The 57,671-nt window shown below is 42.9% G+C and carries 57 protein-coding genes (1 of these 57 cut by a window edge); 43 read left to right on the forward strand and 14 right to left on the reverse strand.

Features of this window, described 5'->3' with window-relative positions:
* Positions 1-1,527, forward strand: the 3' portion of a protein-coding gene (locus CYQ88_RS03480; RefSeq protein ID WP_199170154.1) for a bifunctional diguanylate cyclase/phosphodiesterase. The gene continues 1,188 nt to the left of window position 1, outside the view; the window shows 1,527 of its 2,715 coding nt (coding positions 1,189-2,715); its start codon lies off the left edge, out of view; the stop codon is at positions 1,525-1,527.
* A gap of 235 nt (positions 1,528-1,762) precedes the next feature.
* Here the strand turns inward: CYQ88_RS03480 and CYQ88_RS03485 are convergent, their stop codons facing one another.
* Positions 1,763-2,437 carry a DUF5610 domain-containing protein gene (locus tag CYQ88_RS03485; RefSeq protein WP_233188799.1) on the reverse strand — a complete coding sequence of 225 codons (675 nt, stop codon included), beginning with the start codon at positions 2,435-2,437 and terminating at the stop codon, positions 1,763-1,765.
* 254 nt (positions 2,438-2,691) lie between these two features.
* Here CYQ88_RS03485 and prfB point away from each other — a divergent pair.
* The 4 genes from prfB (at position 2,692) to CYQ88_RS03510 (ending at position 7,171) form a co-directional block, all read left to right on the forward strand.
* Positions 2,692-3,787 (forward strand): peptide chain release factor 2 gene (prfB, locus tag CYQ88_RS03490; protein ID WP_101839956.1). Its coding sequence is split into 2 segments (ribosomal slippage): positions 2,692-2,763 and positions 2,765-3,787, totalling 1,095 coding nucleotides; the frame shifts between segments, so codons are not numbered across the junction.
* A 95-nt stretch (positions 3,788-3,882) separates the two neighbouring features.
* Positions 3,883-5,388: a lysine--tRNA ligase gene (lysS, locus tag CYQ88_RS03495; RefSeq protein ID WP_101839957.1), complete on the forward strand. Its 1,506-nt coding sequence runs from the start codon at positions 3,883-3,885 to the stop codon at positions 5,386-5,388.
* Positions 5,389-6,087: 699 nt separating this feature from the next.
* The gene (locus CYQ88_RS03505) at positions 6,088-6,666 is read left to right on the forward strand and encodes a HupE/UreJ family protein (RefSeq protein WP_101839959.1); all 579 of its coding nucleotides are present in this window, start codon (positions 6,088-6,090) and stop codon (positions 6,664-6,666) included.
* A gap of 124 nt (positions 6,667-6,790) precedes the next feature.
* Positions 6,791-7,171 (forward strand): VOC family protein, encoded by a 381-nt coding sequence (locus CYQ88_RS03510; RefSeq protein WP_101839960.1) that lies wholly within the window; start codon positions 6,791-6,793, stop codon positions 7,169-7,171.
* An 88-nt stretch (positions 7,172-7,259) separates the two neighbouring features.
* Here the strand turns inward: CYQ88_RS03510 and CYQ88_RS03515 are convergent, their stop codons facing one another.
* Positions 7,260-8,327: a folate-binding protein YgfZ gene (locus CYQ88_RS03515; RefSeq protein ID WP_101839961.1), complete on the reverse strand. Its 1,068-nt coding sequence runs from the start codon at positions 8,325-8,327 to the stop codon at positions 7,260-7,262.
* Between the two features lie 151 nt (positions 8,328-8,478).
* Between CYQ88_RS03515 and CYQ88_RS03520 the strand changes: the two genes are divergently transcribed.
* On the forward strand, positions 8,479-9,042 hold the full coding sequence (locus CYQ88_RS03520) for a chemotaxis protein CheW (protein ID WP_101839962.1): 564 nt from the start codon (positions 8,479-8,481) through the stop codon (positions 9,040-9,042).
* Positions 9,043-9,093: 51 nt separating this feature from the next.
* Here CYQ88_RS03520 and nadB read toward each other — a convergent pair whose 3' ends face one another.
* Positions 9,094-10,692 carry an L-aspartate oxidase gene (nadB, locus tag CYQ88_RS03525; RefSeq protein WP_101839963.1) on the reverse strand — a complete coding sequence of 533 codons (1,599 nt, stop codon included), beginning with the start codon at positions 10,690-10,692 and terminating at the stop codon, positions 9,094-9,096.
* Positions 10,693-10,790: 98 nt separating this feature from the next.
* Between nadB and CYQ88_RS03530 the strand changes: the two genes are divergently transcribed.
* The 22 genes from CYQ88_RS03530 (at position 10,791) to CYQ88_RS03635 (ending at position 31,429) form a co-directional block, all read left to right on the forward strand.
* Positions 10,791-11,309 carry a SoxR reducing system RseC family protein gene (locus tag CYQ88_RS03530; RefSeq protein ID WP_101839964.1) on the forward strand — a complete coding sequence of 173 codons (519 nt, stop codon included), beginning with the start codon at positions 10,791-10,793 and terminating at the stop codon, positions 11,307-11,309.
* Positions 11,306-12,736 (forward strand): DegQ family serine endoprotease, encoded by a 1,431-nt coding sequence (locus CYQ88_RS03535; protein ID WP_101839965.1) that lies wholly within the window; start codon positions 11,306-11,308, stop codon positions 12,734-12,736. Before CYQ88_RS03530 ends, CYQ88_RS03535 begins: the two co-directional genes overlap by 4 nt.
* A 133-nt stretch (positions 12,737-12,869) precedes the next feature.
* Complete coding sequence (gene lepA, locus CYQ88_RS03540) at positions 12,870-14,675, forward strand: translation elongation factor 4 (protein ID WP_101839966.1); 1,806 nt, start codon at positions 12,870-12,872, stop codon at positions 14,673-14,675.
* 12 nt (positions 14,676-14,687) lie between these two features.
* Positions 14,688-15,461 (forward strand): signal peptidase I, encoded by a 774-nt coding sequence (lepB, locus tag CYQ88_RS03545; RefSeq protein WP_101839967.1) that lies wholly within the window; start codon positions 14,688-14,690, stop codon positions 15,459-15,461.
* A gap of 1 nt (position 15,462) precedes the next feature.
* On the forward strand, positions 15,463-16,158 hold the full coding sequence (gene rnc / locus CYQ88_RS03550) for a ribonuclease III (RefSeq protein WP_101839968.1): 696 nt from the start codon (positions 15,463-15,465) through the stop codon (positions 16,156-16,158).
* Positions 16,155-17,087 carry a GTPase Era gene (gene era / locus CYQ88_RS03555; RefSeq protein WP_101839969.1) on the forward strand — a complete coding sequence of 311 codons (933 nt, stop codon included), beginning with the start codon at positions 16,155-16,157 and terminating at the stop codon, positions 17,085-17,087. The genes rnc and era overlap by 4 nt, the downstream gene beginning before the upstream one ends.
* 8 nt (positions 17,088-17,095) lie before the next feature.
* The gene (gene recO / locus CYQ88_RS03560; protein ID WP_101839970.1) at positions 17,096-17,830 is read left to right on the forward strand and encodes a DNA repair protein RecO; all 735 of its coding nucleotides are present in this window, start codon (positions 17,096-17,098) and stop codon (positions 17,828-17,830) included.
* Positions 17,831-17,932: 102 nt separating this feature from the next.
* Positions 17,933-18,679 (forward strand): pyridoxine 5'-phosphate synthase, encoded by a 747-nt coding sequence (gene pdxJ / locus CYQ88_RS03565; RefSeq protein WP_101839971.1) that lies wholly within the window; start codon positions 17,933-17,935, stop codon positions 18,677-18,679.
* Positions 18,680-18,687: 8 nt separating this feature from the next.
* Positions 18,688-19,071 (forward strand): holo-ACP synthase, encoded by a 384-nt coding sequence (gene acpS / locus CYQ88_RS03570; RefSeq protein ID WP_101839972.1) that lies wholly within the window; start codon positions 18,688-18,690, stop codon positions 19,069-19,071.
* 59 nt (positions 19,072-19,130) lie between these two features.
* A complete protein-coding gene (gene fliO, locus CYQ88_RS03575) occupies positions 19,131-19,604 on the forward strand; it encodes a flagellar biosynthetic protein FliO (protein ID WP_101839973.1) in 474 nt (157 codons plus the stop codon).
* A complete protein-coding gene (gene fliP, locus CYQ88_RS03580) occupies positions 19,601-20,356 on the forward strand; it encodes a flagellar type III secretion system pore protein FliP (protein ID WP_101839974.1) in 756 nt (251 codons plus the stop codon). Before fliO ends, fliP begins: the two co-directional genes overlap by 4 nt.
* Positions 20,356-20,625 carry a flagellar biosynthesis protein FliQ gene (gene fliQ, locus CYQ88_RS03585; RefSeq protein ID WP_101839975.1) on the forward strand — a complete coding sequence of 90 codons (270 nt, stop codon included), beginning with the start codon at positions 20,356-20,358 and terminating at the stop codon, positions 20,623-20,625. The genes fliP and fliQ overlap by 1 nt, the downstream gene beginning before the upstream one ends.
* 80 nt (positions 20,626-20,705) lie before the next feature.
* Entirely contained in the window at positions 20,706-21,482 is a 777-nt protein-coding gene (fliR, locus tag CYQ88_RS03590; protein ID WP_101839976.1) for a flagellar biosynthetic protein FliR, read from the forward strand.
* Between the two features lie 4 nt (positions 21,483-21,486).
* Entirely contained in the window at positions 21,487-22,635 is a 1,149-nt protein-coding gene (flhB, locus tag CYQ88_RS03595; RefSeq protein WP_101839977.1) for a flagellar biosynthesis protein FlhB, read from the forward strand.
* A 10-nt stretch (positions 22,636-22,645) separates the two neighbouring features.
* The gene (gene flhA / locus CYQ88_RS03600; protein ID WP_101839978.1) at positions 22,646-24,739 is read left to right on the forward strand and encodes a flagellar biosynthesis protein FlhA; all 2,094 of its coding nucleotides are present in this window, start codon (positions 22,646-22,648) and stop codon (positions 24,737-24,739) included.
* Entirely contained in the window at positions 24,740-25,903 is a 1,164-nt protein-coding gene (flhF, locus tag CYQ88_RS03605) for a flagellar biosynthesis protein FlhF (RefSeq protein ID WP_101839979.1), read from the forward strand. It begins immediately after the preceding gene.
* Positions 25,893-26,786: a MinD/ParA family protein gene (locus CYQ88_RS03610; protein WP_101839980.1), complete on the forward strand. Its 894-nt coding sequence runs from the start codon at positions 25,893-25,895 to the stop codon at positions 26,784-26,786. The genes flhF and CYQ88_RS03610 overlap by 11 nt, the downstream gene beginning before the upstream one ends.
* An 18-nt stretch (positions 26,787-26,804) precedes the next feature.
* Positions 26,805-27,530, forward strand: a complete 726-nt coding sequence (locus tag CYQ88_RS03615) for an RNA polymerase sigma factor FliA (protein ID WP_101839981.1) — start codon at positions 26,805-26,807, stop codon at positions 27,528-27,530.
* Between the two features lie 25 nt (positions 27,531-27,555).
* Positions 27,556-27,963 (forward strand): chemotaxis response regulator CheY, encoded by a 408-nt coding sequence (locus CYQ88_RS03620; protein ID WP_199170156.1) that lies wholly within the window; start codon positions 27,556-27,558, stop codon positions 27,961-27,963.
* 82 nt (positions 27,964-28,045) lie between these two features.
* A complete protein-coding gene (locus CYQ88_RS03625; RefSeq protein WP_101840022.1) occupies positions 28,046-28,699 on the forward strand; it encodes a protein phosphatase CheZ in 654 nt (217 codons plus the stop codon).
* A gap of 157 nt (positions 28,700-28,856) precedes the next feature.
* On the forward strand, positions 28,857-30,899 hold the full coding sequence (locus CYQ88_RS03630; RefSeq protein WP_101839983.1) for a chemotaxis protein CheA: 2,043 nt from the start codon (positions 28,857-28,859) through the stop codon (positions 30,897-30,899).
* A gap of 17 nt (positions 30,900-30,916) precedes the next feature.
* Entirely contained in the window at positions 30,917-31,429 is a 513-nt protein-coding gene (locus CYQ88_RS03635; RefSeq protein WP_101839984.1) for a chemotaxis protein CheW, read from the forward strand.
* 95 nt (positions 31,430-31,524) lie between these two features.
* On the opposite strand, the gene CYQ88_RS03640 is transcribed toward CYQ88_RS03635, so the two are convergent.
* From CYQ88_RS03640 to CYQ88_RS03660, 5 genes are all read right to left on the reverse strand, one after another.
* On the reverse strand, positions 31,525-31,818 hold the full coding sequence (locus CYQ88_RS03640; RefSeq protein ID WP_101839985.1) for an EscU/YscU/HrcU family type III secretion system export apparatus switch protein: 294 nt from the start codon (positions 31,816-31,818) through the stop codon (positions 31,525-31,527).
* A gap of 26 nt (positions 31,819-31,844) precedes the next feature.
* The gene (locus CYQ88_RS03645; protein WP_101839986.1) at positions 31,845-32,126 is read right to left on the reverse strand and encodes an STAS domain-containing protein; all 282 of its coding nucleotides are present in this window, start codon (positions 32,124-32,126) and stop codon (positions 31,845-31,847) included.
* A gap of 32 nt (positions 32,127-32,158) precedes the next feature.
* Positions 32,159-32,521, reverse strand: a complete 363-nt coding sequence (locus CYQ88_RS03650; RefSeq protein ID WP_101839987.1) for a response regulator — start codon at positions 32,519-32,521, stop codon at positions 32,159-32,161.
* 56 nt (positions 32,522-32,577) lie between these two features.
* On the reverse strand, positions 32,578-33,108 hold the full coding sequence (locus CYQ88_RS03655; protein ID WP_101839988.1) for a chemotaxis protein CheW: 531 nt from the start codon (positions 33,106-33,108) through the stop codon (positions 32,578-32,580).
* A gap of 153 nt (positions 33,109-33,261) precedes the next feature.
* Positions 33,262-34,308 (reverse strand): flagellar hook-length control protein FliK, encoded by a 1,047-nt coding sequence (locus tag CYQ88_RS03660; RefSeq protein WP_101839989.1) that lies wholly within the window; start codon positions 34,306-34,308, stop codon positions 33,262-33,264.
* A 177-nt stretch (positions 34,309-34,485) separates the two neighbouring features.
* On the opposite strand from CYQ88_RS03660, the gene CYQ88_RS03665 reads away from it, so the two are divergent.
* From CYQ88_RS03665 to CYQ88_RS11705, 3 genes are all read left to right on the forward strand, one after another.
* On the forward strand, positions 34,486-35,313 hold the full coding sequence (locus CYQ88_RS03665; RefSeq protein WP_101839990.1) for a protein-glutamate O-methyltransferase CheR: 828 nt from the start codon (positions 34,486-34,488) through the stop codon (positions 35,311-35,313).
* 115 nt (positions 35,314-35,428) lie between these two features.
* Complete coding sequence (locus CYQ88_RS03670) at positions 35,429-36,559, forward strand: chemotaxis response regulator protein-glutamate methylesterase (protein WP_101839991.1); 1,131 nt, start codon at positions 35,429-35,431, stop codon at positions 36,557-36,559.
* 562 nt (positions 36,560-37,121) lie between these two features.
* Positions 37,122-37,904 carry a methyl-accepting chemotaxis protein gene (locus tag CYQ88_RS11705; RefSeq protein WP_255408744.1) on the forward strand — a complete coding sequence of 261 codons (783 nt, stop codon included), beginning with the start codon at positions 37,122-37,124 and terminating at the stop codon, positions 37,902-37,904.
* Between the two features lie 65 nt (positions 37,905-37,969).
* Here CYQ88_RS11705 and CYQ88_RS03680 read toward each other — a convergent pair whose 3' ends face one another.
* Entirely contained in the window at positions 37,970-38,254 is a 285-nt protein-coding gene (locus CYQ88_RS03680; RefSeq protein ID WP_101839993.1) for a hypothetical protein, read from the reverse strand.
* A gap of 73 nt (positions 38,255-38,327) precedes the next feature.
* On the opposite strand from CYQ88_RS03680, the gene CYQ88_RS03685 reads away from it, so the two are divergent.
* Complete coding sequence (locus tag CYQ88_RS03685) at positions 38,328-38,645, forward strand: NGG1p interacting factor NIF3 (protein ID WP_101839994.1); 318 nt, start codon at positions 38,328-38,330, stop codon at positions 38,643-38,645.
* A 212-nt stretch (positions 38,646-38,857) separates the two neighbouring features.
* Here CYQ88_RS03685 and CYQ88_RS03690 read toward each other — a convergent pair whose 3' ends face one another.
* Together CYQ88_RS03690 and trxB are read right to left on the reverse strand one after the other, a co-directional pair.
* Positions 38,858-39,565 (reverse strand): FKBP-type peptidyl-prolyl cis-trans isomerase, encoded by a 708-nt coding sequence (locus CYQ88_RS03690; protein ID WP_101839995.1) that lies wholly within the window; start codon positions 39,563-39,565, stop codon positions 38,858-38,860.
* Between the two features lie 79 nt (positions 39,566-39,644).
* Positions 39,645-40,604 carry a thioredoxin-disulfide reductase gene (gene trxB, locus CYQ88_RS03695; protein ID WP_101839996.1) on the reverse strand — a complete coding sequence of 320 codons (960 nt, stop codon included), beginning with the start codon at positions 40,602-40,604 and terminating at the stop codon, positions 39,645-39,647.
* Positions 40,605-40,858: 254 nt separating this feature from the next.
* Between trxB and CYQ88_RS03700 the strand changes: the two genes are divergently transcribed.
* The 11 genes from CYQ88_RS03700 to CYQ88_RS03750 all read left to right on the forward strand — a co-directional run bounded on the left by CYQ88_RS03700 (position 40,859) and on the right by CYQ88_RS03750 (position 54,763).
* Positions 40,859-43,357 carry a DNA translocase FtsK gene (locus CYQ88_RS03700; protein ID WP_101839997.1) on the forward strand — a complete coding sequence of 833 codons (2,499 nt, stop codon included), beginning with the start codon at positions 40,859-40,861 and terminating at the stop codon, positions 43,355-43,357.
* A 55-nt stretch (positions 43,358-43,412) separates the two neighbouring features.
* Positions 43,413-44,021: an outer membrane lipoprotein chaperone LolA gene (gene lolA, locus CYQ88_RS03705; protein ID WP_255408745.1), complete on the forward strand. Its 609-nt coding sequence runs from the start codon at positions 43,413-43,415 to the stop codon at positions 44,019-44,021.
* A gap of 14 nt (positions 44,022-44,035) precedes the next feature.
* Entirely contained in the window at positions 44,036-45,373 is a 1,338-nt protein-coding gene (locus tag CYQ88_RS03710; RefSeq protein ID WP_101839998.1) for a replication-associated recombination protein A, read from the forward strand.
* 24 nt (positions 45,374-45,397) lie between these two features.
* Positions 45,398-45,802 (forward strand): fluoride efflux transporter CrcB, encoded by a 405-nt coding sequence (gene crcB, locus CYQ88_RS03715; protein ID WP_101839999.1) that lies wholly within the window; start codon positions 45,398-45,400, stop codon positions 45,800-45,802.
* Between the two features lie 81 nt (positions 45,803-45,883).
* Positions 45,884-47,005, forward strand: coding sequence for a glycine cleavage system aminomethyltransferase GcvT (gene gcvT / locus CYQ88_RS03720; RefSeq protein WP_101840000.1), 1,122 nt, complete (start codon positions 45,884-45,886; stop codon positions 47,003-47,005).
* Between the two features lie 70 nt (positions 47,006-47,075).
* Positions 47,076-47,447, forward strand: coding sequence for a glycine cleavage system protein GcvH (gene gcvH / locus CYQ88_RS03725; RefSeq protein WP_101840001.1), 372 nt, complete (start codon positions 47,076-47,078; stop codon positions 47,445-47,447).
* A 57-nt stretch (positions 47,448-47,504) separates the two neighbouring features.
* Complete coding sequence (gene gcvP, locus CYQ88_RS03730) at positions 47,505-50,357, forward strand: aminomethyl-transferring glycine dehydrogenase (protein WP_101840002.1); 2,853 nt, start codon at positions 47,505-47,507, stop codon at positions 50,355-50,357.
* Between the two features lie 20 nt (positions 50,358-50,377).
* A complete protein-coding gene (locus CYQ88_RS03735) occupies positions 50,378-50,896 on the forward strand; it encodes a glycine cleavage system protein R (protein ID WP_101840003.1) in 519 nt (172 codons plus the stop codon).
* Positions 50,897-51,008: 112 nt separating this feature from the next.
* Positions 51,009-52,295 (forward strand): serine--tRNA ligase, encoded by a 1,287-nt coding sequence (gene serS, locus CYQ88_RS03740; RefSeq protein ID WP_101840004.1) that lies wholly within the window; start codon positions 51,009-51,011, stop codon positions 52,293-52,295.
* A gap of 319 nt (positions 52,296-52,614) precedes the next feature.
* Complete coding sequence (locus CYQ88_RS03745) at positions 52,615-52,980, forward strand: PEGA domain-containing protein (protein ID WP_101840005.1); 366 nt, start codon at positions 52,615-52,617, stop codon at positions 52,978-52,980.
* The gene (locus CYQ88_RS03750; RefSeq protein ID WP_101840006.1) at positions 52,940-54,763 is read left to right on the forward strand and encodes a DUF4105 domain-containing protein; all 1,824 of its coding nucleotides are present in this window, start codon (positions 52,940-52,942) and stop codon (positions 54,761-54,763) included. The genes CYQ88_RS03745 and CYQ88_RS03750 overlap by 41 nt, the downstream gene beginning before the upstream one ends.
* A 94-nt stretch (positions 54,764-54,857) precedes the next feature.
* Here the strand turns inward: CYQ88_RS03750 and CYQ88_RS03755 are convergent, their stop codons facing one another.
* The 3 genes from CYQ88_RS03755 to istA form a co-directional block, all read right to left on the reverse strand.
* Positions 54,858-55,112 (reverse strand): hypothetical protein, encoded by a 255-nt coding sequence (locus CYQ88_RS03755; protein WP_101840007.1) that lies wholly within the window; start codon positions 55,110-55,112, stop codon positions 54,858-54,860.
* A 151-nt stretch (positions 55,113-55,263) separates the two neighbouring features.
* The gene (istB, locus tag CYQ88_RS03760; RefSeq protein ID WP_101840008.1) at positions 55,264-56,004 is read right to left on the reverse strand and encodes an IS21-like element helper ATPase IstB; all 741 of its coding nucleotides are present in this window, start codon (positions 56,002-56,004) and stop codon (positions 55,264-55,266) included.
* 14 nt (positions 56,005-56,018) lie between these two features.
* Positions 56,019-57,536 (reverse strand): IS21 family transposase, encoded by a 1,518-nt coding sequence (gene istA, locus CYQ88_RS03765; RefSeq protein ID WP_101840009.1) that lies wholly within the window; start codon positions 57,534-57,536, stop codon positions 56,019-56,021.
* Positions 57,537-57,671 lie beyond the last annotated feature (135 nt).

Below are 57,671 nucleotides of genomic sequence, written 5' to 3' on the forward strand. Positions count from 1 at the left end.
CCTTATTGGGCACCTTATAAAGAACTTGCAGCATCCGCTGGATTAGGCTCTTGTTGGTCACAGCCGATTTTCTCATCAACCGGCAAGATCTTAGGAACTTTTGCTATTTATCATCATCATGCGCACACACCCAATAATACTGACATCAAAACCATCGAACAAACGGCTCGTCTAGTCAGTGTCGCAATTGAGCGCAAAAGGTCTGAAAAAGAAATCATCAGCCTTGCCTTTTATGATGCTCTGACTGGGCTTCCAAATCGACAGCTTTTGCAGGATCGACTCAAGCAGGCATTGGTCTCTAGTTCACGTAGTCTAAGAAAAGGTGCACTACTGTTCATCGACTTGGATAATTTTAAGACTATCAACGATAGTCTTGGTCACGATATAGGGGATCTGCTTCTACAAAAGGTAGCAAAACGCCTACAAGCCTGTATTAGAGAGGGTGATACGGTTTCTCGGTTAGGAGGGGACGAATTTGTCGTGATTCTTGAAGATCTTAATGAAAAACCGATTGAAGCCGCAGCACAAACAGAATCCGTTAGTGAGAAAATTATTACAGCATTAAATTTACCTTATTCGCTCGGCACTCACGAATATCGAAACACGCCAAGTATCGGTGCGACTCTGTTCAGCCATGAAGACCATTCAATAGATGAGTTGTTAAAGCAAGCCGACATTGCAATGTATCAAGCAAAGAAAGCCGGGCGCAATACTTTACGTTTCTTTGACCCTAGGATGCAAGAATCCATTGATAATAGAGTCTCTGTTGAAAGGCTTTTACGAACGGCTATTGACAGGAATGAATTCCAGCTGTACTACCAAATCCAAGTTGGAACCTCGAAGCAACCAATAGGCGCAGAAGCGCTTATTCGATGGGTTCACCCGGAAAAAGGCGTTATTTCGCCACTTGAATTTATTCCTTTGGCGGAGGAAACTGAGTTGATACTGCCAATCGGAGCTTGGGTTCTGGAAACGGCGTGCTCGCAACTCAAATTATGGCAACAAAATGAGTGTAGTCGCGATCTTGTGTTGGCTGTGAACGTGAGCGCCAAGCAATTTCGTCAAGCTGATTTCGTATCTCAAGTACAAGAAGCGATATTACGCCATGAAATAAATCCAAAACGTCTTAAGCTTGAGCTAACGGAAAGCATTCTGCTAGAGGATATTGATGAAACGATCGAGTCCATGAATAGTTTGAAAAGCATTGGCGTGCAATTCTCTTTGGATGATTTTGGTACAGGGTATTCCTCTTTGCAATATCTTAAAAAACTGCCACTTGATCAACTGAAAATTGATCAATCGTTTGTGCGTGATCTTCTTATTGATAGCAATGATAGAACGATTATCCGCACGATTATTGCCATGGCAGACAGTTTAGGTTTGGATGTGATTGCCGAAGGCGTAGAGACCGAAGAGCAGCTCCAAAACCTTTTTGAAAAAGGATGTCATCATTACCAAGGTTATCTATTTAGCAAGCCTGTGCCGATTGAGCAATTTGAAGTTTTGATAGAGGAATCAAAGCTGTGATTTTAATAAATTACAGACAAGTTTAAAGCCTTGCAGAAAACTAGTGGAAAAACCCTGAATGCTGAGTTTGTAATGTTTGTACCGAGATGTTTGAAAACAGTGAACTCAACTTTTGGTCTTAAGGAAGTTGTGTATATTCAAGTTTAATTTTTTTCAGTGGTTATCCCGTCCTATTTCGAATAGTACTCAGTAAAAAGCCCCGTTATGGGGCTTTGGGGGCGGGAGTTTTACGGGATTAAGCAGTTGGTTCTACTTCAACTTTTTCTTCTGTTTGATTGTCTGTTGCTTCAGCTTCATCTAAAGGTGGCAATCCTAAGAATTCTCGTCTGAAGTTTTCCATGCCTTTGTTGACTAGGTCTGTGGTTGCGGTAAAGGTGTCTTTGACTTTGCCGTCAAAGACTTTCAGGTCACTTAAAATGCCCTGGGCTTCATCAAATCCTTGTTGTAAGCCACCACCGACCACATCCATAAATTTGGTCATTAAGGCTTCACCTTCTAAATCTGGATTCGCTTTTTGAAAAGCCGGTAGGAAAGCGGTTGCGCCATTGACAATTCTGCCAGCCGTGTTTTCAGGTGTCCAATAATCCATGCCGCCTTGTTTTTTCAAGGCTTCTTCACTGATTGCATTTTCACCTAACTGTGGGGTTAAGGCTTCGTTTAATTTATCGATGGCCGCTTGATAGGTCATCTTTAAGGTGCTTTCAATAGATTGGTTTGGATCGCCAAAAAGGTGAGCGACTAGGCTCGCTTGTTTGTCATTACGAATGGTTACCTGGTCAGCAGTCAGTGGGCTATTTGCTTGATTTTTTTGTGCGTTGCTGACGCCAAAATCCATTTTCGAGTCTTGTGCCGAATGTTTCTGGTATACATTATATCCGGCTGGAATGGCTGGAATGGTTGGTGTAGACATGGCATTTTCCTTTTCTAGTCAAAGGGAGCTTTTTGATTAATCTAATTTGAATTATCATTATTTTTATGTACAAATTCAATGGCCAGATTGAAAAGTGTTAGGCTCCATAGTTGTTAACGGCCACTTTAATATTAACTTGAGCACTTTTTTTAAAAAATTGACAAAGTAGTTGTTAAAACCTGATGTCACTGGCTGATAAATGCTGTGATTAATGTTATTATTCCGCTTTTTATTTTGAAAGCTGAAAAGGCACTATGGAATTAAATCCCGTTTACACTCAGATTAAAGATTTTATTGAGCGCACTCAAGTGCTTAGGGGGTATCTTTGACTATGATACCAAGCAAGAACGATTAGTCGAAGTTATTCGAGAGTTGGAGTCGCCAACGGTTTGGAATGAACCTGAAAGAGCGCAAGCCCTCGGCAAAGAAAAGTCCCAGCTTGAAAAAGTGGTAGAGACCATTGATGAGTTAGGAAGCAGTTTAGCTTCGGCGCAAGAAATTTTGGAAATGGCCGAAATGGACTCCGATCAAGAAATGGTGGATGAGGTCATTTCGGAATTGTCTCGTTTAGAGGGTAAACTGGATGAGCTTGAGTTCCAAAGAATGTTTTCGGGTGAACTTGATGCCAATAATGCCTATTTGGAAATCCAATCGGGTTCCGGTGGTACGGAAGCTCAAGACTGGGCGAATATGATTTTGCGTATGTATTTGCGCTGGGCTGAAAGCCACGGCTTTAAAGCAGAAATTTTAGAAGTTTCTGCAGGGGATGTGGCCGGTATCAAAGGCGCGACCGTGCATATCCAAGGTGACTATGCTTTTGGTTGGTTACGAACCGAAACTGGCGTGCATCGTTTAGTGCGTAAATCGCCCTTTGATTCGGGAAATCGACGCCATACCTCCTTTGCCTCAGTCTTTATTTCCCCTGAAATTGATGATAGTTTTGAGGTGGATATTAATCCAGCAGACCTTCGAATTGATGTCTATCGCGCCAGTGGTGCAGGCGGGCAGCACGTAAACAAAACAGAATCGGCGGTGCGCATTACCCATTTGCCGACCAATACCGTGACGCAGTGCCAGAATGGTCGTTCACAGCATCAAAATAAAGCAGAGGCGATGAAGCAGCTTCGAGCCAAACTCTATGAATTAGAAATGTTGAGCCGCAATGCTGAAAAGCAGCAGCTAGAAGAGAGTAAGTCGGACATAGGATGGGGCAGTCAAATTCGTTCCTACGTATTGGATTCTGGCAGAATTAAAGACTTGCGAACCAATGTGGAAACCGGCAATACCAATGCGGTTTTGGATGGCGATTTAGACCAATTCATTATCCCCAGTTTAAAAGCGGGAATTTAGTCCCCAATTGATAGAAAAACACCCAGGCCTGGGCAAATTAAGCCGTGAAGGTCTGGTAAAACACTAATTATTACTATTTTGAAATAGGACATAACATGGCAAATGTTGAAACCCCAGAAGTTGATGAGAACAAAATTATTGCAGAAAGACGCTCTAAGCTAACCGCTTTGCGTGAAATGGGGCAAGCATACCCCAATACTTTTCGACGTAATGATGTCTCAAGTGATTTGCATGAACAATATGATGCACTGACCAAAGAGCAGCTAGCCGAAATGGAACCCATTCGTGTGAAGGTCGCAGGGCGTATGATGATGCGTCGGATTATGGGTAAAGCCAGTTTTGCAACCTTGCAAGATACGCATGGCCGCATCCAACTTTATGTCACCCGAGATGAGTTGCCGGAAGGGTTTTACAATAGCCAATTTAAAAAATGGGATTTAGGCGATATCGTTGGTGCAGAAGGGTATTTGTTTAAAACCAATACCGGTGAACTATCGGTTCATGTTCAACATATTGAATTAATTACTAAATCCTTACGTCCATTACCCGATAAATTTCACGGTCTGCAAGATCAAGAAGTCAGATACCGCCAGCGTTATGTCGATTTGATCGTCAATGAAGAAAGCCGTGACACCTTTGTAATGCGCTCAAAAATTGTTCAGCATGTTCGTACCTTTTTGATCGAAAAAGGCTTTATGGAAGTTGAAACGCCGATGATGCACGTCATTCCGGGCGGCGCAACCGCCAAGCCATTCAATACCCACCATAATGCATTGGATATGCCGCTTTACTTGCGTATTGCGCCTGAGCTTTATCTAAAGCGTCTTGTGGTTGGCGGCTTTGAAAAAGTCTTTGAAATTAATCGAAGCTTCCGTAATGAAGGGCTTTCCACGCGCCATAACCCAGAATTTACCATGGTGGAATTTTATTCTGCTTACAGTGATTATCATCAGTTAATGGACTACACTGAAGAGCTGCTAAAACAATTGGCAGAAATGACAGTCGGCTCAACACAAGTGCCTTATCAAGGGCAAGTATTTGATTTCGGTAAGCCGTTTGCCCGTTTAACCATGAAAGATGCGATTCTAAAATACAATCCCAGCGCGACAGCTGAAGACTTGGATGATATAGAATCAGCACGCGCACTGGCAAAATCCTTGAAGGTGCATGTGGAAGACAGTTACGGTTTAGGTAAAATCTGGACGGAAATCTTTGAAGAAACGGCAGAAGAAAAGTTAATGGACCCAACGTTCATTATCGAATATCCAGCCGAAGTGTCACCATTGGCGCGTCGTAATGACGATAACCCATTTATTACCGATCGTTTCGAATTATTTATCGGTGGGCGCGAATTAGCAAATGGCTTTAACGAGTTGAATGATGCTGAAGACCAAGCCGAGCGCTTTAAAGCGCAGGTGGAAGCAAAAGATGCCGGCGATGATGAAGCCATGCATTATGATGAAGATTACATCACCGCATTGGAACATGGCATGCCACCGACAGCGGGAGAGGGGATTGGTATTGACCGCCTCGTGATGCTCTTTACCGATAAACCCACCATTCGAGATGTCTTGTTATTTCCGCACATGCGTCAAGCATAAGCTGAGTTTAACACCGCTCGAAAACCAAGAAGCCCGTATTAACGGGCTTTTTGCATTATGGGACTTTGGTCATCAAAATCCAACCAGGCCTGGGTATTTTTAAACACCCTAACTGAAAAACCATTAACTACAATCCACAATCCATACCGTATTACGCAATTCACCTAGCAATACTAATTTCTTTAATGTACTATTTTAAAAGCGAATTTATATTGCGCCCGTAAACTTGGGTAATACCGTATAACCTGCCAAATTAACAGGTCATTGCAATATAAACGTAAAACAACCCGAAAAAACGTTCAATACAATATATCAAAGCAAAAGTGCCTTATACTAAATGTTAGGTTTATAAATTTTAAATAAGGTTTTAAATGACATTGTGTGGGCTAGGTGAACAATTGCACGATAGGTATTTCAACTAGAACGATGGTGAGACCGTTGTCATGATTCATTTATTCGGAATCAAATATGCAACTGAAATTAAAAATTCGAATGAATCAATGAAATCTATCGAAAAGGCAGCAAATATCAATGAATCTTACGCTACCGAAATCAGCAAAGGCGTAAAGCTTTCAAAATTTGTAATTCCAAGAACCTCACAATGCACTCAAGCGGACTGCGCTAACGCGCGGCGGCTTAGTTGAATTGTTAGGTTTTAAATTAATCTACAAACATTCTTTTAACTAGAGGGAAAAGCGAATGAATCAATCAGTATTGAAATTTTTTGTGTTGTTGCTCATTTTTCCGAGCTTGGCCTTTGCTCATATCGGTGTAGGTGAAACCACTGGTTTAATGCACGGATTTGGGCATCCTATTGGAGGAGTAGACCACATGTTGGCAATGATTGCTGTGGGACTCTGGGCAATACAGATCGGCGGTCGGGCATTATGGGTTGTTCCTTGCACATTTGTTGGTGTTATGGTCTTAGGGGGCGTTCTTGGGTTTACGGGGCTTCCCGTTCCGTTTGTGGAAGCAGGGATTTTGGTTTCAATTCTGATCTTGGGCATGTTGATTGCGGGTGCCTTTAAGGTTCCACTCGTATATAGCAGCTTAATTGTCGGGTTGTTTGCCATCTTTCATGGTCATGCCCACGGTGCTGAAATGCCGGAGTCAATAAGTGCTGTGTCGTATGCAGTTGGCTTTGCTTTGGCGACAGCAATGCTCCATATGGCAGGTTTAGGTTTGGGAGCCCTTATGCAAAAAACACATTTGCATACAGTAAGTCGCTTTGCTGGTGGTGCCATTGCGCTGAGCGGTGTGTATTTAGCAATTGCCTAAATAGGATAACAAGGAAACTCAGATGAATATGATTTCCTACTTGTAATGGAAAAAAATCACCTAATAAAATATCGACCTTACTGTGCCAAAGCTTAGCGGCTTGGTTATATGGCAAAGGAATCGGATGGAAATAAGGAATCTTGACCATTTGGTATTAACGGTAAAGGATATTGAGAAGACAATATCCTTTTATGAGTCTGTGCTGGGCATGAAAAAAGAGATGTTTGGGCAAGGCCGTATGGCTTTGAAGTATGGAAATCAAAAAATAAATCTTCATGAGGCTGGAAGTGAGTTTGAGCCAAAAGCAAATCACCCTGTACCAGGCTCTGCTGATTTGTGCTTTATTACAATTACACCACTCACTGAAGCGATTGATCACGTCAAGAAATGTGGTGTAGACAAAATTGAAGGTCCAGTCGAAAGAACAGGTGCAAATGGCTCAATACGATCTTTCTATTTTAGAGACCCAGATAAAAATTTAATTGAAGTAGCCAATGAAACATAGCAAGACGCTGGTTTCGACGCAATCTACGCTTCGTTACCACAAAAGGATGCCAAAACGACCTAGCCTGGTCGTTTTGGTTGGATTGGCGTTATTCTTCGTCAGTAATTGGATAGGGGAGCGGTTCTAGGTTAGCCTCAATACCGGATTCGGTTTTGAGTTGGCCTTGGGCGGTTTCTAACGGTTTTAAGGTGGTGACCGCCAAACAAATTGACCCTTTCATAATATCTTCAGCTGACAGAATGGTGGTGAATTTATAATTTCGGTCAGCTTCATCAATCAACTTAAACGATTCGCCAGATTCAAGAGCGACGCTTTCCTCAAAGCGAAGTCGTAGCATTCGCTTGGTGACTTTGCCGCGGTAGTGCATTTTGGCAATGGTTTCTTGCCCAGGGAAGCAGCCTTTTTTAAAGCTAATGGCGTTGAGTTTGTCTAAATTAAGAAACTGGGCAATGAATTCGTTTGAAGTCGCGTGATTAACTTGCGGTTGTCCGCTGACAATTTGAGTGAGTTTCCAGTCTTGGTTGTTGGTGTATTCACCATTGTTTTTCAGTTGTTGCCACAACAGTTTACATTGCTCGACAGGCCCAAAAAATTGGTAGCAGTGATAAGGGCCAGGAATCTTAACGGCCGTAATGTTTGAGAGGTCGGCTGATTCGAGTGGTTGAACTTCATAGGTGTTTTTGATTTTTGTTGAGAGTAGGCGCTGTACGTCTAAGTCTGCAAATTCACCCGCATAAGCCATTTGAACCCATTCATCGGATAGGTTTTCTAAGCTGACGTCTGAACGCATTTTAAACATGTTAAGGCGCTTAAAAATGGTTTCGGCTAGGGAACCATCAAACGTTAGATAGAAATTGTCGTTTTGTTTGAAAATGGTAAGGGTGGCGAGCACTTTTCCTTGCGGTTCACAATAGCTGGTAAGTTGTGCTTGATGATCGGTTACTTGGCTTAAGTCGTTGCTGAGTTGGCCTTGCAAAAAGGTAAAGGCATCTTGTCCACTGACCTTAATGAGTGCTTGGTGTGCAAGGCTGGCAATCACTGGGCCATTTTTAATCATAAAGCGTTCTATATCGGGTTGACCGAAGGTGGTGATTTCGTTTTGATCGTTAAATTGGGCACCGAGTTCGGTCAAAAAACTTTTCCAATCTGCGTTCATGAGGATTCCTTTTCGTTTAATGTTGGTGACTATTATACATTGAAGTTTTAATTCGTTTGGCCTGCGACAGTCACTGTTGTAATTAAGGATTGATAAACTGGGGTTGAGGCTGTAATATCTCTTTCAATAAGCGTTACTCATGAGGATGACCATGTCGGAATTAATGAAAGAATTTTTAACATTTCGGTTAAAAAAAGAAGAATTTGCCATTGCGATTGATCGTGTTCAGGAAATTCGAGGTTGGCAAGACCCGAATCCTTTGCCCAATGTTCCGGTCTTCGTTAAGGGGGTAATCGATATTCGCGGTACGGTGGTACCCATTATTGATTTAAGAGAACGTTTTAAACTACCGGCGGACTTTAGTGCGACCACGGTTGTCATCGTTGTGAATGTCATGACACAAAGTTCTGAGCGTACCGTTGGTTTGGTGGTGGACGCGGTGTCCGATGTTCAGCAGTTTGATTTGAATAATTTACAAGCACCACCTGATATTTCAAATACAATTGATAGTCAATATATCCAAGGGTTAACCACCATTTTTGATCAGAATCAGAATCAGAAACAGGCGGATGCAAAAGATTCGGTGGATATTAGTGAAGCGAAAAGTAATAAAGGCCAAATGGTGATCGTGATTGATCTGGATAAGCTGGCTTCGGAAGGATTGATAGAGCAGATATCTCAGGCAGAAGAAGGGGTGCCATTACGCAATGGTTGATGTGTGTTTTAGCAGGCAGCGGTTAGTGACACAGCTTGATGTTGGTTGGCTTCAGGCTTTTTGGGCGCTGGGTATTAACTGCGTTGGCGCGCTGGGTTCTTTGAGGTTTGGGTGGTCGAGGTTGAAGTTTAAACCGCGACTTTCTTTGCGCTGTAAGGCACTCTTAATAATCAGCTCTGCGACTTGAGCCAAGTTTCGGAGTTCTAGTAAGTCTGCATTCAGGGTGTGCGCCCGATAATATTCTTCAATTTCAATTTTTAACACTTCCACTCTTTTTAGCGCTCGATTCAAACGCCTGTCGGTGCGGACGATGCCGACATAATCCCACATAATGCGACGCACTTCATCCCAGTCATGACTGATTAACACTTTCTCTTTCGGGGTCGTAACGTAGCGGTCATCCCAGTCTCGAACGGATTCTATGTCGACCATCGGTTCTGATGGGTTCAATTGACGTTTAATTTCATGATAAGCCAATTCGGCAAAAACCAATCCTTCAACCAGCGAATTGCTGGCGAGTCGGTTGGCACCATGTAGACCTGTATAGGCGGTTTCACCAATGGCAAATAGGCCTGGAATGTCTGTTTGGCCAGTTTTGTCAGTTGTGATGCCACCACAGGTGTAATGGGCGGCTGGGACAACCGGAATCGCTTGTTGAGTGATATCGATGCCGACTTTTAAGCAGCGAGCATAAATCGTTGGAAAATGATGAATGATAAAGTCGGCAGGTTTGTGGGAAATATCCAGATAGACACAATCAATGCCGTGTTTTTTCATTTCTTGGTCAATCGCTCTGGCAACGATGTCTCTAGGCGCAAGGTCGGCTCTAGCATCATATTGAGCCATAAAGGCTTTGCCAGAGGGCAGTTTTAAGATGCCACCTTCCCCTCGAACCGCTTCTGAGATTAAAAAAGAGCGGTCTTGAGGATGATATAAGCAGGTTGGATGAAATTGGTTAAATTCCATATTGGTAACCGAGCAGCCAGCTCGCCAAGCCATTGCAATGCCATCGCCAGTAGAGGTGTCAGGGTTGCTGGTATAGAGATAAGCTTTACTTGCGCCGCCTGTTGCAAGTACCGTGTAACGCGATGTTAATGTTTTCACTTGCTGGTTGTCTTGATCTAAAACATAGCTCCCTAAACAGCGGTCTTTGGATTTTGACAGGATTAAATCAACGGTCATGTGATTGGGTAAAAGGGTAATGTTAGGCGACGCCTGTACCAGTTCCAGGAGTGTTTTAGTAACCGTTTTGCCTGTGTGATCAGCCGCATGAATAACCCGGCGATGACTGTGACCTCCCTCTTTGGTGAGGTGGTAGGCATCTGATTGGGTCTGTTTGCTAAATGCCACGCCCATTTCAATGAGTTCGTAGATGGCATCCGCTGCTTTTTCGGCGACTAATTTAACGATGTTGGGGTCGCAAATTCCCGCACCTGCATCCATGGTGTCTTTAATATGCGATGTTGTCGAATCAAACGGGTCTAATACCGCAGCAATGCCGCCCTGAGCATAGACAGAGCTGCCCTCATTTAACGAGGCTTTAGCGGTAACAGTGACGGTGAAATGCTGTGCTAATTTGAGGGCAATGGAAAGCCCGGCGATGCCGCTGCCAATGACCAAAATATCTGAGTGATGGTGGTTGTGTGCCAAGAGTGTTCCCGTTGTTGCTAAAGATCAGAGTGCGAGCGGCTTGAATATTTAAATAATGTTACCATAATCTTTATCGAAATGAATGGATAGGATTGAGTATGGATCCAAAAAATAAACTAGATAGCCAGCCATTTGACGCGCAAGAGGTTTCGACACTTTTGTTAGCGAAAGGCTGGGTAGCGTCGGTAGAGGCGGATAAGGCCTATGTGATTACTCAAAGGACGAGTGGTTGTCACAGTTGTCAATCCCAACAAAGTTGTGGCACTTCCGTGTTGTCTAAACTGTTCTCACCTGTGAATACGACACCGGTTGCGGTCGACAATTCTTTGGGGGTTCAGGCCGGTGATGAAGTGGAACTCTCAATGGATGAGTCACGGTTAATTCATCATTCTGTCATGGCGTATGGATTACCATTATTAGGTCTTTTTACGGGCGCGTTGCTGTTCCAATGGGGTAGTGATGCACACAGTAATGCAGCGACTGACCTCTATTCTGCTTTTGGTGCAGTATTTGGGTTGGCGCTAGGCTGGTCGATCACGCGACGATTTTATCGTCCCCAGCTACCGAGATTACATAGAATCATTCGTAGATCAAATATCGAAAAGGAGCAAGAATGAAGGCGAGACAGCATTTTAATGTTGGTTTTTTGGGTGGGTGTTTATTATTGTTATTAGCATTGAACCCGGCTTTAGCACAATCGGCAGTGGTAAAGCATACGGTGACGTTGCCTGATTTTTCACAGCTAGCCGAAGAGAATAGTCCGGTTGTGGTGAATATCAGTACGCTGAAAAAAATCGAACAACCACAGGTTCCGCCTCAGTTTAGAGGCATGCCCGAAGAAATGTTGCGCTACTTTTTTGGCATTCCAAATGGAAAAGGTCATCCGCCTCAAGGGCAGGCGCCAAGAGAGCAGGTCAGCTCACTCGGATCCGGTTTTATTATCTCTGAAGATGGCTATATTATTACCAATCATCATGTTGTCGCCGATGCAGATGACGTGATTGTGAAATTGAATAATCGTCGTGAGCTTAAAGCCAAAGTGGTTGGTTCAGATGAGCGTTCTGATATTGCATTGCTGAAGATTGAAGCAGAGGATTTACCGGTTGCAAAGATAGGGTCATCGGAAGCTTTGCGTGTTGGGCAATGGGTGATGGCCATAGGCGAACCATTTGGGCTTGATTATACCGTCACACACGGAATTGTCAGTGCCTTAGGTCGTTCATTGCCAGATGATACTTATGTGCCGTTTATTCAGACCGATGTACCGATTAATCCCGGTAACTCCGGCGGCCCTTTATTGAATATGCAGGGTGAAGTGGTTGGTGTGAATGCACAAATCTACAGCCGCAGCGGTGGTTCAGTTGGACTGTCATTTTCGATTCCGATTGATATTGCAATGGACGTTGCCGAGCAGCTTAAAGAAAAAGGCCGAGTTGTCCGTGGTTTCTTGGGCGTTGGCGTTCAAGAAGTATCCGGCGATTTAGCCAAGTCGTTTAATATGGAACGTCCTATGGGTGCTTTAGTGACCTCAACGGGCAAAAATTCAGCTGCGGCTGAAGCGGGTATTGAACCGGGCGATATTATCGTTGAGTTTGATGGTCGTGCGATTGAGAAATCGGCAGATCTTCCGCCAGTTGTGGGGGCTTCTCATGTCAATACACCGATAGAAGTGAAGGTGCTTCGTAATGGTTCTTATAAATCCATTACTGTCAGATTAAAATCTTTGGATGAAACGCAGATCGCTTTAAATGGCGCTGAATCGAAAAGTAATCGATTGGGTGTGGTTCTAGAAAGTGTGCCATCAAAAGATTTGACTAAGTTGAATTTGCCGTTTGGGGTGGGTGTTGCTGAGGTTGAAAAGGATAGTGCTGCCCATAAGGCGGGTATTTTGCCAGGTGATATCTTGGTGACGATGAACTTTAAACCAGCAAAATCCATATCGGCTTTAATGGAAATTATTGATGCTGCTCCTAAAGGGCGTTCAATTCCTGTTCGGATTGTTCGAGGCAATCGTTCCGTCTTTTTGCCATTGGTTCTCAACTAAAGCCGTGAGATTTTTATCCAGATAGCGTAAAATACTGCGATTGCTATTTCCCGGTTTTATTTTAAAGGGGGGTGTCTTTAGACACCCTTTTTTGTAACTTTTGATAAATGCTATTTTTAACATTGAGGCTTGAATGTCAAACCAGCTTGAACAGATTCGTAATTTTTCAATTATTGCTCACATTGACCATGGTAAATCGACGATAGCAGATCGTTTTATCCATTTATGCGGCGGTTTGACCGACCGGGAAATGGCTGCCCAAGTTTTGGACTCAATGGATATTGAAAAAGAACGTGGGATAACCATTAAAGCGCAAAGTGTGACTTTGAATTATTTATCCGATGACGGTAAAACCTACCAACTCAATTTTATCGATACCCCGGGTCATGTGGATTTTTCTTATGAAGTATCCCGTTCCTTAGCTGCCTGTGAGGGCGCTTTATTGGTGGTGGATGCGTCACAAGGGGTTGAAGCGCAAACGGTTGCAAACTGCTATACGGCGATAGAGCAGGGGTTAGAAGTGCTACCGGTCTTGAATAAGATCGATTTGCCTGCCGCAGAGCCTGAAAGGGTGGTGGATGAAATCGAAGAAATTATTGGTATTGAGGCGCATGATGCAGTTCATGCTAGTGCAAAATCGGGTATTGGCATTAAAGAAACGCTTGAAGAAATTGTACAAAAGATTCCACCACCACAAGGGGATTTGGATTCGCCACTCAAGGCTTTGATTATCGATTCTTGGTTTGATAATTATCTGGGCGTGGTTTCCTTGGTCAGGGTGATTAACGGTAAAATCGGCAAAAAAATGAAAATGAAAATCCTATCGACCAAAGAGGAGTTTATGGTTGATGATGTGGGGATTTTTACGCCTAAAAGAACCCCGCAAGCTTTTTTGTCAGCGGGAGAGGTCGGTTATGTTGTGGCAGGTATCAAAGACATTGATGGTGCTCCAGTCGGGGATACCATTACCGCTTCGGGTTACGAGACAGAACCTTTACCTGGGTTTAAGCCGGTTCAACCTCGCGTTTTTGCTGGGTTGTTTCCGATTAGTTCCGAAGACTTTGAAGATTTACGGGAAGCCTTGCGTAAATTGCGTTTAAATGATGCGGCCTTGTATTTTGAACCTGAAAGTTCTGATGCATTAGGGTTTGGTTTTCGTTGTGGTTTCTTGGGCATGTTGCACATGGAAATCATTCAAGAACGGTTAGAGCGCGAATATAATCTGGACTTGATTACCACGGCACCAACGGTTATTTATCAGGTGCTGACCAAAAAAGGGGAAGTGATTGAGATCGACAATCCATCTAGCCTGCCGGATCAAACCTATATCGAAGAAATCCGTGAACCGATTATTCAAGCCAATATTTTAGTACCCAATGAATATGTGGGCGCGGTAATGAAACTTTGCCTTGAAAAACGTGGGTTTCAGAAGGATATGCAATATCTTGGTAATCAGGTTTCAATGGTTTATGAATTACCCCTCAATGAAGTGGTGTTGGATTTCTTCGATCGTTTGAAATCGACGAGCCGAGGGTATGCGTCAATGGATTATGAATTCCGTCGTTTCCAGGCTGATGATTTGGTTAAGTTGGAATTTTTGGTGAATAGTGAGCCAGTTGATGCGCTAGCGATTATTGTGCATCGTGCAACAGCGGTTCAACGTGGAAAGAGTTTAATTGAAAAATTGCGTAAGATTATTCCACGACAAATGTTTGATGTCGCCATTCAGGCTGCAATTGGTGCTAAAATTGTCGGTCGTAGTAATGTGAAAGCCTTACGTAAAAATGTGACAGCAAAGTGTTATGGTGGCGATGTTTCGCGTAAGAAAAAATTGCTCCAGAAGCAGAAAGAAGGTAAAAAGCGCATGAAATCGATTGGTAGTGTCGAGTTACCACAAGAAGCCTTTTTAGCTGTATTAAGTACCTCCGAAGAAGATTAAGAGACATTTCCAATGACCTTTGAACTCATTTTAGTCATTATCACCGTTATCGCCGGGGTGATTGTTTATATTGACCGTAGTGTCTGGCGTCCGAAACGTGAACGTTCGGTAACGACAGAAAAAGAACCTGTTTTTGTTGAGTACGCACGTTCGTTATTTCCAGTCTTTGTGATTGTTCTGGTATTGCGTTCTTTTATCTTAGAGCCATTTCGAATTCCGTCAGGTTCCATGTATCCAACATTAGAAATCGGCGATTTTATCGTTGTGAATAAGTTTGCCTATGGCATTAAACTACCGATTACTCAAACCAAAGTAATCTCCATTGATTTGCCTGAACGTGGCGACGTGGTGGTGTTTAAGTATCCTAATGATCCCGATGTCGATTACATCAAGCGTGTGGTTGGGCTGCCGGGGGACGAAATCGCCTATTTAGGAAAAACCTTATTTATTAATGGCAAGCCAGTAAAGCAACTTTATAAAGGGGTTTATCATGGTGAGGCTTCTGGAAAAATGATGACCGGCGCGTCTTTAATTAAAGAGCAGTTTGTTGGTTCAGGTGAATCGCATCAAATATTAATCGATCAAGAAAAATCGGGTCAAGATTTACAAACCGTGGTCGTGCCAGAAGGGCATTATTTTATGATGGGTGATAACCGAGATCACAGTAATGACAGTCGTTTTTGGGGATTTGTTCCTGAGAAAAACTTAAAGGGTAAGGCTTTTGGTATCTGGATGAACTGGGATCAAGGATTGAACTTCAATCGGATTGGACAAGGGATTCAATAGAATGTCTGACGTTGAGAAAAAGGTAAAACTTCAGCGTTTATCGAAAGGGTTAGGCTACGAGTACCAGGATATCGAGCACCTTAAAAAAGCGCTTACTCACCGTAGTATGGGCGCTAAGAATAATGAACGCCTTGAGTTCTTAGGGGATAGCTTAGTCAATTTCATTATTGCGGATGTGCTTTATCATCAATTTAATAATATTTCCGAAGGTGATTTAAGTCGTATCAGAGCTTTTTTAGTAAAAGGCGAAACGCTTGCTAAAATTGGCAAGGAATATTCGCTGTCAGATTTCTTGATGTTAGGGCCGGGTGAACTGAAAAGCGGTGGCTATCGAAGAGCCTCCATTATTGCGGATACGGTCGAGGCGATTATTGCATCAGTCTATGAAGATGGGGGGTTGGATGCCTGTCGTCAATTGGTGTTAAGGTTGTATGCGGAACGGTTACAAAAACTGGATCCAGCGATGGTTGGAAAAGATCCAAAAACGCGATTACAGGAAGTTTTGCAGTCTAACCGAGAAGCCTTGCCAGAATATACGGTCATCAGTGTCAATGGTCCCGCGCATGCTCAGGAATTCACGGTGAGCTGTTATGTTGAGACTTTGAATCGTAAATTTGAAGCGATTGCGACCAATCGTCGCAAAGCGGAGCAATTGGCTGCAGAAGAAGCGCTGTCAGTTTTAGAGGAAAAGTCATGACCCAAGATAACGAACAGCAAATAGCAACTGACTATCAAGCCGGTTTTATTGCGGTGATTGGTCGGCCTAATGTGGGTAAATCAACCACGATGAACGGCCTGTTAGGGCAAAAACTGAGCATTACCTCGGCCAAGCCTCAAACGACACGTCATCGAATTCATGGCATTCATACCACTGACCAGGCACAAATGGTGTTTGTTGATACGCCGGGAATGCATTTGAGTGGTGAAAAATCCATTAACCGTTATATGAATCGTGCTGCAAACAGTGCTTTCGCAGATGTGGATGTGATTTTATTTGTGGTTGAAGCTGGGCGTTGGTCTAAAGAAGATCAGGCTGTGGCTGAAAAATGTGCCAGATCGGATGTTCCAGTTATCGTATTAGTGAATAAAATTGATAAATTTAAAAAGAAGGAAGAGCTGTTTCCTTTTTTACAAAAGGTAGGTGAAAAGCTTGATTTTGTAGCGCTGATCCCTATTTCTGCTTACACCAAGTCAGGGTTTCCTGCGGTAGTAAGTGAAATATTAAAATATTTACCCAAACAAGCGGCGATTTTTCCAGAGGATTATATTACCGATCGATCAACGCGTTTTTTAGCGGCGGAAATTGTTCGCGAAAAACTCATGCGCACCTTAGGAGAGGAAGTGCCTTATGGTGCGACGGTTGAAATTGAACAATTTAAGTTTGATGAAGCCGAAGGCCGTTGGCATATCAATGCGTTGATTTTAGTCGAACGACCTGGTCAAAAGCAGATCGTGATTGGTAAAAAGGGCGAACAAATTAAGCAAATGGGCATTCAAGCGCGCAAGGATTTGATTCAACTTTTAGAAGGTCGAGTGCATTTAGAACTGTGGGTAAAAGTCAAAGAAAATTGGTCGGATGATGAGCGAGCCTTGGCCAGTTTGGGTTATACAGAAGATCATCGGTAATTAACGATTTGGCAGCACAGGTTGAACAGCTTGCATTTGTTTTGCATCGGCGCCCTTATCGAGAAACCAGTCTGCTGGTGACATTTTTTACCGAGCAACATGGCAAACAAAATGCCATTATAAAAGGGGTTCGTAGTGCCTCAAAATCCGCCCAGGCAAAACAGGCTTGGTTGCAACCTTTTCAAGGGGTGCAAATTCGTTGGCGAGAAAAAGCGCTAGTTGCTCAGGATTTAATTGCGCTTTATCATTTTGAACCCGCTTCAATGCGATTTCCGTTGATGGGCGAGAGTAATTTATGTGGTTTGTATTTAAACGAATTATTGTATCGCGTTTTATACCCTTCAATTGAATCTAATGAATTATTTCAGGCTTATCAGCAATCACTATATGATTTAGCTATCGCATCGTCACGTAATGCCCAGGCCTGGGCATTACGGCAGTTTGAATATGCGTTATTGACTGAGCTGGGGGTGGCTTTGGATTTGTCTCAGGATTATTACGATTCGCCCATTTCTGCTGAAAAACGTTATCTATTTCATTTGGAATTGGGGCTTTTCCCTGAACCGTTTACCCAGACGACGGAAGGCGTGATTGTCTCCGGGCACTGTCTGCAACAGTTTGCGGATCAGCAGTATTGTGAAGCGTGTTTAAAAGAGTGGAAAACTTTGTTCCGTTACTGTTTAGCCCCTTTTTTAGGAAAGCAACCCATTCAGGCAAGAGCGCTATTTCAAGCAGGCATCTAACGTCTTTATGCGTCTTTTTTCATTGTAAGAATGGCGGCTAAATTTTTAATCTATTGCCTTTGTCCGAGGTTTTGGCGAAGGTGTTTCAATAAAGGAAACTAAATGAATCCAATATTTTTGGGACTGAACATTGATCATGTTGCCACTTTGCGTCAAGCGCGTGGTACCCGTTATCCAGATCCAGTTAAAGCGGCATTGGACGCTGAAATGGCTGGTGCTGACAGTATTACGTTACATCTACGTGAAGATCGTCGCCATATTCAGGATGCGGATGTCTACCAACTCACGGCATTGCGTCAAACCAAAATTAATTTGGAAATGGCTGCCACTTCTGAAATGTTAGATATCGCATTAAAATGTCAGCCTGAAGATGTGTGTTTGGTGCCTGAAAAACGAGAAGAACTGACGACTGAAGGTGGTTTGGATGTGGCGTCACAACAGCCTTGGTTAACGGATTATTGTGCTAAACTTGCCGACAATGGTACGCGGGTTTCGTTGTTTATTGACGCGGATGAAACGCAAATCAGAGCCGCCCATGCGGTGGGTGCGCCCGTCATTGAAATTCATACCGGCCATTATGCTGAATTGACAAAAGCAGACGAGATTGCAGCGGAGCTAGAGCGCATTCGTCAGGCAACCGACTTGGCTGTGTCATTAGGTTTAACCGTCAATGCGGGTCATGGGTTGCATTATCATAATGTACAGGCGATTGCTGAGATTCAAGCCATTGAAGAGTTGAATATTGGTCATGCCATTATTGCTCAGGCAGTCTTTTCAGGTTTGCCACAGGCGGTTTCTGAAATGAAGCGGTTAATGATTGCGGCACGCCAGCAGAGCTATTTAGGGTAAGCATTCAAATGGTGGTGGGCATTGGAACCGACTTGGTCGAGATTGCGCGGATTGCAAGTCTTTATCAAAAGCATCCTGATAGCTTCTCAGGTCGAGTGCTATCACTCCAAGAACAGCTTCAGTTTTCCAAACATGCCCAGCCGATTCATTTTCTCGCCAAGCGTTGGGCAGCGAAAGAGGCGATTGCCAAAGCACTGGGAACGGGGTTTCGCCAAGGCGTGAGTTTTGCTGACATGACAATTACCCATTCCGAATTGGGTCAGCCTTTGATTCAATTAACGGGTAAAACAGCAGAAATCGCAGAAAACTTGGGCATCACTCAGTGGTCGATTAGCTTGAGTGATGAAAAACATTATGCGATTGCCTTTGTGATTGCCGAAAAATCATTCTGAGTGATTATCCGTTTTTAATTGCTGTCACTTTTCAGTGTTATCCTTTACAATAAATCCCCATGAACTTTGTCAATATCAAAAACCACCAGGCCTGGTTATTTTGGGGGCTTATTAGCTATTCTATGCAGAGTGTGGCCGCTGCCAGTGACGCCAATCCTGTGAGTGCCTCAGCATCATTAGAACCCAGCCAGTATCTGGGACAAATTGCCATGTCGCTGATTTTTATTTTATTGATTATTTTTGCCGCCGCTTGGCTGTTAAAACGGTTTGGTAGAATCAATGGCGTTGCAGGGGAACAAATGAAGGTCTTGGGTGTGATGACCCTGGGTCAACGTGAAAGAGTCGTGTTGATGTCGGTGGGTAAACAGCAGTTGTTGATTGGTGTGACGGCCAGTCGCGTTTCACTGCTCTATGAACTCGATGAACCTGTTTCAGTGGAATCAGAGAGGCCGGTTTCTGGGGCTTTTGCTGCGCGCCTTCAAGAAGCCATGAATCGAAAAAAATCCTCCCCAATGGATGAGCCAGCATCATGAGAGCATTGCAAGCAATTGTGAGTTTGGCTTTGTTGTTTCTACCCTTATGGGCAGTGGCAGAACCTGGTGTGCCGGCCTTTACCGTTGAGACGGATGCGGCAGGAAATCAAGATTACACCCTAACCATTCAAATATTACTGTTAATGACCGGGTTGACCCTATTACCAGCCGCGCTCATTGCCATGACCTCTTTCTTGCGAATTATTGTGGTGCTAGCGTTATTACGTCAAGCATTGGGTACCATGCAAACGCCTTCGAGCCAAGTATTAATCGGCTTAGCGCTGTTTTTAACACTTTTCATTATGTCTCCCGTGCTTGATAAAATTTATGACACAGCGGTCAGCCCCTATCTTGAAGAACAATTGCCTTTTAAAGAGGCGGTGGAGCTGGGGTCTGTGCCGATTCACCAATTTATGATTCAACAAACGCGTGCCGATGATTTAGGCATGTTTGCAGAAATGGCGGACATTCAATTGACTGATCCGGAATCAGTTCCCTTTAAGGTGCTGATTCCAGCCTATATGACCAGTGAATTAAAAACGGCTTTTCAAATTGGGTTTTTAATTTTCATTCCTTTTTTAATTATTGATTTAGTGGTGGCAACTTTACTGATGTCGATGGGGATGATGATGTTGTCGCCGATGATTATTTCGTTACCTTTTAAAATCATGTTGTTCGTGTTAATCGATGGTTGGGCACTCATTATGGGAACCTTGGCAAATAGCTTTGTGGTTTCGGGAGGCAGTATCTAATGACACCTGAGTTGGTATTGAGTATTGGCCAAAAAATGCTTGAAGTGGTAATGATGTTGGCCGCGCCTTTATTATTACCTGCGCTTGCAGTCGGTTTATTGGTTGGGATGTTTCAAGCGGCGACGCAAATTAATGAAATGACATTGAGCTTTATTCCAAAAGTTGCCATTGTTGGAGTGGTGTTAGTGGTTGCTGGTAATTGGATGTTGGAAACTTTGATTTCCTTTTCAAGAGAGTTAATTGAGAACATTCCAAATTTTATTGGCTAGTCTATCAAACCGAATATTTCACACATTAGCACTAATTTTATGAAACATCCGGGCTAACTTTGAAAACATAGGCAAGCAATATGACCTTTAGTTATACAGAATTTATGCAGTTATTGGGCCTATATTTTTGGCCTTTTGTGCGTCTGTCGGGTATGTTGCTAATGGTTCCTCTGTTTTCTGGTTCTTATGTTTCGATTCGAATACGCTTATTTTTGGCGGTGTTTATTACGTTAGCCGTTGGGCCGAGTTTAGCACTTCCGCCACCCGTTGACCCCTTTACTTGGCATGGTATCTTATTGATTGTCCAGCAATTGGGCGTGGGGGTAGCCATTGGTTTGATTTTTGCCGTAGTGTTTCAGGCGTTTGTTATTGCCGGCCATTTGGCTTCAATGGCAATGGGATTAGCGATGGCAAGTATGGTTGACCCCGCCACCGGGGTGAATACCCCGATTATCGGGCGCTATTTCACTATCATTGCGACGTTACTGTTTTTGCTGATGAATGGCCATGTTTTGGTCTTTAAAGCCGTGATTCAAAGCTTTGAAACGCTACCAATTGGCTTGCATTTTTTTACGCAAGACAGTCTAGAACACATTTTTAATTTTGGTGCTCAGATGTTTGAATCTGGGGTGGCCATTGCCTTGCCTTTGGTGACTGCACTCTTGTTGGTGAATGTTTCATTTGGCGTTATTGCACGAGCCGCTCCTGCACTGAATATTTTTGCAGTTGGTTTTCCAGTCACCTTATTAGTGGGGTTAATCATGTTATTGTTTATTACGCCTTTAGTGTTGCCTAACCTCCAGCTGCTGCTGAATGCTGCAATAGATCTTCTTTCAAAACTTGAATTAACGACTTAAGACAATGGCAGAAAACGAAGACGGTACTGAAAAATCCGAAGAACCCTCCGATAAGAAGCTCCGAGAAGCCAGAGAGAAGGGTCAGGTTCCGCGCTCTAAAGAATTAACAACTTTGTTGATGACATTGGGCGCGGCGGTATTTCTGTATTTATTTGGCGATGTGATGATACGTGACTTCGAATCTATCTTTACCCGAGGGTTAAGTTTTGATCGGTCACATGCGTATGATTTTGCCATGGCCACCAATTTGATTTTAGGAATGGTGACGCACTCCATTTTGATGGTGCTGCCATTTTTGTCGTTGATGGTGCTTATTGCTGTCATCTCACCGATGTTATTGGGGGGGTGGAATTTTAGTACTCAAGCCTTGGCACCTAAACTCAGTAAGTTAAATCCCGTTGCGGGCATTAAAAAAATGTTTTCGATGAATGCGTTAATGGAGTTATCGAAGGCGTTTGCTAAATTTGTATTGGTGTCCGCGGTTGCTGCGTATTTTTTATGGCACTCCTACGAAGAAGTGTTAAGCATTGGTTTAGAACCCACGAAGCAAGCATTAGCCCATTCTGCGCAATTGATTGTTGAAGCTTTTATCTTTGTCACTTTGTCATTATTAGTCGTAGCAGCGATTGATGTACCCTTCCAAATGCATCAACATATCACGCAATTGAAAATGACCAAGCAGGAAGTCAAGGAAGAGCATAAGCAGCAAGAGGGGAGCCCAGAGGTTAAAGGTCGTATTCGTCAATTGCAACGAGAAATGTCTCAAAAGCGCATGATGCAGAAGGTACCAGAGGCGGATGTGGTTATTACTAACCCAACGCATTTTGCTGTGGCATTGAAATACTCGCCAGATGAGATGCCTGAACCAATGGTGATCGCAGTGGGTTCAGATTTTATGGCTGCGCAAATTCGAACTTTAGCGAATGAGCATAAAATTCCAATTATCGAAGCGCCCCCATTGGCTCGTGCTTTATACTATAATGCGGAGGTTGATCGGCCAATTCCCTATAATTTATTCCGGGCGGTGGCAGCCATTTTGGCCTATGTATATCAGTTAAAAGAAGGTAAGTCAGCGAATGCCGTCGATTTCCATAATCTACCCATACCTAAAGGAATGCAGGTCGATGAAAAAACTGCACAAAATGAGTTATAACTAAACGCTAATGGATTTTAATCAGCTACTCAGTCAAATAAAGTTGTCCTTTAAAAATGGTTTAGGGATTCCTATCGCTATTTTGGCGCTTTTGGCAATGGTGGTTGTACCGTTACCGCCGTTTTTACTTGATGTCTTTTTTACTTTTAATATTGCCCTTTCTTTAGTGGTCTTGATGGTGTCGCTCTATGCAAAGCGCCCCCTTGACTTTGCCGTCTTTCCAACCATTATTTTATTAACGACTCTATTCCGCTTAGCACTGAATATCGCTTCTACCCGAGTGATTTTATTAGAAGGGCATACGGGCCCCGGCGCAGCTGGAGATGTGATTGAGGCTTTTGGTGCCTTCGTTATTGGTGGAAATTTCGCGGTGGGCCTCGTCGTCTTTGCGATTTTGGTGGTCATTAACTTCGTGGTCATTACCAAAGGTGCTGGACGGGTTGCCGAAGTCAGCGCGCGTTTTACGTTGGACTCGATGCCAGGGAAGCAAATGGCGATTGATGCTGACTTGAATGCGGGTTTGATCACTCAAGAACAGGCACAGGCTCGGCGATTGGATGTCACTTCCGAAGCGGATTTTTATGGGTCAATGGATGGTGCCAGTAAATTTGTTCGAGGGGATGCTGTTGCTGGGATTGTGATTCTGTTTATTAACCTGGTGGGTGGTTTTGCGATTGGGATGGGGCAGCATGATCTAAGTTTTTCGGATGCGATAGAGGTTTATACCTTGCTGACGCTAGGGGATGGTCTGGTTGCGCAGATTCCTTCTCTATTACTTTCAACAGCCACGGCCATTATTGTTACCCGTGTTTCGGGTGATAAAGAGGATATGGCGCAGCAAGTTCAATCGCAGATGTTTACTAACCCTAAGGCTCTGGGGATGACAGCGGTGATTGTTGGTGTGTTTGGTGTGATTCCAGGAATGCCGAATGTGGCTTTTTTAACCTTTGCAGGTATTGCAGGGGCTGGCGCTTATTTTATCCACCGTAAATCACTAGAACAACCAACGCCTGAAGAAAGTCTTTCTGAGGCGACTGAAGCCGCCGAAGAAAAGACCCCTGAATTAAGTTGGGATGATGTGCAAAGTGTTGATACGCTTGGTTTGGAAGTCGGGTATCGGTTAATTCCCATGGTCGATCAAGCACAAAGTGGACAGCTACTGGAAAGGGTCAAAGGGGTGAGGCGAAAAGTCTCCCAAGAACTTGGCTTTTTGGTACCACCGGTTCATATTCGGGATAATTTGGATTTAAAGCCCAATCAATATAGAATTATGCTAATGGGCGTCACTTCGGGCGAGGGAGAAGTCTTTCCAGATAAGGAATTGGCGATTAACCCAGGTCAGGTTTTTGGTGAGATTGCTGGGGTGCCAACACAGGATCCTACTTTTGGTTTGGAGGCCGTTTGGATTGTGCCATCTGACCGAGAGCAGGCGCAAGCATTAGGCTATACAGTGGTTGATTCGAGTACCGTGGTGGCAACCCATATCAGTCAGGTTATTCAAGACTATGCGGATGAACTTCTGGGGCATGATGAAGTGCAAACGCTGTTGGATAAAGTGAAGCAAACATCACCAAAACTGGTCGAGGAATTGGTTCCGGATAAGATGACACTGGCAGTGGTGGTCAAGGTGCTACAAAACTTGTTGACTGAGAAGGTGTCTATTCGTGATTTGCGGACGATTTTAGAAGCCTTAACTGAAAAGGTTGCAGTAACGCAAAATCCGACCGAATTGACAATGCATGTCCGTGCCGCCTTAGGTCGTTCCATTATTCAGGGCATTATTTCAGCAGAAGAGGAATTGAAAGTCATTACGTTAGAGCCAGGGTTGGAACAGTTGTTGCTACAAGCCAGTCAAGGATCGCCTGAAGGACAGTTGGCGATTGAACCCAGCTTAGCAGAGCGCTTGCATACGACGTTAAAAGAAGAGGCTCAGAAGTTGGAAATGGCGGGTCAAGCCCCTGTTTTATTGGTTGCGCCGCAGATTCGAGCACAATTAGCGAGGCTGTTTAGGTTTAGCCTGTCAAATTTACATATTCTGGCCTACTCTGAAGTGCCAGAAAACCGTCAGATAAGTGTTGTTGCAAATGTTGGGCAGGGGGGATAAGTGAAGCTGAAGCGATATTTAGCGCCTAACATGCGAAAAGCAATGACGTTGGTGCGAGATGAGTTAGGGGACGATGCGGTGATTATGTCTACGCGTAATACGCAAGATGGCGTTGAGGTCGTAGCCGCAATAGACCCTGAAGCACAGCAGTTTAAAGAGGCTCCTCAAAAAGCTGTGTCTCACTCGAGTTATGTGTCATCTGAGTTACATTCTGGGGCACAAGAGATGCCTAGCAATGGTGAAATGGCAAAGATGGCTGATGAGCTTAAGGCCGTTAAGCAGCTATTGGAAAACCAATTATCGGGGTTAGCTTGGAATCAGACCGAAAATCAAGACCCTAATAAAATCGCGCTCATTAAGCGATTGGTTAAAATGGGCGTGGGCTGGGATCTCGCACAACGATTGGTGAGTAAAGTCGATGCAAAAAATGACCAGGCCTGGCGAGAAATTTTGGCGCAAATTGAATTAATGGTGCCGATTGATGATAAGGATATTATTGAGTCGGGTGGAACCATTGCCTTGGTTGGACCAACGGGTGTTGGTAAGACAACCACGATAGCTAAAATTGCTAGTCGGTTTGTGATGCGAAATAGTCCCAACCAAATTGCATTGGTAACAACCGACTGTTACAAGATTGGCGCTCAAGCACAATTAAAGACTTTTGCAGAGCTGATGGGCGTTCCAGTACATGTGGTGAGTTCAGATGGGGAAATGTTGAGTCTATTAAGTGCCTTGGCATCGAAGAAATTAATTTTGATTGATACGGCAGGGATTAGTCAAAAAGATATTCGGTTAACCCAGCAATTGACCAAGCAGCGAGTAGGCACAACGCATATTCGAAACTATTTAGTGATTTCTGCTGCCACTCAGTTAGGTGTGATGAATGATATTGTGAAGTCGTTTAGTGAAGTTGGGTTAAAGGGCTGTATTTTAACCAAGGTTGATGAAGCCTTACAATTAGGGAATGTCTTAACGGTTTTAATCGAACATCAACTGTCATTGTCGTATTTGTCAGGCGGGCAAAGAGTTCCTGAAGATTTGGAGCCCGTTAAGGTTCGCGATTTATTGGATAAGGCGTTGCTATTGGGTCAGCAAACTATGTCAGAGCATCATGATGATGCGTTTCGATTAGGAATGGGAAAGGAAATGTCTGATGCACAATGATCAAGCAGCTGGATTAAGAGCAATGCAAATGAGTAATCATAGTGAGTCAAAAGTGAGTTCAGAACGAAAAAGCAAGCCTGTTAGAGTGATTGCCGTTGCCAGTGGTAAAGGCGGTGTTGGTAAAACCAATGTGTCGGTTAATTTGGGCGTGAGTTTAAGTAAATTAGGCAATCGTGTGTTACTCATGGATGCCGATATGGGGTTAGCTAACGTTGACATTATGCTAGGGCTACAAACCAAGTATAATTTATCACACGTGCTTGACGGTGAAAAAACGCTTAAAGAGATTATGGTCAGTGCGCCAGGCGGTCTTCGAGTGATCCCAGCGGCTTCAGGTGTCAAAAGAATGGCACAATTAACGCCCATGGAGAATGCGGGGATTATTAATGCATTTTCAGAATTAGATGGTATTCTGGATGTTTTGATCGTTGATACGGCTGCTGGTATCGCTGACAGTGTCGTCAGTTTTTGTCGCGCATCACAAGAAGTGGTGGTGGTTGTAACTGATGAACCTGCTTCTATGACCGATGCTTATGCTTTAATTAAGGTTCTTAGCCGAGAATATAAGCTGAATAATTTTAAATTATTGGCCAATATGGCAAGATCAGAAAAACATGGTAAGATGCTGTTCGATAAGTTTGCGCAGGTCTGTGAGCAGTTTTTGGATGTGTCGATTGAGTATTTGGGAACCGTTCCATTTGATCATGATTTGAGAGAGGCCATTCAAAAACAGTCACCAGTGACGATTGCAAACCCGATGAGTGAATCAGCAAAAGCCTTTAGACAGATCGCTCAAAAAATTGACCATTGGCCAATTCCAACAGATGTGACAGGTTATTTACAGTTTTTTGTAGAAAGTTTGTTTCAAGCACCCTCTGAATAGTTAAGGAATCAGTTCTTTATGACAGGTACACAGGCTTACGCAAATGTTCATAAGCACACCGCGGGTGAGGTGATTGATATCGAAGCATTTTTACCCTTGGTTAAGCGTATTGCTTATCATTTAAAGGGACGTTTGCCTGACAGTGTGATGGTAGATGATTTGATTCAGTCGGGTGTCATTGGCTTGATTGAGTCTTCGCAAAAGTTTGATGCAACGCAAGGTGCCAGTTTTGAAACTTATGCTGGGATTCGCATTCGTGGGGCAATGTTGGATGAAATTCGCAAAGGGGATTGGACGCCCAGGTCTGTGTATCGTAAATCAAGAGAAGTGTCGGACGCTATCGCTCAGGTAGAAGCGGAAAAGGGGCGAGAGGCAAGGGATGAAGAAGTAGCGGAAGCTTTAGGTATCACCTTGAAAGATTATTACCATATTTTACAAGATACCAACGCGACGCAATTGCTTTCAATTGACCAGCCCGATCATGATGAATTATCAGAAGATCGCATGGTCGGTCAACTTAAAACGCCAATTGCCGAGTTGGCGGAGTCTGATTTTCAAGGTGCCTTAGCAACTCAGATTGAACAGTTACCTGAGAAAGAAAAATTGGTGATGGCTCTGTATTATGATGAAGAGCTTAACTTAAAAGAAATTGGGGAAGTTTTAGAGGTCAGTGAATCTCGCGTTAGCCAGATTCATAGCCAAGCAATAAAACGCTTGAAAGCACGGCTTAAAGATTGGATGTAAAAGGATTTGAGGAAAAGAAATGCAAATCGATAGAAATATGAATATTTTAGTGGTGGATGATTTTTCAACAATGCGAAGAATCGTCAAAAATTTGCTCAAAGAACTCGGGTTTAGTAAGTTTGATGAAGCGGATGATGGTGCCACGGCTTGGCCGATGATTCAAAGTGGTAAGTATGACTTTATCGTCAGTGACTGGAATATGCCACAAATGACAGGTATAGATTTGCTTAGAAATGTCCGAAAGCACGAAAAACTAAAGGATACCCCTTTTTTGTTGATTACCGCTGAGGCGAAACGATCACAAATCTTAGAGGCTGCTGAAGCTGGTGTTGATGGTTATATCGTTAAGCCTTTCACTGCAGCAACCTTGAACGGGAAAATTCAAAAAATCTTTGAGCGGGTTGCTGAACGACAAAAACAAGCAGGTAGTTAACATTTCGGGTTGTCAATGACGAATCAAAAAGCTTTATTCTTTTTAGAATAAGGCTTTTTTTGTAAGAAGGGGTAGGTTGCAAGTGAAAAATATTAAATTAGAGCAGGTTAAAGAGTTGCTGGTTACGTTAGAACAGCAAAACTACGATGCGGCGTCTAGAGTGCTGGATGGAATTGTTGCTCACCGAGATAATGATTTACTGCATCAGGTCGAAGAAATCGCACACAATTTGCACGAAACTCTAGATGGCTTTGGTGATGATGCAAAGCTGCTGCAACATACAAAACAAGATTTGCCCGATACCACTGAACGTTTACAGTATGTGATTGAAACCACTGAAGAGGCAAGTAATAAAACCCTGTCGTCCGCCGAAAACGGTTTAGCCTTATTGGAAACCTTAGCTGACTCTATTGATGGTGCTTCTCAGCGAAAATTGATTGAAGATGCCAAACATGAATTGAATGAAATCATTATGGCGCAGTCATTTCAAGATTTAACGGGTCAGGTATTAAATCGTGTGATTATGCTGGTAGGCAGTGTAGAACAAAGCCTAGTTGATTTGATTGAGAAATCTGGCATTCAGTTGGATGATATTGTGATTTCACAACCATCAGCCCAGGATCATAAATCTCAAGAAATGAAAGGATTAGGACCGAATGTTACGCAATCCAGTCAAAAAAATGTTGTGAAATCTCAACAAGATGTCGACGATTTACTAGATGACTTGGGCATCTAGTGTCGAGCACTAAACGGGTTCAATTTTATTTAGAAAGCATTCTTTCTTCGCTATGGCATAGACATTGCTAATCTCTTAACTATTGAAATAGTAACATTTTTTAGTGATAGCTTTTTGACAGAGCGGTTAGCGCTAAAAAGATTAAGAGGGTTTTATTGTGGATGAAGAAATCTTACAGGACTTTTTAGTCGAAGCCGGAGAGTTGGTAGAGCAACTTGATGAACAATTGGTTGAACTAGAACATTCGCCAACGGATTCGGATTTGCTCAATGCCATTTTTCGTGGTTTTCATACCATTAAGGGTGGTGCTGGTTTTCTTGGGGTAACACCTTTGATTGAAGTCTGTCATCGAGCTGAAAATGTGTTTGATAAGATTCGCAATGGGGATGTCTCTTATGATGCTACCGCTGCGGATGTCATCATGCGTGCTTTTGATGTTATTTCAGACTATATTGGTCAATTGAATGACGGGGAAAGAGAGCTCGAAGAGGCTGATCAGGACTTGCTGGCTGAGTTGGATCAACTCTGGAAAGGCGAAGCGGTGAAACCTGAAGCCGCCGCTGAAGCACCGACATCGGTGGATGAACCAAAACTCTCTTTACCTGAAAGGGTTGATCCTGATGGCGAAATTTCTGATGATGAATTTGAAGCGCTTTTGAATCAGCGTGATGCGCTGACGGGTGATTCTGAAGAACATACGCCAAAGCTGCAATTACCAGAAGGGGTCGACCCTGACGGTGAAATTTCTGATGATGAATTTGAAGCGCTTTTAAATCAGAGAGATGCGCTGACATCAGCGGATGAACCCCCAGCTGATAAGCTTCAATTGCCTGAAGGAGTGGATCCGGATGGTGAAATTACCGATGATGAATTTGAAGCTTTATTGCAGCAGCGAGATAGTTTGCAGTTGGATGCGGAACCGAAGGTTGAAACTCAGCCAGCGCCACAACCAAAGCCTCAGCCAAAACCTGAAACACCGACCCCATCTAAGAGTACAAAGCCACCTGCTAAGGAAGAAAAAGCCCCTGCTAAAGCTAATACTGAATCGACTGTTCGTGTTGATACGCGGCGCTTAGATGAAATTATGAATTTGGTGGGTGAGTTAGTTTTGGTTCGGAATCGTTTATTAACCTTAAAGGGGAATAAGCAGACGGAAGAAGACCTATCGAATGCAGTGGCAAATTTAGATCACGTCACCACTGATTTGCAATCTTCAGTGATGAAAACACGGATGCAGCCAGTTAAAAAAGTCTTTGGGCGTTTTCCACGCGTGGTTCGAGATCTAGCAAGGAAGCTGGGTAAAGAAATTGAATTGGAATTACAAGGTGAAGAAACAGATTTGGATAAAAATCTGGTTGAAGCCCTTGCCGATCCGCTTGTCCACTTGGTTCGTAATTCGGTTGATCATGGCATAGAAATGCCAGATGATCGTGAGCAGGCCAATAAGCCTCGAAAAGGGACTGTGATTTTGGCAGCCGAGCAAGAAGGTGATCACATATTACTGTCGATTACCGATGATGGTAAAGGAATGGACCCCGATGTATTACGCCGTAAAGCGGTAGAAAAGGGCATGATGGATGAGGTCAGTGCAGGTCAATTAGATGATAAATCGGCATTTGAATTAATTCTGTCAGCCGGCTTTTCGACAGCAGATCAGATTAGCGATATTTCTGGTCGTGGGGTTGGAATGGATGTGGTTAAGAATATGATTACCAAGCTGAATGGGAGTATCGATATTCATTCCGTTTTGGGCGAAGGGACACAAATTAAAATCCGTGTGCCTTTAACCTTGGCCATATTACCGACCTTGATGGTGTCATTTGATGACGATAGCTATGCCATTCCATTAACGAGTGTGCAAGAAATATTTGATTATGATGCAGATCAAACTAATCGAATAGACGGACAAATGATGGTTCGGCTGCGTGAAAAAAGCATTCCATTATTATTTTTGCAAGAATGGTTAAACCCGAACTCGAATAAGGAAGGGTTCACTGGAGATAAGGTCATTATTGTGTCGGTTGGTAATCAACGTGCAGGACTGGTTGTGGATCAGGTCGATGGTCAAGAAGAGGTGGTGATCAAACCTTTAGGTGTGATGATGAAGCATTTACAAGGTTACGCTGGCGCCACGATTACGGGTAATGGGAATATTGCATTAATTTTAGACTTGCCAGGTGTGGTCGAGCGTTTTCAATAATTAAGGGAGTCGGTTAAATGGCAACTCAATCCAATTTACAACCGTATGGTCATCAAATAGAAGAATTCTCTTTGAATGATGATGTAGATGAAAAGTATTCAGGCCCTAGCCTTAGATGTGTTTTATTCTACCTAGATTCAGAGCTTTATGGCATCAATGTTAGAAAGATTCGAGAGGTACTCAGAGTTGGCAATATTCGGCGAGTTGAAGGGTCAGCATACAATGTTTTGGGCGTGATTAACGTACGTGGGGTCATTGTGACGGTCGTTGATACGCGCCTAACTTATGGACTCTCGCCAAAGTCAGTTGATGATGTCTCCAGAATCATTATTGTCGAGCTAGATAGTGATAACATTGTCGGTATGATGGTCGACTCCGTAATGGAAGTTAAAGACATCCCAGAAAAACAATTTGAGTCTATGTCGGCTACTAAGGAAGGGGCGTCCCGTTATTTACAAGGTATCGCACATTATAATGGCGATGTGATTGTATTAATTGATGTGGACAATATGTTTGCAGGTGCCAGTTAGACCTCTAGCTGTTGCGAGTCAAACGCATTTAAAACGACCAGGCCTGGTCGTTTTTTTTTTGCTAAAGCCACTAAACGAGTCCGATTTTAAGTTGTCTATTTTCTGCTGGGAATAGGTTTGTCAGAAAGTTGGTAAGCAAAGATTAATACTTGGACAACAGCTTCATACAGAAGTTCAGGGATCTCATGGTCAAGCTCAACCTGAGACAGAAGTTGGACCAATTGGTGGTCTTCTTTAATGGGGATGTTGTTTTCTTCGGCAATCTTAATGATTTGCTCTGCCAAAGCACCGGACCCTTTTGCCGTTACTATTGGAGCAGACTCGCCATCATATTGAAGACTGATGGCGACTTTTTGATCAAGGGTGATTGTTTGTGGAGGGGTAGCCATAAGCTTATGACAGACTGACTTGAGACTTAGCTCGCCAGTAAGAGTTTATCCACTAGACCGATTTTTTTTGCGCCATTGAGTACTTCGTCAGTTACGCCATCCCAAACAATATTTTTTTGCTTGTCTTGTGCATATTTAATGAGAGATAACAGTGCCTGAAGCCCAGAGGTGTCAATCGATTCAACTTTAGTTGCATTAATTTTATAAGTCTCAGAATCAGATTCAAAGGCGATCTTGAGTTCCCTAAACTGTTCTTCAATATGATGAATGGTCAAGTTTTCAGGTAGTTCAATGATGTTTTCGCTCATTATAAACCTCTAGCAAATTTGGTTGTAATACGTTATAAAACTCGACTAATGACAGAGAGCAATTTTTCAGGGCTAAAGGGCTTTACAATCCAACCTGTTGCGCCAGCTTCCTTTCCTTTGGTCTTCATGTCGCCAGACGATTCTGTGGTTAGACATAGAATAGGAGTGAATTTGTAATTGGGGAGCGAAGTTCTCAGTGCTTGAATCAGTTCAATGCCATTCATGTTTGGCATATTGATATCTGTAACCACCAAATCAAACTGTTCTCTTTTGGCAATGTCTAAAGCAATCGCCCCATCTTCAGCTTCGGTGACATCGTGACCAGCCGATTTGAGTGACATACTAACCATTTGACGCATAGATTTAGAGTCGTCAACTGCAAGAATTTTAGACATTGTTATCCTCTCAATAATTCATTAAACGATATTTTAAAATTTCAATAATTATACAATTATTCATCCGTTGCAAGGCATTTTTTGATTTCTTTCAAAATGCCATTACTGACAAGTTGGTCTATGTGGAGCACGATGACCATTTTATCGGAAAAAGTTGCAAGTCCGCGCACATACTCTGTGTGGATACTTCCCGCAATTTCGGGTGAAACCTGTAGTGCGTTTAAGTCAATAGTATGTACATCTGAAACGCCATCGACAACGATGCCAATAATTTTTTGAATCCCTGTTTGCTCGTCAGCGGCACGAAGAATAATCACAACGGTGCTTTCGTCGTAAGTAATCTTATCAAGACCAAACCGAACACGCAAATCAATCACAGGGACTACGGCTCCACGAAGATTAATGACGCCCATTACATAATCAGGCGAGTTGGGTATTTCGGTCGTTCTTTCCCAACCTTTAATTTCTTGCACTCTAAGAATGTCCACACCATATTGTTCGTCGCCCAACAGAAAGCTTAGGATTTGATTGTCCGCATCACTGTGTTGGTTGATTTGCTCTTGAACGTTTTCGATATTTTCGCTCATGTTTCGGCCTCATAATAAATGATTCGCTTACCCTTAAATATGCCAAATAACTTACCTTATTTAGCTAAAAAGGTCTAGTGATAATCAAGTCGATTTTATATTAAATATTAAATTGACCTCTTTTCCGTGGGAATTGATCGTGTATTGATGAATCTAAATATGAATATCAATCAGTGCCACTTTTTTGGCATGAGCGGTCATGGTGGGTTTTTGCTTGGTAATCAGTAGCTGTGATAGATGAATATCAGCCTCCTTGAATGCTTCTTCCAGTTCGGGGAATGCGGATTCGATTTGCTGTTCAAGTGACTGGTTGTCTGCCCAGAAGCTCATTGATACATTTTCGTCTTGTAATGTCAATTTAGTGGTGATTTCTCCCTGTTCTAACTCTAGATTGAGCAGCGTTTCCCAGACCGGTTCCGTTTGCGTCTTAATTTTACGGATGTCAATCGAGATTTCTTGGAATTGACGATTAGGTTGAAGTGGTAATTGAATGCTCACCATGCTTGGGTTTTCGAAAGCTTGTAATTGTTGTAGCGTTAATTTATTTAGGGTTTGGTGAATGGCTTTAGAAAGCTTAAGTAAGTCGGTTTCTTTGTTAGCATTCTGTTGTTGGGTGAGCGCTAATAATTGCAATAGTTTCGCTTTAATATCGCCTTTGGCGGGTTTTCCTTGCTTGGCCAAGGTGTTTTCTAAAAATAGTCCACTAGTGAGTAGTTGGTTTTTAAGGTCCTTAGCGGTAAGTTGGCCACTGGGGCGGAAAAGCTGTTCAAACAGCTGCGTGAGGTGAGTTTGAATCACCGCCGGAAAACTGGCATTTTGGCTCAGTTGGAAAAGTTGCTGCAAACCTTGATTTACGGGCATCTGGTTCGGCAGGAGTTGCCGATAAGCAGCCTGAACCAATGCCTGGTTGTTTTGTGCTTGATTAGCAGTCGGTGGTGCTTTAGGCTGAGCTTGAAGCGTTAGAGTGGGGGTGAGTTGAGTCACCTTTACATCAAGTTGTTTCACGCCCTCAAGGTTTTGAGGGCTGGTAGCGGTTAAAGCGTTGCCAGCCAATGAAAAATGAACTTGGTTGCCAACCACTTTATTAACATTGATAGTATAGGTGCCGCCCAGTAGCAATTTCAACGCCTGTGGAGATGCACTGTTTAAGGTTGCGCCTTGTGAAGTGATGGTTGGGCCGTTGGTTGGGGAAACTGCCATAATTTGAGGAGCCTGATTTTATATCAATCTTCAACATCATAAACGGATGCCTTAGACGACGCAATACTTACTCACTGACTTTGCCGACGGCTTTTGTTCCTTTTTTGCCGAATCCGCTTTATAATTCAGTTCCTGTTTGTTTGCCAAAAAGACTCAACTGATTAAGGAAGTGAATTCGTGAACGATAAAGAATTTGATTTTACTGATGATGATTTTGCGCAAGTAAAATCATTGGTTTATGGGTTTGCTGGGATTGACTTAAACGAATCGAAAAAGAATTTGGTTTATAATCGCCTGGCAAAGCGTATTCGTTTTTTAGAAATGAATTCATTTTCTGAGTATTTAAAATATGTCAAGGCTCAGGGAGAGTCAGAGTTTGTTCACTTAATTAATGCCATTACCACTAATCTAACCTTCTTTTTTCGTGAAAATCATCACTTCGAATATTTAGCTAATACCATTATCCCGAGTCTATTGCAAAAGAATCAAGCCAGTAAGAAGATTCGAATATGGTCAGCAGGCTGCTCTACCGGGGAAGAACCTTATTCAATTGCCATTGTGCTTAAGGAAGCGACCCCCAGTGACTGGGATGCGCGCGTGCTTGCTACTGATTTAGATACCAATGTGGTTCAGACAGGTCAAGATGGGGTTTATAAAATTGATCGACTAAAAGGGGTCTCTGAAGCACGGGTAAAACGCTGGTTTATGAAAGGGAGTGGTTCTCGAGAAGGGTTTGTTAAAGTGAAACCCGAATTACAGCAAATTATTGATTTTGGACAAATCAATCTAATGAATGAGTGGCCAATTAAAGAGGCGATCGATGTCATTTTTTGTCGAAACGTGGTGATTTATTTTGATAAAACAACCCAAGCCAAACTATTTGATCGTTATGCCAATTTGTTGCCAGATGACGGGCATTTATTGGTGGGGCATTCTGAATCTTTATATAAAGTGACGGATCGTTTTAAACTGCTTGGGCAAACAATTTATCAAAAAATAAAATAAAATAGTGCTGAAAATAATCATAAAGCGTGTACGGATATTGATTTGAGCGTCCAAAAAAAGAGTTGAATGTAAAATTATTTTCAAAGATAGATAAGAAATGAAATAAGGAAGGGATATGGCTAAGGTAAAAGTACTGATTGTTGACGACTCAGCATTGGTCAGGCAAATGTTGCAGGAAATGTTAAATGAAGATACTGACATCGAAGTTGTTGGTACTGCCTCAGACCCTTATGACGCTAGAGAAAAAGTTAAGCAATTACACCCAGATGTTCTTACTTTAGATGTTGAGATGCCCAAAATGGATGGTGTGACCTTTTTAAAGAACCTAATGCGTCTCCATCCGTTACCGGTCGTAATGGTATCTACGCTCACAGAAAAAGGTGCGGGTATTACCTTTGAAGCTTTAGACTTAGGGGCGGTGGATTTTGTCACTAAGCCAAAAATCAACTTACGGAATACGTTTGAAGCCTATGCGTCAGAAATTCGTCATAAAGTAAAGACCGCAGCAAAAGTCTCTAAAGAACAGTTGGAAAGACAGTATGAGCGTTATGTGGCTAACAAAAAACATTCGCCCACCGTTTTATCTGCCGCGGTACAACCTGTTTCACGCGTATCCGAAAAATATAGTGCGGATGTCATTGTTCAAAAGAAAGCGCCAGGAAAGCCCATTAACCATTCTGATGTTATTATTGCGCTTGGTGCCTCAACGGGCGGGACAGAAGCGATTAAAGAAGTGTTGATGCGTTTACCAAAAGAAACCCCTCCAATTGTCATTACGCAACATATTCCGTCAGCATTTAGTTTGCCATTCGCCCAACGGATGAATACTGTCAGTGAAATGACAGTCGTGCAAGCGGAAGATCGTCAGCCTATTCAATTTGGCTATGTCTATATTGCGCCAGGTGACAAGCACTTGCTCATTGAAGCGACCGCATCAGGCTATATTTGCCGCTTGAATGATGGTCCGCCAGTAAATCGTCATAAGCCTTCAGTCGATGTCATGTTTCGAACCGTTGTACAAAGTCATGGCAAAAATGCAGTGGGGGTGTTATTGACTGGGATGGGTGCGGATGGTGCCAAGGGGTTAAAAGAGCTTCAGGAAATTGGCGTGCCGACCATTGCTCAGGATCAAAAGACCAGCGTCGTCTGGGGAATGCCGGGTGAGGCAGTAAAAATGGGTGCTGCAGACCATGTTTTATCTTTAGAGCAGGTACCTGCTAAGATTCTTGAGCTTGTCAAAAAATAATTTCCTTGCGACCTGATCACTTCAGCGGCTTAGTCAAAGCCGCTAAATTCCTGTAAGACGTTATAGTGTCTTGGCATATAAAATGCTTTAGATTTTCAAGATTTTTCGATTAAGGGTGAAAGATATGTTGCATATCATTAAGCAGTACTGGCCAGCTTGGCTGGTGACATTGGTTGGAGCAGGGGTTGTCTTTATTGACATTCCTTATATTGACGTCGTTGCGATATTGGCTGTGTCAATCGTATGGTCTTTAATGGCGTCCCGTGGAAAGCCGCAAGACGCGCAACCAACGGATGTGACATTGAGTAAAAAAGATGAATCTGCTTTAAACTTTGATGCAACGGTAATCGATGATTCGTTGCAGGTGATTATGAACGATATTGATTCGGTGGTGGATCAAGAGGTTGAAGTGGTTCGTGGTGAGTTGCTTCAAGTAAAAGAGTTAATTGCGGAAGCCATTGATACCTTGAATGACAGTTTTAGCGGGTTACATAGCCAAACCCAAGCAGAATATCAATTAGTGGTGTCCTTGCTGGATAACTTGGGTGGCTCAGGCGAGGGAATGAGTATTCAGCAATTCTCATCAGAGATTAAAACGGTTTTAAGTACCTTGATTACCCTGCTGAAAAACTCAAGTAAGCGCAGTAATGAAACGGTCGATAAAATTGACGATATGGTCGACCAGATCGAATCCATCTTTACCCTACTTGAAGATGTCAAAGGGATTGCTGATCAAACCAATTTATTGGCTTTGAATGCGGCGATTGAAGCGGCTAGAGCGGGTGAGGCTGGTCGTGGGTTTGCGGTTGTGGCTGATGAAGTCCGTAAGCTTTCATTGAATTCAAACCAATTGAATGAGCAAATTCGTAAGCAAGCAGAAAAAGCTAAGCACACGGTCGATCATGTCCGACAATTGGTGAGCGATACGGCAGCAAAAGATATGAAGGAAGCTAATTCCTCGCAAGATCAAGTGACTGTGTTAATTCGTGATTTAGAGGATATGAATGAAGGAATTTCTCATAAATTAGGCGATGTATCGGGCATTATTTCTGAAATTGAAGTCAGTGTTTCAAATGCAATGCGCTCCCTACAGTTTGAAGATATTGTCCGTCAGTTGGTGGAGCAGGTGCTCAACCACCTTGAAAACCTGAGTGGGTTCTCGCACGAAATCAATCGTTTTATCGAGCAGAGCAAGGCTGATCCAGTTCAGTCAGTCGAGGAACACAGAGAGCGTTTAGAAGGGTTTAGAAATACCATCCATCAAGAGCGACAGCATATTGAGTCGAAGCGGATGAGACGCGTTTCATCTGACTCTATGGAAGAGGGCGATATTGATTTGTTCTAGGTTTAAAACACCTTCATAAAAAAAGCACCAGAAGGTGCTTTTTTTATGGCAATATCAAAGTTAAATCACGAAACCATATTGCCCATTTCGCTATTCCAAAAGCTACCAAAAATTAGGCTAAAGAAAATGCCAGTGGCAAAAACAATATACCAATACCGTCTCATTTTATTTTCCGTATGAATGACTTCCGCTGATACGGTTTCTTCATCCGGACGATCCTTAAAGAAAATAATCATAAACCCAATCGCGGAAATAAACCCAGCAATGTTGGCCAAGTAGTGAATCCCCGTTACCATAGAAGCAATGCCTAGGGTTAGGATGATTAAATAAGTGATTAATATATTTTTCATAAAGTAAATCTCAATTTTTTAAAATGAATGGCTAACGTCAGTGCGAATTATTCTAGTCGTTTGGAGGGAGAAAATGTTGAAATTATGTTTTTTTGTACCTGAAAGTCATTTGGAAAGTGTCAAAGAGGCTGTGTTTTCTCAGGGGGCAGGCAAGATTGGCCAATATGACCAGTGTTGCTGGCAAGTCAAAGGCATGGGGCAGTTTCGGCCTTTAAAGGGCAGTCAACCTTATCTTGGCCAAGCTAACCAGCTAGAAGTTGTTGAAGAATACCGAGTTGAAATGGTGTTGGAAAGAAAGTTTTTGAAGGCGGTGATTATGGCCTTAAAAGACAGTCATCCTTATGAAGAGCCTGCTTTTGAAGTGTTTGAAATGGTAAAAATTGATCAATGAAGTGGATTAGTAAAATGAAACGGTATAAAAGCGAATTAAATAGTACTATTTGTTAATATAAATTTATTAAATTACTAACGATAGAATATTTGTTAAACTGCAATCTAGTTAATTTTTTAACTAATCCTCCTATTTGGTATTCAGTTTGTAATACAGCCCCAATACTTTTATTCAGTGTCGGGGCTTTTTTATTGCAAAACTCAAATACCTATCTAATCTTCAGATTTTGCAGTATTGTTGACTTTAATTAAGTGCAAAGTAAAGATTAATGTTTCGTTAGGTCCAATCACTTTACCCGCACCTTGAGAACCGTAAGCTAAAGCTGGTGGGATAAAGATTTCCCACTTGGCACCCGGTTTCATTTGTTTTAATGCTTCACGCCAACCTTGAATGACATCAGTCATTTTGAATTCGAGTGGGGTGCCACGATTATAGGAACTGTCAAATTCGGTACCGTCAATGAGGGTACCGCGATAGTGTGCAACCAACTTATCATCTTCAGTCGGTGGAGTGCCTTTTCCGGGTAGAATAACTTTGTATTGCAAGCCAGATGGCATCACCTTAACGCCTTCTTTGTTTTTGTTTTCGGTTAAAAAGGCTTGCCCTTGTTGTGCGTTCACTTCGGCCAATTTTTTACGTTGCTCGGCCTGTTTTGCCATCACTTGTTGTTTAATGGCTTCAACGGCGTCCTTCATCTGTTGTTGTGATAATTGTAAATCACGTCTTTCAAAGGTATCTTTCATCCCTGCTGTTAAGGCGGGAATGTCGATCTCTACGCCTTGCTGACGAAAGTTGTTTGCCAAATCCGCTCCAAGTGCGTAGCTGGCTTTTTGTTCATTCGTTTTCAGGTCGGTGTTATTGGCAAAAGCCATGGTAGTGAAACAGCTGCCAATTAAAACAGCACAAAGTTTTTTGTTCATAGATCTTCTCAAATGATAGTGAGTGGAATCCATTAAAAATGACCAGGCCTGGCCATTTTTAATGCGTGATTAAGCTTGTTTATGCGTTGGATTCTAAATGATCCAAATATTTTTCAGCATCAAGTGCGGCCATACAACCTGCACCGGAAGAGGTGATTGCCTGCTTATAGACTTGATCCATAACATCTCCGGCAGCGAACACCCCAGGAATCGAGGTTTGGGTCGCATTACCTTTTAAGCCGCTTTGGACTTTGACATAGCCGTGATCCATATCCAATTGGCCTTCAAAAATTCCGGTGTTAGGAGAGTGACCTATTGCAATGAAGACGCCGGCAACATCAATGTCCTTGGTTGAATTGGTTTCATTGTTCTTGATACGTAAGCCAGTAACGCCCATCTTATCACCCAGCACTTCTTCCAACTGGCTGTTGAATTCAATGTTGATATTGCCATTCTCGGCTTTATCCATGATTTGTTTTGCTAGGATTTTTTCAGAACTGAAGCTATCGCGACGATGGATAATAGTCACTTCAGAAGCAATATTAGAAAGATAAAGCGCTTCTTCGACAGCCGTGTTACCACCACCGATAACCGCGACTTTTTGATTACGATAAAAGAAACCATCACAGGTCGCACAGGCAGAAACCCCTTTTCCTTTAAAGGCTTCTTCAGAGTCAAGACCTAAATACTTGGCAGAAGCCCCAGTAGCGATGATTAAGGCATCACAAGTATATTCACCAGAGTCGCCAATGAGTTTAAAGGGGCGCTGTTGAAGGTCTGCAGTATGGATATGGTCAAATAAAATTTCAGTGCCAAAGCGCTCTGCATGTTTTTGCATTCTGACCATCAGGTCAGGCCCTGTTAAGCCTTCTACATCGCCAGGCCAATTATCGACCTCAGTGGTGGTCGTTAGTTGACCACCTTGTTGCATACCCGTAACGATAACCGGGTTTAAATTGGCGCGGGCGGCGTATACAGCAGCGGTATAGCCAGCAGGTCCTGATCCTAAGATTAGAAGTTTACAATGCTTGTTTGACATAAATGGGTTCCTTTATAATAGGTCAAAATTTAGAGCATTTAACGGAAGTTCTTTGGTGTATGATCTTAAACGAAATTGGTATCAATTGTGTCAATGATTAAAGAAATCGACAACCATCCCACGAACTCAACGCAAATTAATGTGCTAAAATTCTAGCAATTTTCTTGCAGTTGTACAGTTTAATTTCAGTCAGCTTAATGCCAGCTTAATTTTATCTTTTTTTTGAATCTGCCCGTAAAGGTTTATGATTATTTATGTCTTTTAAAACTGCGAAGCCGTCTGCATCGACATCACTAGAATCAGGGGTGCCTGAAAAGCGCCAATATGATTGGATTGTTAAAGATGCCATCTTGTTGATTTGCATTGGGCTTTCAATCTTTTTATTTGTGGTTTTATTCAGCTATGATCCAGCTGACCCTGGATTCGAGACCGTTGGAAAAGGTCAGCAACCTCAAAATTATGGCGGTGCAACGGGCGCTTGGTTATCTTCGTTTGTGCTGTATGTATTTGGGGTTTTCGGCTTTTTGATTCCCTTCGGATTATTGTTTGCCGGAATTGTTACCCTCAAAATTCGGGATCAGGCTCGACTAGATTTGTTGCATTTTGGTCTCAGTTTGCTGGGGTTGATACTGGTTATTTTGTCAGGTGCTGGCTTAGCTGCTTTATATTTGGAGCCTAACCAAACGTTTATTCAGTTGCCCTATTCCGGCGGAGGGGTTGTCGGTTACGAATTGAGTCAGTCTTTAGTGAATGGGGTAGACCTATTGGGCGCGACTTTAGTCTTACTTGTCCTCTTTGCATTGGCATTTAGTTTAATGACCAGCTTTTCATGGCTAACCATTATGGATGCAACAGGGATGGTGCTTTGTCATTTGTTTGATCAGCTGATGCATGGCGGGCGAAAGCTTCAGCCTAAATTGTCAAAGTTAACGATTAAAAAATCAGCGAAGCCTGTAGAACCTTCAACAAAACACAATAACCTCGCCATTTCTGATAAAGGTCAAGACCGAGCTGTCACTCAGGAAACTGAGGAAAAAACCGAAAAATCACCGAAAATTCTCAGTGCGCTTGCCACCAAAATCAAACCGAAGAAAGTCAAGCCAGAACCTAGTATTAAGTCGGAACCTAAAATTGGTGATGATGTCGACACCTTACAAATCGAGAGTAAAACGTCTCAGTCGAAAGATGTGGATGTTGCACATTCAGTTAAGGTTGGCAAAAAGGTGGTTTCAACCGGGCAACCGCCCGTGGTTATCTCGGGAGAATTGCCCAGCGTGGAATTATTGGCGCCGGTTCCAGAGTATGATGAAGGCTTTTCAGAAGATGAGTTAACGGCATTGTCACTCCTTTTGGAACAACGACTTAAAGAGTTTGGTGTAACGGTCAAAGTTGAAGCCGTTCAACCGGGTCCCGTGGTGACTCGGTTTGAAGTGCTGCCTGCACCGGGTGTGAAGGTAAGTCAAATCAATAATTTATCTAAAGATCTTGCTAGGGTTTTGTCGGTCAAGTCGGTGCGGGTGGTTGATATTATTCCAGGTAAATCGGTGGTGGGGATAGAAATTCCCAATGAAGAACGGGAAGTGGTGAGTTTTAGAGAAGTCATTTCCTCATCCGAATTTCAAAGCTCAAAATCGCCCCTAACCGTTGCGCTAGGCAAAGATATTGCCGGAAAAACGGTGATTGCCGATATTGGCAAAATGCCGCATTTATTGGTGGCGGGCACCACCGGTTCTGGTAAATCGGTGGGCGTTAATAGCATGATCTTGAGTTTGCTTTATAAAAGCACACCAGAAGAAGTTCGGCTGATTATGGTCGACCCCAAAATGTTGGAATTGTCGATATACGAAGACATTCCCCATTTGTTGACCCCCGTTGTTACTGATATGTCAGAGGCCGCCAATGCATTGCGTTGGTGTGTGTTTGAAATGGATAGACGCTATCAACTAATGGCAAAACTCGGGGTTCGTAATATCGCTGGCTATAATGCTAAAGTCAAAGGGGCAATTGATAAAGGAGAGCCCATAACCGATCCTCTTTATCAGCAACCAGCTAATTTTGGCCATGAGATGTCTGAACCACCGCCAACTTTGGAACCCTTGCCCTATATAGTGGTGGTGGTTGATGAATTTGCCGATATGATTATGGTGGTTGGTAAAGAGGTTGAACAGCTGATTGCGCGTATCGCACAGAAAGCAAGAGCGGCGGGTATTCACTTGATTTTGGCCACGCAACGTCCGTCGGTGAATGTGATTACCGGGTTGATTAAAGCGAATATTCCCACGCGGATTTCCTTTATGGTCAATACTAAAATTGACTCTAGAACCATTCTAGATCAGGGTGGAGCCGAGCAGTTGCTTGGTATGGGGGACATGCTCTTTATGCCGCCGGGTACAGGTTCACCTAAACGTGTTCATGGTGCCTTTATGTCCGATGAAGAAGTCCATTCTGTAGTGAGTTTTGTTAAGTCTCAAGGCGAACCGCAATATCTTGAAAGTGTGACGCAAGCGAATCAGGCCGATAAGGCCAATAATACCCTGGAAGAAGATGCTGAACAGGATTTACTTTATGATCAAATCGTGGCATTTGTGATTGAGAATCAACGGGTGTCGGTTTCTTTGGTGCAGCGTCAGTTTAAAATTGGTTATAACCGAGCGGCCCGAATTGTTGAAGCGATGGAAGCGGCTGGTGTGGTATCGCCCATGAAGGCCAATGGTAATCGTGATGTGCTTGCGAAAAAGCTAGCTGATGACTGATGCTTAATCTCCAAATCAAAAAGGAAAGTAATTGACCCCCTTACGTAAACTATGTTTGACAGCCTGCATCTGGGCAATGAGCTTACCAGCAATGAGTGCGAAAGCTGACTTAGCCGATTTAACCCAGTTTGTGAACAATCTGAAAACCTTTCGTGCCAGCTTTGAACAGGTGCAACCAGACGAAGCCCTTTTTCAACAAAATCGTGCCAGTGGTTATTTTGTACTACAACGACCCGGTCATTTGCGCTGGGTTTATGAAAGCCCTGAACCGCAACAAATTGTGTCAGATGGTGTGAATGTCTGGGTGTACGATGAAGAGCTGGATCAGGTTACGGTGCAGTCGCTCAATCGCGTTGAAGCGGATTTTCCACTGAGTTGGTTGCTTTACCGAGAACCTCTGTCGGAACGGTTTAATATTTTAGCGGGTGACAAAAAAGAAGGCGTGAGTTGGTATAACCTACAACCCAAACAAGGCACTTTCTTTCAGAGTCTCGAAGTGGCGATTAAGGGTGGGCAATTGGTGCAGATTTGGATGTATCAGAATGCTGATAATGTTACCAAAGTCGCTTTTAATAATATTGCCCAAAATGAACCTATCCAGCCTGAACAGTTCCAGTTTACTCCGCCGAAAGGCGTTGATGTGATTGGTCAAGTTCAGCCTTAGGTGTTTAGAGCGTGATGACAGAAATTAAGGCGTATCAACCCTTATCGGATCGTTTGAGACCGCAAACCCTTGAGGAGTTTGTTGGTCAAACACATCTGTTGGGCGAAAAGCGTGCCTTGTCGAAGTTGTTTGCCTCAAAACGATTACACTCGATGATCTTTTGGGGACCACCGGGAACTGGAAAAACAACGCTGGCTCGCCTCATTGCCAAGCAATCTGATTTACAATTTTTAAGCCTGTCTGCCGTGTTAGATGGGGTTAAAGAAGTGCGAGCGGCAGTCGAACAAGCCAAGTTGCATCGGCAACAATTCCAGCAAGGTAGTGTTTTGTTTGTTGATGAAGTACATCGGTTTAATAAAGCGCAGCAGGATGCCTTTCTGCCCTATGTGGAAGATGGCACCTTTATTTTTATCGGTGCGACTACCGAGAATCCATCTTTTGAACTCAATAACGCTTTGCTTTCTCGAGCGCGTGTCTATGTATTACGGGATTTGGATTCTGAAGACTTAGAAAAAGTATTGCAACGCGGCCTAGCATTATTAAGCGACGATCAGCAAACAACAGTGACCATTGAAGAGGATGCGAAAGCAGCTCTGATTCACTATGCCGATGGTGATGCGCGGCGGTTATTAAATGTTTTAGAGCAGGTCGTTGATTTTATTGAAACGCCTGAAAATCAACCAGGCCAAGCTGTATTAACGCTGGAGAATTGCAAGGAAGTGATTCAGGGCGGCTTACGTCGTTTCGACAAGGGCGGCGAAGCGTTTTATGATCAGATTTCGGCATTACATAAATCGGTGCGAGGGTCAGATGCCAATGCGGCTTTGTATTGGTTAACGCGAATGTTAGATGGTGGTGTTGACGCACGCTATTTGGCGCGACGTCTGATTCGAATGGCCAGTGAAGAGATTGGCAATGCTGACGTAAAAGCCTTGCAAGTTGCGGTGAATGCAGCAGAAGCCTATGAACGTCTTGGTTCGCCAGAAGGCGATTTAGCTTTGGCGCAGGCCGCCGTTTATTTAGCGGTAGCGCCCAAGTCCAATGCGGTCTATATGGCTTATAAGGCGGCCTTGAAAGACGTCAAACTGCAAGGGACCGAAGATGTACCTTTACATTTGCGTAATGCGCCCACCAAATTAATGACAGGACTGGGATATGGAGAAGGCTATCGCTATGCGCATGATGAGCCGGAAGCCTATGCAGCAGGGGAGTGTTACTTCCCTGAAGATATGCCTGTTCGTGAATATTATCAACCAGTTAACCGCGGGTTGGAAATTAAAATTTCCGAAAAAATTCAACGTTTAAAAGCGATGGATGCCAACGCAATTTATAAACGGCGTGCGGATGATTGATTCCAATAGAGAGGAAACCCTTTGATGCAAACATTTCATTTCGCACAATTGATGGCCGTTGGTGTTGGTGGTTTTTTTGGCGCGATGAGTCGCTTTTGGCTATCAAATCAGATGTATGTCTGGCTAGGTAGAGACTTCGTTTGGGGGACTTTAACGGTCAATGCGTTGGGGTCTTTTTTAATCGGACTACTAACGATTTTATTGATTGATAAAGTGCATCTGACCATTGAATGGCGGGCATTACTCATTGTTGGGTTTTTAGGCGCTTTCACCACGTTTTCGACCTTTGCATTTGAAACCGTGATGTATTTTCAACAAGGCTTGTTTGAAAAAGCGCTGGTCAATATCGCGGGTAATGTAGTGTTGTGTTTAGCGATGGTTTGGTTGGGATTATGGATCGGGCGGCAGTTTGTTCTTGCACCGACTTAGAAGGGTTGCAATCTTGAATACTCGAAACACAGTCACATTAAATGTATTTTATAGATGGGTTTTTAACCGAGGAAATGAAAAATGTCCGATAATAACAGCTTATTTACGACTCCGTTGAATGCGTTGCATCTCGCAGCAGGTGCGAAGATGGTCCCGTTTGCAGGCTATTCAATGCCGGTTCAGTATCCAATGGGGATTCTTAAAGAACATCAACATACTCGGCAAAAGGCAGGCTTGTTTGATGTGTCTCACATGGGACAAATTCGACTCATTGGCGATAAGGCAACAGAAGCGCTAGAAAAATTAGTCCCCGTGGATATCGTCGATTTGCCGTTATTTAAGCAGCGCTATGCCTTATTCACCAATACGGAAGGTGGTGTGCTCGATGATTTAATGGTGACACGCATTGAGTCTGGTTTGTTTCTAGTGGTAAATGCCGCCTGTAAGCAACAAGATATTGCCCATTTGCAAACACAATTGGCTGATGCGTGTGAAATTGAGGTGCTTGAGGATCGTGCTTTATTGGCCTTGCAAGGACCTGCTGCGAAAAGTGTGATGGCAAAACTGGCACCCGCCAGTACCGAAATGGTCTTTATGACGGCAAAAGATCTCTCGATTGATGGTATTGACTGTTTTGTGACCCGATCAGGCTATACAGGGGAAGATGGATTTGAAATTTCGGTCGCGGCTGATCAGGCGGAGGCCTTGGCTGAAAAGCTCTTGGCAGAAGAAGGCGTTGAGTGGATTGGATTAGGCGCGCGGGATTCTTTGCGTTTGGAAGCGGGTCTGTGTTTGTATGGGCATGAACTGGCCACCGATATTTCGCCGGTTGAGGCGAAATTGAATTGGGCTTTATCCCCCGCACGCAGAGCAACCGGAAGCAGGCCTGGTGGTTATTTAGGTGCTGAGGTAATTTTAAAGCAGCTTGAGACAGGCGTACGGCGTTATCGGGTGGGTATTCAGACAGAAGGTAAAATGCCTGTTAGGGATGGAGCTACTTTAATGACTGCTGATGGTGAAGTGCTTGGTATCGTGACCAGCGGTGGTTTTAGTCCCACTTTAAATAAACCGATTGCGATAGGGCTGGTGGCTGCGAGCGCTTCTGCCATTGACACCAAACTTTATGCCAAAGTGCGCAACAAATCAGTTCCGGTGAAGGTGGTTGCCTTACCTTTTGTTAAACAAAATTATTATCGTGGATAATGGATAAAATTTTTTGAGTCGACTAAATTCAGGTCGACACAATTTTTAAGGATCAGTTGAGGATAAAGAAATGAGTGATATTAAATATACAGAAGACCATGAATGGATTGAAGTGCATGGCGATGGGACAGCAACCATTGGTATTACCGATTTTGCCCAAGATCAATTAGGCGATTTGGTTTATATCGAAATTCCAGAGGTGGGCAGTGAAATTGTCAAAGGCGAAGATGTTTCCGTGATTGAATCGGTCAAAGCCGCCTCAGATTTAATTGCACCGGTTTCTGGAACCATTATTGATGTCAATACTGCATTAGAAGACGAACCCGAAAAGGTTAACGATGATCCGATGGGTGCAGGGTGGTTTATTAAAGTTGAAATGTCGGATGCCAGCGAATTAGAAGACCTAATGGATGAGGCCGCTTATCAAGCGTGTTTGGATTAACCACCACTTTAAATGGTTACAAGTAGTGTTTCAGTAATTTAATTAGGAAAAAAGAGAATGGCATCATCGCTTCAAAACCTTTCTAATCAGGATGTATTTGCACATCGTCATATTGGTTCAAATTCGGCGCAACAGCAGCAAATGTTGTCACAACTTGGGGTTGCGTCACTAGAGGATTTAATCAGCCAGGTGGTGCCAAAGTCCATTCGTCGTCAGCAGCCCATGCAGTTGTCAGAAGGCTTGTCGGAACCAGCTGCTTTGGCTCAACTAGAAGGGATTGCCAATCAAAATACGCTGCTGAAATCTTATATCGGCCAAGGCTTTTATAACAGCTATACACCAGCAGTTATCCAGCGAAATATTTTAGAAAACCCGGCTTGGTATACGGCTTATACACCCTATCAAGCCGAAATTTCGCAAGGCCGGATGGAAGCCATGCTCAATTTCCAAACCCTAATTGCCGATTTAACCGGCATGGCCTTGGCCAATGCCTCATTGTTGGATGAAGCCAGCGCCTGTGCGGAAGCCATGACACTGTGCCAAAGAGTCAGTAAATCCAAGAGCCGCGTGTTTTTTGTCGCGAACAATTGTCATCCGCAAAATATTGAGGTGGTGAAAACGCGTGCCGAGTCACTCGGTATTGAAGTGGTGGTGGGTGACCCTCATAAAGATTTACCAGGCCTGGTCGTTTTTGGTGTCTTATTCGCCTATCCAGGTACGGACGGCTCGATTGAAGACTATGGACATTTAATTGAACAGTTGCATCAACAGAAAGCCTTGGTTGCGATTTGTGCGGATATTTTGGCATTAACGATTTTGAAGTCGCCGGGTGAGATGGGAGCTGATGTCGCCATTGGTAATAGTCAGCGCTTTGGCGTGCCGCTTGGCTATGGTGGGCCGCATGCAGCCTATATGGCGACTAAAGATGAATATAAACGAGCAATGCCAGGACGCTTGATTGGCGTGTCGGTGGACCGTCATGGTCGCCCAGCTTATCGTTTAGCATTACAAACACGCGAACAACATATTCGTCGTGAAAAAGCCACCAGTAATATTTGTACCGCTCAAGCGCTATTAGCAGTGATGGCAAGTATGTATGCAGTTTATCACGGACCAGAAGGACTGAAGCAAATTGCCAATCGCGTCTTTCAGCTCACGCATTTATTTGCTGAGGGATTGATTCAATTAGGGTTTACGCTTAAGCAGTCGGTGTATTTTGATACGCTTCAGATTGAAGTCGAAGATGTCGCTCAAGTGATGCAAAACGCAGTTCAGGCCGGGTTTAATTTAAGGGCAGGAACCGATTCGGTTCTGGTATCTTTCGATGAAACAACCGAATTAAGCGAACTTGAAACGCTTTGGCAAGTGTTTGATGCAACAGCTCAATTGAATGCGGCCGAACTGTTTGAAAACCATGATTTTGAGTTGCCGGTATCGTTAAAACGTCAAGCGCCATTATTGGCGCAAGAAATTTTTAATCGTTATCGTTCAGAAACCGATTTAATGCGTTATATGCGCTATTTAGCCGATCAAGATTTGGCACTGGATCGAGCTATGATTCCATTAGGCTCTTGCACCATGAAGTTAAATGCGGCATCAGAGTTAATGCCGATTTCTTGGCCGGCTTGGTCGAGTTTGCATCCCTTTGTACCCATAGACCAAGCAAAGGGCTATCAGCAACTAATTCGTGAATTGGAGCAGATGCTGTGTGAAACCACTGGCTATGCAGCGGTTTCACTACAGCCTAACTCGGGCGCTCAGGGGGAATATGCTGGATTATTGGCGATTAAACATTATCATCAAAGCCGGGGAGAAGAGCATCGTCATATTTGTTTAATACCCGCTTCAGCTCATGGCACCAATCCCGCTTCAGCCCATTTAGCCGGCATGAAAGTGGTGGTGGTGAAAACCGATGAATTGGGCAATATTGACTTGAGTGATTTACAGGCAAAATGTGAACGTCATACCGATCATTTGGCGGCCATTATGATTACCTATCCGTCAACGCATGGTGTGTTTGAAGAAAGTGTCAAAACCGTTTGTGAGACGGTGCATGCACATGGTGGTCAAGTTTATATCGACGGCGCTAATATGAATGCGATGGTGGGGGTTGCATCACCGGGGGAATTCGGTGGCGATGTTTCTCATTTGAATTTGCACAAAACCTTTGCCATTCCGCATGGTGGTGGTGGGCCGGGTGTCGGGCCAGTTGCGGTGGCCAGTCATTTGGCGCCCTTTTTACCCAAAACGCCATTGCAAGATTCAGCGGTAGGGTCGATAACCGCCACCCCATGGGGCAGTGCCAGTATTTTGCCGATTAGTTGGATGTATATCGCGATGATGGGCAAGACCGGGCTTTATCAAGCCACCGCTAATGCAATACTCAATGCCAATTATATTGCGCATCGTTTGGCTGATTATTTTCCTATTCTGTATCGTTCGGCTTCTGGTTGGGTTGCCCATGAATGTATTATTGATTTGAGACCGATTAAAGATAATTCAGGCATTACCGTAGATGATGTCGCCAAACGTTTAATTGATTATGGCTTCCATGCACCCACCATGTCTTTTCCGGTGGCGGGCACCTTAATGATTGAGCCGACAGAGTCGGAATCGAAACAAGAGCTTGATCGTTTCTGTGATGCAATGATTCAAATTAAACAAGAAATTGATGCGGTGGTTTCGGGGCAATTAGATGAAGCGGATAACCCTTTGATTAATGCACCGCATACGGCGGAAGAAGTGACCGGGGATGAATGGTCACACAGTTATTCACGTTCTTTGGCCGCTTACCCGATTGACAGTTTACGTCAGACCAAATATTGGTCGCCGGTGGCGCGCGTGGATAACGTGTTTGGTGATAAGAATTTAGTTTGTAGCTGTCCTTCCGTTTCGGAATATGCCGAATAATCCTAACAAAAGGAGTTGAGATGAAGCAGTCCATCGTGATTAGTGTATTGGGTGAAGATTCACCAGGCTTGGTTGAATCTTTATCCAAATTAGTGGTTGCGCATCAGGGCGACTGGGTCGAAAGTCGCATGGCCAGTTTGGCCGGGCAGTTTGCCGGTATTTTGCAAGTGGATTTGCCCATTGATCAAGTACAGCCGTTTTCTCAAGCGCTTGAACAGGCAGACTTTGGTTTAAAAGTGATTTTTGAAGCGGCTGTTACGGATGCGACACAAGCGCCAATGAAGACCTATCAATTGGAGCTGGTCGGTCAGGATCGACCTGGTATTATTCATAAGCTGTCTTCCGTTTTGGCGCAGCTCAATGTCAATGTCGATGAGCTTGAAACCGAAGTAGTAGAAGCCTCTATGTCGGGTGAACACTTGTTTAAGGCTTCAATTCGAATTGAAGTATCGGCGGCAGACGGTGCTGATGCGATTGCTGATGCGCTGGAAGCCATTGCTAATGAACTGATTGTTGATATCGAATTGGCAGAATCATAAAGGCCTTCTGGCTGTGATTGGCAAGAGAAGCTGTTAGAATACCCACAAAATTTTAATGCTGACGATCATTGTTCGATTGGTCAGTGCGTAAAACAAAGAGTAAAGAACCATCATGTTAGATGCAAAGCGATTAAGAACTGAACTGGCGGACATTGCCGCTAAACTACAAACGCGTGGATTTGAATTGGATACTGCCCAACTTGAAACCTTGGAAGCGAAACGTAAAGCCCTGCAAGTGAGTGCACAGGAATTGCAAGCAGAACGAAATTCACGTTCCAAAGCGATTGGTAAAGCTAAAGCAGCGGGTGAAGATATTCAGCCGCTATTGGATGCGGTGGCGGATTTAGGCGATCAATTGAAGCAAGCCGAAGCGGCTGCCGATGCCATTCAATTGGAAATTGAAGATATTTATGCGGGTATTCCTAATATCCCGCATGATTCAACGCCCGTTGGACAAGAAGAAGATGATAATGTTGAGATTCGCCGTTGGGGTGAGCCAACGCAATTTAGTCATGAAGTATTGGATCATGTGGCGTTAGCAGAAGCTCGCGGTTGGTATGATAATGATGCAGCCGTCAAAATCACATCATCACGGTTTTCTGTGTTAAAAGGGCCGATGGCCAAGTTGCAAAGAGCATTAACCCAGTTTATGTTGGACACCCATACCGAAGCGGGTTATGAAGAAGTTTATGTGCCATTTTTAGTCAATCAAGACAGTTTACGGGGCACAGGTCAATTGCCGAAATTTGAAGCGGATTTATATCGTATTGATAAGAATGAGGAACATGACACCTCAGATCGGGATTTGTATTTAATCCCAACGGCAGAAGTGCCTGTGACCAATTTATTTCGTGATGAAATTCTGGATGAATCGGCTTTACCGATTAAGTTGACTGCACACACCCCGTGTTTTCGTTCAGAAGCAGGTTCTTATGGGCGAGATACCAAAGGATTGATTCGTCAGCACCAATTCGAAAAAGTGGAAATGGTGCAAGTTGTGCATCCTGACCAGTCTTATGATGCTTTGGAGGGCTTAACGCAACAAGCAGAACAGATTTTACAGAAATTGGAATTGCCTTATCGAGTGATGGCACTCTGTACTGGAGATATTGGCTTTTCCGCGGCGAAAACCTATGATTTAGAAGTTTGGCTACCTGGACAATCCGCTTATCGTGAAATTTCATCTTGTTCTAACTTTGAAGATTTTCAGGCGCGTCGTTTAAAAGCGCGTTTTAGAAAAGGTCAAGATAAGCCTCAACTAGTGCATACTTTGAATGGATCCGGTTTAGCAGTAGGAAGGACATTAGTCGCAGTTTTAGAAAATTATCAGAATGAAGATGGCTCGATACGTGTTCCTAAAGCCTTGCAACCCTATTTAGGTGGCATAGAAGTGCTATAAAGCCTTCATTAATCAAGCCGTTAAAATAAAAAAACCGCCCAGGCCTGGGTGGTTTTTACAAAACTAATTTTATAAATACCTTTATAAATCAATAGGTTGCATTTATCGTGATTAATTGTGTACTTTGGTTTGTACGCTTTTATGGCCAATATCAATACTTCAACCTAAACATGTTTACTATTCCTGCTGACAAATTGCGAATCAATTTTCAACCCAAAAAAGCTAGTAATTAATAAGCAAACAAACTAGTATTAGTTTGTATTCTTTTTATAGATATTAATTTGAATATGAATAATATTTAATTAACTGAGGAAAACTTATGAAAAAAGCACTCTCTGCTGTTGTTGTTGTATTTGGTTTTTTATTTCTATCAGGCTGTGCCACTATAATAAGCGGTACAGGCCAGTCAGTGACTTTTGATAGTTCTCCGCAAGGAGCAGAAGTATATATTGATGGTGCTCAGGTTGGTTCAACGCCTATGACTTTAAAGATTGAAAAAAGTAAAAAAGACACAGTAATGATTAAAAAAGAAGGTTATAAGACATTATCTCGTGATTTGACAAAAAGTTTCGATAGCGTTGCTCTATTGAATGTATTTTGGGATTTGAGTACAACAGACTTCATAACTGGTGCAGCAATGGAATATGAGCCAAATTCATACTTCTTTGAGTTACAGCCTGAATAACAATACAATGGTAAAAACAGAAAGAATTTTGCCTATATCTTTCATAAAAATAGCGCTTTTAAGCGCTATTTTTATTTTCGCACGACCCTCTTTAGTTTATGGAAAGGAACCAATTGTTAGCGATACAGAATCGAAAATTAACTCATATTCTGTATTGAATTATTATGATTTGAAACGAGAAGCTCAAAATAAAGAATATGGTTACAAAACAGATCAAATTCTTGCTGAAATAGGCTGCTCAAAACGGCAAACACACCAAAAGTTTTTTTACGAAAATATTGTAAATACAAGCAAACCAGTCCAAGTTATCAATGTTATTTCTAGTCAGAAAAAACATTGCTCAGAACAAGTCTCCAAATTTTTGGTAGAACGGAAAAAAATAAACAACTTTGAAAAGTTTAAGCAACAATTAAACTTAGAAGATATTTATATAACTATAGTATCTCCATCATTAACTTCACCTATGTCATACTTTGGTCATTCCTTTTTAATTTTCAAAAAAAAAGAGAGTTGGGATTTTTCAAATGTTCTAAGTTTTTCTGCAATTATTCCTGCCAAAGACAGCTATAAAAAAATCTTGATTGATGGTGCTTTAGGTAATATGGATGGAAAATTTATTTTTAATCAATTTTTCGAAATAAAGCGTTTGTATACCTTAAAAGAGCAACGGGGTATGGAAATTTACAAGCTAAAGCTTACAGAAACAGAAAAAAATAATCTTTTACGTGAAATATATAATAAATATGAAAAGGTAAGTCGTTATAGTTTTTTTAGTCAAAACTGCTCGTCAGAAATTATAGATTATATTTCTACTATCAATAGTGATGTTAAAAAACAATTGAATAGCCAATTTTTAAAGACACCATCGGACACATTAAATATCTTAAAGAAAGTAGGTTTAATAAGTAATAAGCACTTACGAATTGAATCAAGTCTAAATATTGAATTAAACAGGTACAGTCAATTTTCACTCGTAGAAAAGGATAAATTTAAGAAATATTTTTCTTCAAAAGGTAATTTAAATTCAATAAGTAATAATGAAGCAAATGGAGTATCTAACACTGCTAACATTTTTTTCAATTTTTTCAATGAACCATTTAAAAATCACAATAAGTTGGTAGGTTTAAATTTTTTGAATGATAATCCAAAAATTGACTTTCCTTTCAGACTTATTGATAACTATCCCATAAAATTAGGTATCGGCTCTGTATATCAAAATAACTCTAATCCTGTAAAAATTCAAATATTGCCAGGCTATATTGAAAGAAGTGTATCTAAGTTCAGTCGCTTGAATGAAACTTCCTTAAAATTTTTTAATACTGAATTGCAAGCTAATACAAATTCTCTCAAGATTGAAAAATTCGATTTTATTGAAATGGAGTCCATTAATAAGAGTTTTGGGCTAATCGATTTACCCTCTTGGAGAGGGTATATTGGTTGGAACAATAAATACAGGAAGAATAAAAAGAAAGTTAATAACGTTGAGGTCGGCTATGGCTTTAGTTACGGCGATAATGATGTGCTGATCTCATTTTTGCCACAACTATACAGTGAGTTCAACGGAAACAGAACCTCTTTGCAAGGTAATGTCTTAGTAAGTTATTGGCTAAATCGAATTAATTTTTCCTTTAATGGCGTTTACAATTTAGATAAAAATCGATTTCAAAATTCCGAAATACTTGAAATGAATGTTAATTTAAATTCAAAATGGGGGTTCAATGTTTTAAATGAGTTCAGTCAGCATCGATATTCAATATCAGTTTATAAACGATTTTCAATTTGAAGAGTTTGTTAGTTGTACTTGCTTAGAATTAGAGCCTGTAAATCTTACAGTTAACCGTATTTCAATTAAGCCCATTAGTAACGGGCTTTTGAGTTTAAGAAAAATCTTCTATTAAAGACGCCATATCATTTTTTTCATTCCTGAGTTCTTCCAACTCAGCTTTTAAAACTTCAATCTCATCTTGCAGCATATTTTTGGACTCGGTTTGTTCATAAAATGCTTGTTCCAATTTCGTTTTTTTGTCTCTCATTTCGATGATCTGGTCATTAATCTCATCTAGTTCTGCTCGTTTCTTAGCAATCGTTTTATCAATGTTATTTATACGTTTCAAGCAAGCACTGTCTTTCATTTTTATCCAAGTGATATACCACAAGAACAGAGTCACTAAGATGGGCACAATCATTGAGTGCATATTCCGGCAGACTTGAACACCGATTCCGGTTTTATTTGAACACCTAAAATCAACGCATCGTTGGCTGAGGTATTTTTAACCTAAGTGTTCAAGTCGGGTCAATCTTTAATTGTTTTTTTCGCATCGACTCGCCTTTGAGTTTGATGCGATGAGCGTTATGCATCAGTCGATCTAATATGGCATCGGCAAGGGTATTATCTCCAATGGCTTGATACCATTCTTCCGTAGGCAGTTGGCTGATCAGAATCGTTGAGCTGGCGCCATGGCGATCATCCATAATTTCCATCAGGTCGTTGCGCTGTGAAGCTTTAAGCGGTTCAAGCCCCCAGTCATCAAGGATCAGTAATGGCAATTTTGCTAAGCGTTTGAGTGCGTTTTGATAGGTGCCGTCCGCTTTGGCTTGTGTGAGTTCTAGCAGAAGTCGACTGATTCGGTAATATTTGACACCGTAAGCCTGCATACAGGCACTGTGCCCCAGTGCACAAGCAAGATAAGTTTTTCCAGAACCACAGGGGCCGGTAAGCAGCACATTTTGATGGCGCTTAATCCATTCGCCTTGAAGCAACTCTCGCATCACACTGGCTGACAGGCCTCTCGGGTGTTGGTAATCAACCCCTTGAGCGGTGGCCAGTAATTTAAGTTGGGCTTGTTTGAGAAGACGTTGTTGCTTGCGATGGTTTCGGTCTTGTTGCTCGCTTTGCATTAGATGCGCCAGTCGTTCACTGAAGCTTAGATTTTCATAATGACTTGATTGGTCTAGTTGATGTTGCAACGCTTGGCGAAGGCCATAAAGCTTTAGCGCATCTATTTGGTTCAATAAGGTTTGCATAAGGGTTCTCCGAATTAGTGGAAGCTGTGTGGGCCACGAATGTTTTCATGTGACTGAGGAAGCGTAGGTTGCTCCATCGCTTCTTCAGGCAGTTGATCCAGATTGCTTGTGAGGATGTTTTTGAGCTGTTTTAATCGATAAACCTTGTGATGATTCGCACGTTTACACGCCCGATTCAATCGTTCTGCCGAGTATTGTCGAGTCAATCCTAATGCCCCGATACAGACTCGATAAGCCTGTTCGGGATGGGCTTTTGTTGTCAATTGGTGGGTGACCCATTCCAACACCGCTGGTCCAATAGCGTTGGCTTGATTTTTTAGGCTACCAGGTGAGACCTTGTGTTGCGCAAAATGGGCTTTCGGCATGTGTTGTGCATCGGTGGTAAAGCCATAGGTATAGCCTCGAATATGGGTGGCGACACAGTGGTTTTGGAAGAATAGTCGAATCTGTTTTCCGGTGGCGTGTAACTCAATGGTTTCTCCGACCAGTTCATGTGGCACCGAGTAGAGGCGATGGTCGAACTCAACGTGATAATCGATGTTCACCTTCACCCGCTTAATGTGGGTGTATTCATAGGCATTGCGGGGCAGTGGTAACAGTGCCGGTCGGTCAATCTTCTCGAACCACTCACGGCGGTTCCCCTCAAGCTGCTTAAAGGGTTTTTGATTGACCTCAGTGAGTAAGGCTTGAATGCATTGATTGAGCTCTCCTAGCGAGAAAAAGGTCTGATGACGCAATCGGGCTAAGATCCAGCGCTCAATGATCTGCACACCGACTTCCACTTTGGCTTTATCTTTGGGTTTTCGAGGACGGGTCGGCAGAATCACCGTGCCATAGTGCTGCGCCAGTTGCTGATAACTGGGATTGACATCGGGGTCGTATTTACAGGCCTTAGACACTCCACTTCTGAGGTTGTCTGGTACCACCGTTTGCGGAACGCCACCTATAAACTCAAAAGCTCGAACATGACTTTCTAACCAGTCTTGCAGGCTTTGTGACCAAGTGGCCTCGCTATAGTAATAGTTACTCGCACCCATCGCAGCGACAAAGATTTGCGCCTGACGGATTTCTCCAGTATGGCCATCGACAATCGGCATGGTTTTGCCGGCATAGTCAACGAATAACACCTCACCAGCTTTATGGTGCTGACGCATCGAGCGTTTCTGTTTTTTAAGCCAAGTAAGGTAACGATCACAGTATTGAGAGTAACTGTAACAACGATTAGGGTATTGCTGGCAATACTCCTCCCAGAGTAATTGCTTGGTGACGCCTTTATGTGCTAATTGTTGCTTCACCTCTGCCCAATCGGGCACCTGAAAACGTGTGGAGGTTCGCGTATCGGCGTTGGGGTAAAAGCGCTGCGCGAGTTGAGCATCATCTAAGTGATCTACAGGCCAAGATATATCAAGCTCTTTGGCTCGTTTTAAAAGTGATTGCACCGCACCGACACTGATTTTAGTGCTACGATGAATCTGACGAATACTTAAACCTGCGACAAAATGCAGGCGTAAAACTTCACGAATGTTACGCATTGTAATCCTTTTCAAAACCGAACCTCTCTTAGCCAACGAAAAAGAGGGATTCGATACGAAATGATGAAATAAATCAATGCGTCGAGAGGATTCTGGAAACACTTGAACACCGATTCCGGGGATTTGAACAGTGAT

Origin of the sequence: Hydrogenovibrio sp. SC-1, from assembly GCF_002848135.1 — a bacterium.
In the GTDB taxonomy this organism is placed as follows: domain Bacteria; phylum Pseudomonadota; class Gammaproteobacteria; order Thiomicrospirales; family Thiomicrospiraceae; genus Hydrogenovibrio.

What these genes read in the sequence shown, in the direction of transcription:
- CYQ88_RS03485 (WP_233188799.1), bottom strand. Translation starts at nt 2,437, where the DNA reads ATGTCTACACCAACCATTCCAGCCATTCCAGCCGGATATAATGTATAC.
- lysS (WP_101839957.1), top strand. Translation starts at nt 3,883, where the DNA reads ATGGCAAATGTTGAAACCCCAGAAGTTGATGAGAACAAAATTATTGCA.
- CYQ88_RS03505 (WP_101839959.1), top strand. Translation starts at nt 6,088, where the DNA reads ATGAATCAATCAGTATTGAAATTTTTTGTGTTGTTGCTCATTTTTCCG.
- CYQ88_RS03510 (WP_101839960.1), top strand. Translation starts at nt 6,791, where the DNA reads ATGGAAATAAGGAATCTTGACCATTTGGTATTAACGGTAAAGGATATT.
- CYQ88_RS03515 (WP_101839961.1), bottom strand. Translation starts at nt 8,327, where the DNA reads ATGAACGCAGATTGGAAAAGTTTTTTGACCGAACTCGGTGCCCAATTT.
- CYQ88_RS03520 (WP_101839962.1), top strand. Translation starts at nt 8,479, where the DNA reads ATGTCGGAATTAATGAAAGAATTTTTAACATTTCGGTTAAAAAAAGAA.
- CYQ88_RS03530 (WP_101839964.1), top strand. Translation starts at nt 10,791, where the DNA reads ATGGATCCAAAAAATAAACTAGATAGCCAGCCATTTGACGCGCAAGAG.
- CYQ88_RS03535 (WP_101839965.1), top strand. Translation starts at nt 11,306, where the DNA reads ATGAAGGCGAGACAGCATTTTAATGTTGGTTTTTTGGGTGGGTGTTTA.
- lepA (WP_101839966.1), top strand. Translation starts at nt 12,870, where the DNA reads ATGTCAAACCAGCTTGAACAGATTCGTAATTTTTCAATTATTGCTCAC.
- lepB (WP_101839967.1), top strand. Translation starts at nt 14,688, where the DNA reads ATGACCTTTGAACTCATTTTAGTCATTATCACCGTTATCGCCGGGGTG.
- rnc (WP_101839968.1), top strand. Translation starts at nt 15,463, where the DNA reads ATGTCTGACGTTGAGAAAAAGGTAAAACTTCAGCGTTTATCGAAAGGG.
- era (WP_101839969.1), top strand. Translation starts at nt 16,155, where the DNA reads ATGACCCAAGATAACGAACAGCAAATAGCAACTGACTATCAAGCCGGT.
- pdxJ (WP_101839971.1), top strand. Translation starts at nt 17,933, where the DNA reads ATGAATCCAATATTTTTGGGACTGAACATTGATCATGTTGCCACTTTG.
- acpS (WP_101839972.1), top strand. Translation starts at nt 18,688, where the DNA reads ATGGTGGTGGGCATTGGAACCGACTTGGTCGAGATTGCGCGGATTGCA.
- fliO (WP_101839973.1), top strand. Translation starts at nt 19,131, where the DNA reads ATGAACTTTGTCAATATCAAAAACCACCAGGCCTGGTTATTTTGGGGG.
- fliP (WP_101839974.1), top strand. Translation starts at nt 19,601, where the DNA reads ATGAGAGCATTGCAAGCAATTGTGAGTTTGGCTTTGTTGTTTCTACCC.
- fliQ (WP_101839975.1), top strand. Translation starts at nt 20,356, where the DNA reads ATGACACCTGAGTTGGTATTGAGTATTGGCCAAAAAATGCTTGAAGTG.
- fliR (WP_101839976.1), top strand. Translation starts at nt 20,706, where the DNA reads ATGACCTTTAGTTATACAGAATTTATGCAGTTATTGGGCCTATATTTT.
- flhB (WP_101839977.1), top strand. Translation starts at nt 21,487, where the DNA reads ATGGCAGAAAACGAAGACGGTACTGAAAAATCCGAAGAACCCTCCGAT.
- flhA (WP_101839978.1), top strand. Translation starts at nt 22,646, where the DNA reads ATGGATTTTAATCAGCTACTCAGTCAAATAAAGTTGTCCTTTAAAAAT.
- CYQ88_RS03610 (WP_101839980.1), top strand. Translation starts at nt 25,893, where the DNA reads ATGCACAATGATCAAGCAGCTGGATTAAGAGCAATGCAAATGAGTAAT.
- CYQ88_RS03615 (WP_101839981.1), top strand. Translation starts at nt 26,805, where the DNA reads ATGACAGGTACACAGGCTTACGCAAATGTTCATAAGCACACCGCGGGT.
- CYQ88_RS03635 (WP_101839984.1), top strand. Translation starts at nt 30,917, where the DNA reads ATGGCAACTCAATCCAATTTACAACCGTATGGTCATCAAATAGAAGAA.
- CYQ88_RS03640 (WP_101839985.1), bottom strand. Translation starts at nt 31,818, where the DNA reads ATGGCTACCCCTCCACAAACAATCACCCTTGATCAAAAAGTCGCCATC.
- CYQ88_RS03645 (WP_101839986.1), bottom strand. Translation starts at nt 32,126, where the DNA reads ATGAGCGAAAACATCATTGAACTACCTGAAAACTTGACCATTCATCAT.
- CYQ88_RS03650 (WP_101839987.1), bottom strand. Translation starts at nt 32,521, where the DNA reads ATGTCTAAAATTCTTGCAGTTGACGACTCTAAATCTATGCGTCAAATG.
- CYQ88_RS03655 (WP_101839988.1), bottom strand. Translation starts at nt 33,108, where the DNA reads ATGAGCGAAAATATCGAAAACGTTCAAGAGCAAATCAACCAACACAGT.
- CYQ88_RS03660 (WP_101839989.1), bottom strand. Translation starts at nt 34,308, where the DNA reads ATGGCAGTTTCCCCAACCAACGGCCCAACCATCACTTCACAAGGCGCA.
- CYQ88_RS03670 (WP_101839991.1), top strand. Translation starts at nt 35,429, where the DNA reads ATGGCTAAGGTAAAAGTACTGATTGTTGACGACTCAGCATTGGTCAGG.
- CYQ88_RS11705 (WP_255408744.1), top strand. Translation starts at nt 37,122, where the DNA reads ATGAGTATTCAGCAATTCTCATCAGAGATTAAAACGGTTTTAAGTACC.
- CYQ88_RS03680 (WP_101839993.1), bottom strand. Translation starts at nt 38,254, where the DNA reads ATGAAAAATATATTAATCACTTATTTAATCATCCTAACCCTAGGCATT.
- CYQ88_RS03685 (WP_101839994.1), top strand. Translation starts at nt 38,328, where the DNA reads ATGTTGAAATTATGTTTTTTTGTACCTGAAAGTCATTTGGAAAGTGTC.
- CYQ88_RS03690 (WP_101839995.1), bottom strand. Translation starts at nt 39,565, where the DNA reads ATGAACAAAAAACTTTGTGCTGTTTTAATTGGCAGCTGTTTCACTACC.
- trxB (WP_101839996.1), bottom strand. Translation starts at nt 40,604, where the DNA reads ATGTCAAACAAGCATTGTAAACTTCTAATCTTAGGATCAGGACCTGCT.
- CYQ88_RS03700 (WP_101839997.1), top strand. Translation starts at nt 40,859, where the DNA reads ATGTCTTTTAAAACTGCGAAGCCGTCTGCATCGACATCACTAGAATCA.
- CYQ88_RS03710 (WP_101839998.1), top strand. Translation starts at nt 44,036, where the DNA reads ATGACAGAAATTAAGGCGTATCAACCCTTATCGGATCGTTTGAGACCG.
- crcB (WP_101839999.1), top strand. Translation starts at nt 45,398, where the DNA reads ATGCAAACATTTCATTTCGCACAATTGATGGCCGTTGGTGTTGGTGGT.
- gcvT (WP_101840000.1), top strand. Translation starts at nt 45,884, where the DNA reads ATGTCCGATAATAACAGCTTATTTACGACTCCGTTGAATGCGTTGCAT.
- gcvH (WP_101840001.1), top strand. Translation starts at nt 47,076, where the DNA reads ATGAGTGATATTAAATATACAGAAGACCATGAATGGATTGAAGTGCAT.
- gcvP (WP_101840002.1), top strand. Translation starts at nt 47,505, where the DNA reads ATGGCATCATCGCTTCAAAACCTTTCTAATCAGGATGTATTTGCACAT.
- CYQ88_RS03735 (WP_101840003.1), top strand. Translation starts at nt 50,378, where the DNA reads ATGAAGCAGTCCATCGTGATTAGTGTATTGGGTGAAGATTCACCAGGC.
- serS (WP_101840004.1), top strand. Translation starts at nt 51,009, where the DNA reads ATGTTAGATGCAAAGCGATTAAGAACTGAACTGGCGGACATTGCCGCT.
- CYQ88_RS03745 (WP_101840005.1), top strand. Translation starts at nt 52,615, where the DNA reads ATGAAAAAAGCACTCTCTGCTGTTGTTGTTGTATTTGGTTTTTTATTT.
- CYQ88_RS03750 (WP_101840006.1), top strand. Translation starts at nt 52,940, where the DNA reads ATGAGCCAAATTCATACTTCTTTGAGTTACAGCCTGAATAACAATACA.
- CYQ88_RS03755 (WP_101840007.1), bottom strand. Translation starts at nt 55,112, where the DNA reads ATGAAAGACAGTGCTTGCTTGAAACGTATAAATAACATTGATAAAACG.
- istB (WP_101840008.1), bottom strand. Translation starts at nt 56,004, where the DNA reads ATGCAAACCTTATTGAACCAAATAGATGCGCTAAAGCTTTATGGCCTT.
- istA (WP_101840009.1), bottom strand. Translation starts at nt 57,536, where the DNA reads ATGCGTAACATTCGTGAAGTTTTACGCCTGCATTTTGTCGCAGGTTTA.